Origin of the sequence: Clostridium algoriphilum (assembly GCF_020443705.1) — a bacterium.
Classification (GTDB): domain Bacteria; phylum Bacillota; class Clostridia; order Clostridiales; family Clostridiaceae; genus Clostridium_AD; species Clostridium_AD algoriphilum.
Genome location: NZ_JAIZZK010000010.1, coordinates 57672 through 115342, shown reverse-complemented (window position 1 = coordinate 115342; position 57671 = coordinate 57672). Strand labels below are relative to the sequence as shown.

Below are 57671 nucleotides of genomic sequence, written 5' to 3'. Positions count from 1 at the left end.
CTTTCCACTAGAAAATATATATGCTCTATATTGGGATTTACAACGCTTTTATCGCCTACTTTAATAACTCGAGGATCCTTCATTAAAGTTTTAGCAATTTCTACTACTTTAAGTGATATCGTAGCTGAAAATATCATAATTTGCCTATCGCGAAGTGTAGTTTTTATTATTGCTTTTACACCATCTATGTTATCCTCATCTATCATTCTATCGCCTTCATCTATTACTATAGTCTTGACTCCATGAGATTTTAGTTTTTTCATTGCGATAAGTTCTAAAATTCTCCCAGCCGAACCCACTATTATATGAGGTTTTTCCTTAAGAGACTCTAATTGCCTTTTAATATTAACATTACCTATTATACTAGTTGATCTAACTAAGCTATCTGAGTTCATAGATAACAATTCTACCTGTTTATGTATTTGAATTGCAAGTTCATGAGTCGGCGCAAGTATAATTGCTTGAATATCCTTTGATGTTATATCTATTTTTTGAAATATAGGTAATAAATAAGCTAACGTTTTACCAGAACCTGTCTCTGACTCTCCGATGATATCCTCACCTGCAAGTCCCATTGGTATAGCCTTTGATTGAATTTCTGTAGGACTTTCAATGCCTTGTTTAATAAGACCTTGTATAAGGTTTTGTTTTAATCCTAATTCATTAAATAATTTTTCCATATTTTCTCCTTTATTCTAAGAAATCTTACTATTAGCGTATTTAAATATTGTTGCTTTTATAGCTAAATAATCTATTTCTTTTGGTAATGCTTCTTTAATTGGTTTTAACTTTGAAGCTCCGATTTTTTCTATGACTTCAATGATGAGTGCTTCATGATTTTTGGGAATAAAATCATCTAGATTAACATCAAAACCCTCAGCAGCGCATTTAAATATATGTTCTTGTACTGTTAGGCTTTTAAGTTTTCTCAAGTCTATTATGTCCTCTATGCTTTTACCTTGTTTATACAGGTTATAAGTAATGACATAGCTAGGCACCTTGTCATCATTTTTTCCATTTTGCTTTAGTGAACTTTCCGCCTGAATATCCTCGCCCACTTCTTCATTATATAGTATTTCTTCCTTTAGTTCTATATTGTTTTCCTTCATATATTTTTTTATAACATTAATGAATTCCTCACCATACTTATTAAGCTTAGATTCCCCTACTCCTTTGATATTAAGCATCTCTTTTTCATTTACTGGAAAATATTCGCTCATCTCTCTTAGTGCACTATCTGCAAAAACAATATATGGTGGAACTTTCTCTCTCTCTGAGATATCTTTTCGCAGTGCTTTCAGTATTTCAAATAAGCCCGTATCCTTAACTACCTTAGCCTTCTTTTTATCTATTTTCTGATACACTTTTTCCTCATTCTTAAGAACTGCCACGGCTTTTTCTTTTAAATGAACCACTGGAAACTGGCCATCTGCAAGCGATAAATATTCTTCTGCTGTAAGCACATTTATAAGATCTCTTATCTCCTTAACAGTATACTGCTTTATTATCCCATAAGTAGATAACTTATTAAATCCAAGCTCCAAAACTTTTTTATTCTTTGATCCACGAAGAACCTCTGCAATTAATGAAGTACCGTACCTCTCCTTCATCCTAAATATGCAAGAGAATATCTTTTGTGCCTCAATAGTTATATCTACGAGTTCACTTTCATCATTGCAGGTACTACAATTGTCACATTTATCCTGAACATTTTCTTCTCCAAAATATTCCAAAATAAACTTTCGTAGACATCTTGACGTGTGTGAATAATCCACCATAGCTTGAAGTTTCTTATACTCATTTACCTTTCTTTGAGGTGACTCGGTGCTTTGCTCTATAAAAAACTTCTGAAGTAGCACATCTGCCGCAGAAAATAACAATATGCATTCACTTGGCTCACCATCACGACCTCCACGTCCTGCTTCTTGGTAATATGCTTCCATGCTCTTTGTTAAATTATAATGAATAACATACCTAACGTTTGATTTATCTATTCCCATACCAAATGCATTAGTAGCTATAATTATGTTGATATCATCATATAAGAATTTTTCCTGGTTTTGCTTTCTTTCAACGTCTCCTAGCCCAGCATGGTACTTGCCTACGTTATATCCCTTTTTATGCAAAAGCTCGTAGAGATTATTTGTTTCCTTTCTTGTAGCTGTGTAAATTATCCCTACTTGGTCTTTATTATCTTCAATGTATTTTAGTACAAAATCTCTTTTGTTTTCTCCACGAATAACAGTAAAGCTTAAATTTTCTCTATTAAAACCAGTTACATAGACATCTGGCTCTCTTAATTTTAAAATCTTAATAACGTCTAGCCTTACCTCCTGCGTAGCCGTCGCCGTAAATGCCGCTATAATTGGTCTTCCTGGTAATTTTTCTAATAAATTAGAAATTGCTGCATAGCTAGGTCTAAAATCATGACCCCATTGAGATACACAATGAGCTTCATCTACTGCTAAAAGCGATATTGTTAATCTATTTAACATATTGCAGAAAAAGTCTGATTCTAGCCTTTCTGGGGCAACATAAAGAAGCTTCACTTCTCCTGCAGCTACCCTATCAATTCTTTCATTAACTTCATTAATACTTAATGAGCTATTTATATATGTTGCAGCTATCCCAATACTATTCAATGTGTCTACTTGATCTTTCATAAGTGATATAAGTGGTGATATTACAAGTGTTACTCCTTCTAGCATTAAAGCTGGTATTTGATAACATACCGACTTTCCTGCCCCTGTAGGCATTACCGCAAAGGTATCTTTTCCACTTAATATACTTTCTATTACATTTTCTTGCCCTTTTCTAAAATTATCATACCCATAATACTTCTTTAATTTTTCTTGTGCTTCATGCAACATACATATTTCTTCCTCTCGTCCGTAATAAATTCTTACAATAGTATAACATTATTTTAAGAACTTTGTACCAATTTGCTGATGAAATGTGTATTAGTTTTAGGTGACGTCATCATCAAAAGAATTATATACTAAGTATCTTTTTAAAATCCTTAACATAGTGTCTACTAACAGGAACTTCCTCATTTAAACCTTCTACCTGAAGCACAAAAGTACTATTAGAGCCCGGCACTATTTTATAAATTCTGTCCAAATTAACTAAATAACTTTTATGACTTCTAAAAAAATTATGATTAATTAATTTATTTCCCAATTGAGTTAAAGTGTCATGTGTTGTAAAAGTGGCTTCTCCCGTATAAACAAAGACTTCTTTGTTTAACACAGTACAATACAGTATATCTTGTGGATGAACAAGGTATATACACTCATCCTTCCAAAGTGGCAACTTTATTAAGCCTTCCACTGTTCTTTTCTCTTGCAGTATATTTTTATTACAATTAAACCTTTCGTTTATCTTATCCAAAGTAAGCTCTAGTCTTTTAATTGAAAATGGTTTTAGGATATAATCTATTGCATTAATTTCAAAAGCTTTTATAGCATATTTATCAATTACTATTGCAAATACAATACTTACTGAAAAATTAAGCATACATATCTCTTCAGACAAAGTAAACCCACTAATTACTGGCATTTCTATATCTAGAAACACAATTTCCGGTTTAGCCTTTTTTATAAATTCTAAAGCGGTTGAGGGATTTGAATATTTACCAATAATTTCTATTTCACTGTTTTTACTTAAAATAAAACTTATTTCATCTAAAGACGATTTCTCATCCTCTACTAAAACTACTCTTAACATAAACACCCCACCTATATTTACATTTCATTCTAACAATAAAAGTAAATTATTTATCATAATTTTGTTTTCCCTTATACTTATTGTAAATTAGTAATTAAAGCCCAAAACAACATCTTTTTATATTTATTAATTATATCGTGTGATTTACTATTTACCTTAGTAAAAAATAACTTTATTTTTAGCTATATCTAAATAATCCTAATAATTGACGTAAAATGCACTAATAATAGGTTATATTAATGTAAACTATACTCTTTAGTCATTAAATACTGGACATTTTCACATTATTAATCTACTATTAATTAAGAGAATTTTATTAAAGCCTAAATAAATAAGAAAAATCAGTATACTGACTTTTTATTTATTTAAATGTACTTAGATATATACAAATAGAGGAGGTTTTTAATTATGGCAGCTGCACATTCGTTTGATATAGTATCAGATGTCGATATGCAAGAAGTAGACAATGCAATAAACCAAGCATTAAAGGAAATTAAACAAAGATATGACTTTAAAAATACTATTACTGAAATTAACTTAGGTAAAGAGGATATTAAAATAATATCTGATGATGACTTTAAATTGAAGTCAGTTATAGAAGTGCTTGTAAGTAGATTAATTAAAAGAGGTATATCCGGCAAAGCACTAGACCTTGGTAAACAAGATGTTGCTACGCTAGGTTCCGCAAGACAAACTGCTAAAATTATAAAAGGTATTTCCACTGAAAAAGCAAAAAAAATAATTGCAGTGATTAAGTCCACTAAGATTAAAGTTCAAGCTCAAATTATGGATAATCAACTAAGAGTTACTGGTAAGGACCTTGATGATCTACAGGAAATAATGGCTTTACTAAAATCAAAGGATTTTGATATTGCACTACAATTCACTAATTATAGATAGTTTCATTTAAAGGTTAGACCAATTTAAACTGGTCTAGCCTTTTTTTATTTACTTTAATAATTCATAGTAATAATTACACCTCTCTTATAATGTATCATAGTTCGCTTAATATTTAATACTCCATAATACCTTACACTAATTACAAACTATTATGAATATTGTAATAATTAAAAAATAATGTATTATGTATAAGATATTATAATATTGTTTAAAATGACAGTCCATTATATTTTTTTTGCATAATACGTAAAAGTTTGTTAATTTTTATTATTTTTCTTAAATCTTTTCATAAACCTATTGACGTTTTATGTTATTTTTGCTACAATTTAATTATAAATAAGTCGAAAGATGTTTGAGGAGGAAATTATATGAAATCAACAGGTATAGTAAGAAAAGTGGACGAACTTGGAAGAATTGTTATTCCTATAGAATTGAGAAGAACTTTGGATATAGATATCAAGGACGCTTTAGAAATCTATGTAGACGGTGATCAAATCATTCTTAAGAAATATGAGCCAGCTTGTATTTTCTGTCAAAATGCAAGAGACGTTGTAAACTACAAAGGTAAAAACATTTGTAAAGATTGTCTTGCTGAATTAGGTTCAGGCAAATAATTCAAACTTAATATAAAAAAGTTTAAACATAAAATAAGAGATATCCTTTTGAGGATATCTCTTATTTTATGTTTTTAATCTAAATTCGCTATTACAATTTGAGCAAGTTACAATTATTTTACCTTTTTTTCTTGGTAATCTTAATTTTTGCTTACATTTTGGACAATTTGTTATTATATACTTTCTATTTTCCTTGAATTTTTCTATAGGTTTATATTGCCTAATTTTAATATTAATTAATCCTATTTTTTTCTTGAATATTTGTCTAAAACTGTTAAATTTATAATAAAACCTTCTTTCTATATTCTCATAAACAAATTTTTCATTATTTCTTCTATTTACATTTGTTGACCTACTTCTCCAAATTGAATAGATAATAAGTGCTGTTCCTAAAAACCATGCATACCTAGTTACAAACAAAAATATTCCTACTATTAAGGTTACTTTTGAAAATTTATCCCAGCCATATAATTCTCTAGAAGATTTAACATGCATTTATACTATTCCTCCTATTATTCTCTAGAGTAAATAACAATTCTGAATTGTTATCCCCACGTGCATTGAATGTAGTAACTTTAACATGATGATTTTAATTACTACATACATAATTATTATTCTTATATATATTCTAGCACTATAAAGCATAAATCATTATTAATTTTCTGTAAAAGTACTTTAAACATTCTCTACGACTCTTATTGCTATTGATTTATTTTATTTTATATATTAATTAAAATTTCAACCTCACTTTTTTTGTATTATGTCGAATTTATATTTCTAGTTTAATAGTTAATCTTATTTTATTAAACTTATTACAATTCTATTGACTATTTGTGTAATCAATGTTATTCTAAAACTAAGAAATAAGTCGAATTTCAACGATTAATCACACACAAAAGAAAAATCTTATTTCGACATAAACTTACACTAATTAAAATATCCCCTAAATAATAAAAGATAAAAAGGAAACTACTTATATCTTATTTTTAGCAATTAACTATTATCGTATTCATGGATATAAATATTTTATGTAGATGTATTTGTAGCAGTTATTAATAAATTAGTTTCCTTTATCTTTATCCCCCCAAATATAACTAAATAATAAATTTTGATTATTTATAAAATAAAAAAACTTGAGCAAATGCTCAAGTTTTTTTATTCATAGATTTTTCTATCTTACTATGCCTTATTCCCAAAATTCACAAACCTGCTTTTGCGCATGTATATTATTATTAGTTATTTTAAAGTTATCCCATTCCTTCGGGAAAAGCCGTCTATACCTTTTGTGAAGAAATCTATCATCTATTAAAAGAACAGTTCCTCTATCCTCTTCTGTTCTAATTACCCTTCCCGCTGCCTGTAGTACTTTATTCATACCCGGGTACATATATGAATACTCATAACCACAATTGTTTTTTGCATTAAAGTAATCTTTTATAATTTCTCGTTCAAAACAAATCATAGGATGCCCTACACCGACAATTATAACACCGATTAATGCATCACCTTTTAAATCTATACCCTCTGAAAATATACCACCTAGAACTCCAAAGCCTAAAATATCTTCATCATTGGAACTAGTAAAGTTATTTAAAAAAGCTTCTCTTGCGTCTTCAGTCATAAAATTATTTTGAATACTAATTTTAACATTTGGATGTGTTTCAGAAAACCTATCACACACTTCATCCATATATTTATAGGAAGGAAAAAACACCATGTAATTACCATTCTTAGCACTTATTACCGAATATATGTACTCTACTATTTTCAAATAACTATTTTCTCTCCTATTATATCTAGTAGAAATGTCCTTTGATACCATAACTTTAAGCTTATTTTTATCAAACGGAGAGTTGAGCGTTAAATTATAATCTTGGCTATTTCCACCTAGAATCTCTTTAAAATATAATAATGGTAATAGGGTTGCAGAGAAATATATTACTGATCGCCCTCTTTTGGACGCCTCTCTTAAAAGCTTAGACGGATCCAAGCAAAATATTTTTATTACAACGTCATCCTCTGTACTTTCTACATAGGTTATATATTTGTCATCATAAAGTTCAGCTATTCTAATAAAACTCAAAGAATTAAAATACAATTCTAAAAAATTATCATATATTTCAGATTTTTCATTTTTAGTAAGCCAAACCTCTAATATTTTAGTAAGCCTTGTAAGAAGATTATAGATATCTACTGGCTCAGAATCTTGTTTGTAATACCCCTCTTCATTACACATTTTTTTCATATTGAGCATAAAGGAATTTAGCTTATTTAAAATTTTGTACATGCCATCATTCTTACCTTTTATATCTTTTTTCAATTGTAGTAATAGTTTTTTATGGATTTGCGCTGAAAACATTTCTCTAGCCCTATCTACTAGGTTATGAGCTTCATCAACCAAAATAGTATAGTCACCATTGTTATCAGTAAAGAATCTCTTTAAGTAAACCCTAGGGTCAAACACATAGTTATAATCGCATATAACACAATCAGCCCATAGAGTTAAATCCAATGAGAATTCAAAAGGACATACATTATGTTTCTTTGAATACATCTCAATTATTTCTCTACTAAATGTATTTTCGTTTTTTAATATATCAAAAATAGCATCATTAACCCTATCAAAATGTCCTTTTGCAAATTTACATTGCTCAGGATTACAAGAACTCCCCTTACTAAAGCATACTTTATCCTTTGCAGTTATTGTAATGGTCTTAAACTCAAGACCATTTTCCTTCATTTTATCAAAAGCATCCTCTGCAACTTGTCTTGTTATGGTTTTAGCTGTTAGGTAAAATATCTTTGAGGTATGTCCTTCTCCCATAGCCTTAACCGTTGGAAACAAAGTAGATATAGTTTTACCTATTCCAGTTGGCGCTTGCACAAACATTTTCTTATTTTCTACCACTGTTTTGTATACGGAAACAGCTAGTTCTCTTTGTCCATCTCTATAATTATCAAATGGAAATTTCATATCTTTTATAGTTTTATCTCTTGTCTGGTTCCACTTATTGGTAATATTTGCCCATATAAAATAACTAGAAATAATTTCATCAAAGAACTCTTGGAGTTTATTAATTGAATAAGCTCTAACAAATTTTTTAATTTTTTCATTTTCTATCTCATAATATGTTAATTGAACATTAATAAGCTCAAGTTTATTTTGTATTCCATATATATATGCATAACATTTCGCTTGGGCCCAGTGAAGACTATTATAATCCTCTTTAATAAGCTCTATATCTTTAGTAACAGTTTTAATTTCATCTATGGTAACCTTATTATCTATAATTAGAATACCATCAGCGCGCCCCTCTATAACAATTGACGCGCCATCATATAGTATGCTATGTTTTAAACTAACCTCTGACAAATATTCTTCTCCAAGCAGTATAGAATACTTGTCTCTATTTTCCTTTTGTATCTTTTGGTGAGCTTTAGTACCTTCTACAGCCCTACTGTTTCCCATAAATCTCATATCTAAATCGCCTGCTCTTAGTACAAACTCTACTAAGTTACGCACAGATATTCTTATATCTCTATTTTTATCCACATGTTATACCTTCTTTATTGTATAATCTTACCACGCATAAAATTTAGCTATTTCTTTGAGCTTCTATTTTCTCGTCTAGTTCATTTAAATATGTCCACCTCAGCATTAAATGTTCAGTTTCAGTTTTAATTTCCTTTTGCTTTTGAGTTAATTTCTCCAAATATTCAAAGTCACTACTTCCAGCATTTATCTTTTTATTAACATCTAAAAGTTCCGTTTCCTTTTGTTCAATTAGGCTATCAATTTCATCATATTCTTTTTTCTCTTTAAAAGTAAACTTCAACTCTTTATCTCTATTATTGTCCATTGCAACTTCTTTATTTTCAAGTGTTATCTCTTTTTCATTTTGACCTTTTTTGTCTTCTTTATTCAAATCCTCATCATCTTCTAATAATTCCGGATGTTTTCCTATATATTCTTGATAGTCAGAATAATTTCCAACAAATTGTATTATTTTTTCATTTCCCTCAAAACTAAATATTTTATCAGAAACTCTATCTAAAAAATATCTATCATGTGATACCGTTATAACCACACCATTAAATCCATCTAAATAATCTTCAAGTACTGCCAATGTTTGAATATCAAAGTCATTAGTTGGCTCGTCTAAAAATAGTACGTTTGGAGCTTCCATAAGAATCCTTAATAAATACAGTCTTCTTTTTTCTCCACCAGATAAACTAGAAATAAAGGAATGCTTTGTATTTTTATCAAATAAAAATCTCTCAAGCATTTGAGATGCTGTAATCTTCTCTCCATTACCTGTAGATATATATTCTGCACCTTCTCTAATATATTCAATTGCCCTCAGGTTTTCATTCATCTCACCATTTTCTTGATGGAAAAAACCAATTTTCACTGTTTCTCCCCATTCGACAATCCCTGCATCCTGTTTTATTACCCCACTTAAAATATTCATAAGTGTAGATTTTCCAATGCCATTAGGACCAATAATACCTACTTTATCTCTTCTAGTAAATATATGACTGAAATCTTTAATCAATTTTTTATCACCATATGCTTTATATATATTCTCTACATTAAGAATTTTTTTACCAAGCCTAGTAGATGCTGAAGACAATTCTAAGTTATCATTTGATATATCCACTTTCCCATCACGAAGTTCATCAAAACGGTCAATTCTGGCCTTTTGCTTTGTACTTCTAGCTTTTGCACCACGCCTTATCCATGCTAGTTCCTTTTTAAATAAGCTCACTCGTTTTCTCTCTAGCGTGTCCACTAAAGCCATTCTTTCAACTTTCTTTTCTAAATACACGCTATAATTACCCTGGTAACTATATAAATTACCCTTGTCAAGTTCAAGAATTTTATTTGTTATTCTATCTAAAAAATATCTATCATGGGTAATCATGAGTAAAGCACCTTTTCTTTTATTTAAAAACTTCTCTAACCAATCAATTATTTTATTGTCCATGTGGTTTGTAGGCTCGTCCAAAATCAGCAAATCTGATGGAGTAATTAGGGCGCTACATAAAGCAACTCTCTTTCTTTGTCCACCTGAAAGGTCACCTATACGTTGCTTAAAATCAGTTATTCCAAGCTTTGTAAGTATTATTTTAGCATCATCTTGTACTTGCCATCCATTACAAGCATCCATTTTATCGTTTAAGTTCATCAATGCATTTAAAGTAGATTCATTTTCTGGGTCCACTTGTAATTTATCTATAACAACTTCATATTCTTGTATAACCTTCATAACATCGGTATCACTTTTGAAAATCTGCTCAAGCACTGTAGCGTCTTGATCAAATTCAGGATTTTGAGATAAATACTCTATATTTACCTTATTTCCCTTTATAATTCTTCCTGCATCAGGAACTTCAAAGCCAGCTATTATTTTTAAAAGAGTTGATTTTCCAGTACCATTAACTCCTATCAAACCAATTTTATCTCCATCACTTATACCTAGTGATATTTTATCAATGAGTATTCTTTCACTGTAACTTTTACTCACTTCTTCTATTGTTAACAAATTCATATATGTACCATCCTTTTCATGGCATAACGCCATGCTTTAATTATAACTAAATATATAGCTAAGTGATAGTGGAAATATTTCGAATGTATTTATTTCACTTCCAAAAATATATATTATTTAGTTTTTATAGTTCTATATCAATAAAAAAATCGCCTTCCGGCGACAACTTAAACATACTCTTAAATAATAATTATTTTTTACGTGTTGCTAGAAGAGGATTATTTATTTTCTTTTGTTTAGCCAAACTAATTTGATACTCTATTAACTTGTTTTGTGAATCAATTATTTTATACTTATAAGATTGAAGCTTAAATTTCATTTCTTTATTCTCTACTTTTATTTTTCTATTTTCATCACTAGAATTTTTACTAGTCTCTCGCAATGCTTCTAATTGTTGTTGCATTTCTATATTTTCTTGCTCTAGTGTTTTTACATAGTCAGTTTTTTCTACATTTTTGCACTTGTTAAGCAATTCTTGATTATAATCTTCCATATGATTCAATTGTTTTTTCAAACCATCTAATTGCAGAGTCAATTCTTTATCATGTTTTGCTAGAGTCTCTTCTTTATTTGAAAGTTCCTTGCAAAGCGAACTACTTTTAAACATATCATCGCCTAAATTTATAGCAGTTAAAATTGCTGCTGAAGAAGTACTAAGCTTTTCATTCTTACCCATTATATTCTTTATTTTTTTATCTACATAACTTGCTACCATATGTAAATATTCTTCTCTTTCGTCACCTTTTAGATTATATTCAATGCCATTTATTTTTATTGTTACAACGTTCATCTAAAACACCCTCTTAGACAGATTAGTTAATCCCATTGTATCACAATATACACTTTAATAAAACCAAAATTTTCAAATTAACACATCAAATAAAACAATTAATATATTTGCTTGTTCTTCTTTAAGCTAATGTGTATTTTTAAAGCTCCCTTATTACTAGGGGAGCTTTAATTTGATAATATTACCTAAGCTGCGCACCTAATTTATGTTCTAAAGTTCTCAATATCTTCTCGTGCACTTTATTTACTTCATCGTCTGTTAACGTCTTATCAGAGCGTCTATATACTATAGCATATGCTATACTTTTCTTTCCTTCTGCTATTTGTTTACCCTTGTACACATCAAATAACTTAGTGCTTTCTAGAATATTGCCACCCTTAGCTACAATAACATCTTCAATGTCCTGTACTAAAATCTCATCATCAACTATAAGTGCAATATCTCTTGTTACAGCCGGAAATTTTGGGAGTGCTTTATACTTCTTGTTTAAGTCAGCATATTTATATAATAAATCTAGGTTTAGTTCTGCTACATAACATCTTGGTTCCACCCCATAGTTCTCTGATACATTAGGATGAACTTCTCCAACTACACCTATAAATTCTCTCTTTACATATAGACTTGCAGTCTTTCCAGGATGATAGGTCGGGTTTTCACTTTCTCTTTTAAACGACGCATTTTTTATTCCTAAAACATCTAATACATTTTCCACTACGCCCTTCAAATCCAAATAATCAACATCTCCATACATTCCTATAGTTAATATATTTCTTTCCTCAGGAAGCTTCTGCGCATCTTCATTTGGTATATAAACCTTACCTATTTCAAATAATCTAGCTTCTTCATTATTCCTTGAATAATTCCTTGATAAACAATCCATCATAGATGCTATGGTTGTAGTTCTCATAATACTATAATCTTCTCCTAGAGGATTCTTTATAGTAACTACCTTTCTTAATTCACTGTCCTCTGCCACTAGAATTTTATTGAATATTTTAGGGCTTACAAACGAATAACTTATAGATTGATTAAGTGCACTTCCAATTAAAGAAAGTATTACTTTGTCTTCTAATTTTTGTTTTTCACTTTTTCCACTCCTTACTGTTTCACAATTCGGAATAGTAGATGGTATATTATCATAACCATACATTCTTGCAATTTCTTCGGCAACGTCTTCTCTAATGTTAATATCCGATCTATGAGTCGGTACCTGTATTATTAAAAAGTCACCTATTATTTCCGTATTAAGCTCTAATCTATCAAGATACATTTTCATATCACTCTTATCTATATCAGTTCCTAAAAACTCGTTAATCCACTTTGCATTTACTTCTAAAGAATGTGACTTACGTTTTATAGGGTAAATATCTATGCATCCCTGCATTATTTCACCTGCACCTAATTCTTGTACTAAATGACAAGCTCTATCTATTGCCATTTGGGCCATATTAGGATCTAAATCTTTTTCAAATTTAGAAGATGCATCAGTTCTTAATGACAATTTTTTTGAAGCTAGTCTTATATTAACTCCATCAAAGTTTGCGCCTTCAAATATTATGCTTGTCGTATCTTCCTTAATTTCTGAATTCAAGCCTCCCATTATACCTGCAAGTCCTATAGTTCTATCTCCATCTTTTATGCTTAATATACTCTCATCAAGTTCTCTTTCTATATCATCCAATGTAGTAAATTTCTCGGACATTTTCGCTCTTTCAACAACTATTTTATTAGTAGTTATTTGCCTTGCATCAAATGCGTGCATAGGTTGGCCAAGCTCTACCATAACAAAGTTTGTAATGTCCACTATGTTATTGATAGGTCTAAGTTCTGCCTCTATTAGTCTTTCCTGCATCCATTGTGGTGAAGGGGCAATTTTTACATTTTTTATACCCTTTAACATATATCTTTTACACAGTTCATCTTTAATCTCAACCTTGTATATATCTTCAACATTTTCAGCGCAAGTAGCTTTATAATCAAGGGCTGGTTTTCTATACTGTGTGCCTAAAGTTGCGGCTGTCTCTCTAGCTATTCCTAAAATACTAAGGCAATCTGCTCTGTTAGATGTTATCTCAAAATCTATTAAAACACTTTGGAGCTTTAGTGCCTCTTTTATGTCTATTCCAATAAGTGTGTCACTAGGAAGTATCATTAGTCCATAAACTGGTTCATCCCCTGCAATCCCGAGTTCTTCCTCAGAACAAAACATACCATTAGATAATATACCACGAAGTTTACCTTTTTTAATTTTTAATCCTCCATGTAAACTTGACCCATGAAGTGCTACTGGTACTATATCCTGTTCTTTCATATTTGTGGCTGCCGTAACAATTTGTGTTGGTACATCTAGTCCTATATCTACTTGACATACAACTAATTTATCAGCATCTGGGTGTCTAACAATTTCAATTATTTTCCCTGTAACAACATTGTTAATTTCAGCACCTGATATAATTACCTCTTCTACCTTTGAACCAGACAACGTTAATTTGTCACCTAGCTCTTTTGGTGGAATGTTAACATCTACATAATCTTTAAGCCATTTAACTGGAACTTTCATAATACATCCTCCTAGAATCTGTGTTAGTACAAAACAATTATTGTTGTTTTGCCTATTTCATTTCATATAATTAGTAAGTAATTATTTATATTTTAAAATTGTTTTAAAAATTTCATATCACTTTCATAAAGTGCGCGAATATCATCTATTCCGTATTTAAGCATTGTAATTCTATCAAGTCCAAATCCAAAAGCAAAACCGCTATAAACTTCTGGATCAATTCCACAATTTCTTAAAACCTGAGGGTGAACCATTCCACAACCCAACAGTTCTATCCAACCGCTACCACTACAAACTTTGCATCCTTCGCCCTTACATACAAAGCAAGTAGCGTCCATCTCTGCTGATGGTTCTGTAAATGGGAAATGATGTGGTCTAAATTTTGTCTCCATTTTGTCCCCAAACATCTTTTGCGTAAATAGCTCTAGTGTTCCTTTTAAATCAGCAAAAGTAATGCCCTTATCTACTATAAGTCCCTCAATTTGATAAAAAATTGGTGAATGAGTCGCATCTACTGCGTCTGATCTATAAACTTTACCTGGTGCAATCATCTTTATAGGCGGTTTTTGATTTTCCATAGTTCTTATTTGTATTGGTGAGGTCTGAGTTCTTAAAACTATACTATCATTTATGTAAAAAGTATCTTGTTCTCCTCTTGCCGGATGATTTTTAGGAATATTTAAGGCCTCGAAGTTATAATAATCTTGTTCTACTTCAGGTCCCTCCTCAATAACGAAACCCATAGATAAAAATATTTCATTAACTTTTTCAAGTGTTAGATCTAATGGATGCCTTTTACCTATTGTTTGTTTTTTCCCAGGCATAGATATGTCAATAATTTCACTTTTCAACTTAATATCCTTTTCCTTGTTTTTTAATGTATTTGAGGCTTTAGTTATAAGTGACTCTATATTCTCTCTAACTTCATTTGCTAATTTACCAATTACCGGTCTTTCTTCATTTGATAACTGTCCCATACCCCTTAATATTTGTGTCAATTCACCTTTTTTACCTAAATACTTAACTCTAACATTTTCTAATTCCGTTTTAATAGAAGCTCCTTTTAATTCTTCTAAGACTGCAGCTTTTATCATTTCTAACTTTTCTTTCATAATGAATGCTCCTTTCATATTTATATAAGTTTATATTTCATGTTTTTTTATAAAACAAAAAAAACCGTCCCTTATAAAGGGACGGAATATCCGCGTTACCACCCTAATTGACTAAAATTAGTCCTCTTAGATAAATTTATCGATTTTACCCGCTAACAGTTACTTCATTTCACTGTTAGAACTCCGGAGTGAACTTCAATATAAAAATTTCTTAAGCAAGCTCTCAGTCTAAGGCTTCTTATCCCTGTAATCATCTTTATATTTACTTTCTCCATCACAGTGTATTATTAATTAATTAACTTATGAAAGTATACAAAATATTATAACCATAATTTCTAAAAATTTCAACTATAATTTCATATTTATATAATATTCTTTTGTCTTACAACTTCATACATCATAATTGATGCAGCAACTGCTGCATTTAGAGATTCCGCGCCACCAGGCATAGGAATCTTGATTTTTATATCACATATATTATAAACTTCGGCACTTATTCCGTTACCTTCATTTCCAACTGATATAATAACTTTTTGTTTTAAATCTATATCATAGAAATTTTTATCAGTATCTAATGAACTAGTAATTAGTTTGAATCCATCACTTCTAAGTTGTTGTACTAATAATAAGTCCTTATCATAAATAACAGGTATATTAAAAATAGAACCCATTGTGGATCTTAAAGTTTTATCATTATAGATATCCACAGTTCCTTTTGTTATTATAACCCCTAAGGCCCCCGCAGCATGAGCAGTTCTTATTATAGTACCCATATTACCCGGGTCTTGAATTTTATCTGCTAACATATAGAACCCATGGTCATATTTAATTTCTACAGATTTATTTCGAACAACAGCTAAGATACCTTGTGGATTATCCGTATAGCAAATACCTTTAAATATACTATCACTAACACTATAAACTTTAGTATTTGTCTGTAGCTTATCTTTCATACAGGAGTTTTCATATTTTTCCTCTCGGGAAGCACTCAAAAATATATTCACCACTTCAAAATCGGAATTTAGAGCTTCTTCTACAAATCTAAACCCTTCAATTAAAAACATATTACTACTTATTCTATATTTTTTTTCTTTTAACTTTTTAATATCTTTAATTAATAAATTATCCTTGCTTTGAATATGTTCCAAATTAAGTCTCCTTATTTAACTAATTTCTCCAACTTATTCAACTCTTCAATATTGCCTATAGCCACAATTATATCACCTGGTTCAACAATGTTATCTGCTGAGGGAGAAACATCAATATCATTGTTTCTTTTTATAGCCATTACATTTATACCATATTCAGCTCTTATATTTAATTCTCCCAGGGTCTTATTATGCCATTCTTCAGGACTAACAACTTCAGCTATACTATAATCAGGAGATAATTCTATGTAATCTAATATGTTTGATGAAACTAAATTATGAGCAACTCGTACACCCATATCTCTTTCAGGGAAAACTACTCTATCTGCACCTATTTTATATAATACCTTAGCATGCAATGCATTAGTTGCCTTTGTAATTACATATTTAACTCCTAGTTCTTTGACTAGAAGTGTTGCAAGTATGCTAGATTGGATATTGGCACCTATACTAATAACTGCACAATCAAAATTACGAATACCAAGAGCCCTTAAGCTATTTTCATCGTTTGCATCAACCTGAACTGAATGAGTTACTTTTTCTGAAATTTCTTGTACTATCTCTTCGTCAGAATCAACTGCTAAAACATCATTTCCCAACGAATATAATGTTTCAGCAACAGAGGTTCCAAATCTTCCAAGTCCTATAACAATAAACTGCCTTTTACTCATTAACCCCACCCCTATCCAATTAAAATTTTATCTTCTGGATACCTTATAGTTCCAGATTTACTCTTTTTATTTTTAGCCAATGCAAGTATTATAGTAAGCGGTCCTACTCTCCCTGCATACATTGTAAGGGTTATTATTATCTTCCCCACAAACGTTAATTTTGTAGTTAATCCGAGTGTTAACCCGACTGTAGCAAATGCTGAAGTAGCCTCGTATAAAAAATATTCAAAAGGAATATTGGGTGGCTCTGTAATTGATAATACCATTGTAACTATTACAACAATTGCGAGGCCAAGAACAGTTATTACTAATGCTTTGTATACAAGTTCTTTGTTTATGCGTTTTTTAAATATTTCAGTATCCTCGCGTCCACGAACTACAGACATTACAGTCATAAAAAGCACAACTGCGGTAGCCGTTTTATTCCACCAGCCGTTGAACCTGGAGATCCACCAATAAACATCAAAATTATTGTTAAGAAATTCCCTGCTGGAGTCATTTTGTTTAATGGAATAGAATTAAACCCAGCAGTTCTAGGAGAAACTGAAGCAAATATTGAGGATAATATTTTACCCTTCACAGACATTCCTTGCATAGTGTAAGGATTATTCATCTCAAAGATAAACATGAGTATTGCTCCTCCAACAATTAAAATTATTGTTGAATATATAACTACCCTAGAATGGAGTGACAACCTTTTAGTTCCCTTACAATTATATATCTCTACCCAAACATAAAATCCTAACCCACCTATTGCGATTAGTGCTGAAATTGTAAGTATTACTACAGTATTATTAGCATAAGCAATAACACTATTAAAATTCCCCATCAAATCAAACCCAGCATTACAAAAAGCAGAAACTGAATGGAATACACTATAATAAATTCCTTTAGCAACTCCAAATTGGGGAATAAATTGTGTTGCAAATAACACTGCACCTACACCTTCAACAGAAAACGTAAATATCAATACATATTTAACCATCTTAACTAATCCTTGCAATGAATTTACATTCATAGCTTCTTGCATTACCATTCTTTCCTTTAATGTTATTCTTTTACCTAAGAAGAAAAAAACGAGCGTTGCCAAAGACATAAATCCAAGTCCACCTGTTTCTATTAATAACATTATTACTGTTTTACCAAAGTAAGTCCAATATGTACCCGTATCCAGTGTTACAAGTCCCGTAACGCATACAGCAGATGTAGAGGTAAATATACAATCTATAAAAGGTGTAATTTTACCACTTTGTGAAGCTATAGGTAGACACAGAAGTATCGCTCCTATAAGTATTACTATAGCAAACCCTAATGAAATTATCTGAACAGGAGTATATATATTTTTCTTCTTAAAATTTTTAATATTCAATTCCAAATTAGCCACCTCTACACCTTTAAATTTTCATAAGTGATGTTTTACTAATTATATCATGTTACATATTTTTGTCAAAAATGCAATAAAAAATGCAGCCTAATGGCTACATTTTAAAGTAATACTCTTATGCTTGTAATTGTTTTTTTGCAACTTCTACTAATTCAGCAAAAGCTTTTGGATCATTTATAGCAATCTCAGAAAGCATCTTTCTGTTAATATCTATACCTGAAAGTTTCATACCATTCATGAATCTTGAATATGAAAGATCATTTAATCTTGTAGCTGCATTTATTCTAGCTATCCAAAGTGTTCTAAAATCTCTTTTCTTTCTTTTTCTTCCGATATAACCATTTCTTAACGCTCTTATTACTGCTTCGTTAGCTGTCTTAAATAACTTACTTCTTCCACCGTAGTAGCCTTTTGCAAGTTTTAATACTTTCTTATGGTTTTTACGAGAGTTAACTGCTCGCTTAATTCTAGCCATTTAATATACCTCCTAATCACCATTCAATTATAAGTATGGTAACAATTTCTTCATTGATTTTATTTGTGTTGTTGAAACATATGCTGTTTTTCTAAGGTTTCTTTTTCTTTTGGGACTCTTTTTTGTTAATATATGACTTGTGAAAGCTTTCGCTCTCTTCAATTTACCTGTACCTGTTTTCTTAAATCTTTTTGCTGCGCCTCTATGTGTTTTCATCTTAGGCATAATAAAATTCCTCCTTTCGGTTATGCTTTTTTGGGAGCTAATATCATTATCATATTTCTTCCCTCTTGTCTAGCTGGTTTTTCAACAATATAAACATCACCGATTTTATCCACAAAACATTTTAATATTTTGTGTCCTACTTTAGAGTTTTCAATTTCTCTTCCTCTAAATCTTACAGTTATCTTTACCTTATCCTCATCTAACAAGAATTTTTTAGCATTGCTAGCCTTAATTGCAATGTCATGGTCTTCTATAGTTGCACTTAATCTTATTTCTTTAAGATTAACAACCTTTTGCTTTTTCTTTGCTTCTTTTTCTTTTTTCTGTTGTTCATAAACGAACTTACCATAGTCCATTATTCTGCAAACTGGTGGTTTTGCAGTAGGCGACATCATAACTAAATCTAAGTCTTTCTCTTCTGCAAGTTTCAACGCATCTTTTGTATTCAAAATACCTAATGCAGAACCATCAGCTCCGATAACTCTTATTTCTCTGTCTCTTATTTCCTCATTCATCATGAAATCTTTGTTTTTACTAATAGTTTTCACCTCCTAGGTGCTTTTAGATAATTTTGTAATGTTAAAAAATAAAGGGACGGCATATGCCGTCCCTAATAGTAACAAATTCAAACTACTACATAACCTGACTAGCATAGCTGTTAGGTGAGAAACGGCTGTTTCTTCTTGTTAAAAATAATTATATTTTATTATATTAATTTAATTTTTATATTTTCGTTCACAACAATTAATAGTATACCTGCTTATTATTAAATTGTCAACATTTATTATCTAATTATAAAAGCATTGTTTAATTGTTAAAGCTATTATTCACTTTTAATTGACTATTACTTAATCATCATAGCTTGTAATTCTTGATTATTTATTTTAATATTGCCATTCCATTTTTTATTTTTTCACATTCAACACAACTATCACAATATTCAACTCTACCTACAAATACTTTACTTATAGTTTGAATTAATTCTTTGTTTTTGCAATACTCGACGCAATGTATAATTATTTTTTTAGGAGCACTTGTTATCATTGTACTAATTATAAGTTCTTCCTGACTTTCTTTCGAATCAAATTTAACATCCGATAATTCCATTATCATATCTTCTACTAAATCATTCCCATCTTTATCTCTCAAATAATAATTCCCATCTTTTCCAACTAGAATATTAACTTCGTCTATCTTACTATCTTGAACTTCAACAAAGTATTTTAACAATTTTATAAACTCATTATATTCTTTTTCTACCATATACTCTTCTACAACTTTATCAACTATACACTCTAAATCACCATTCAATTCTTTTGTTCTAAATGTTAAAAATCCACTTATGTTAATCTCATTGTTTTCTTCTATGCATTTAGTTATTTTGTCAATAATTTTATTTTTCCTATTTATACAATATACCATATTAGGACCAGATATTGACCCTTCGCTAAGCAAAGCTTCTTGTATCTTCGGCTTTACTTGTTTTATTTCATCGTATTGAAGAAAAAAATAAGTGTCAGCTAAAAAGTTGTTTATTTCTTTTTTACAAAATTCCGTTGTTACTATTTTATATAACATATTTGCAACATTCAAATTAAATGTTTTGATACTACTCTCGCTTAAGTTGTCATTGCTACAAAAAAACTTTATAAAATGCGTATCCTCTAATATACTTTCCGATATACCTATAATGTTTTTTTTATCTTCTAAACATTTTTTTATTTTTTTAATTTCATCATTAATGTATTCCATACTCCTATTATATACAACGGTTAATAAAAGCATTTCGCACACTCCTTTCTCATGACGATAGTATGTGTGTAATATAAATGTATATGCAAAATAGATTAAACAATAATCGACATATTGCAATTCATAATAACTTTGTGTTATAAGGTAAACATAATAAAAAGATAGGAGTACTACAATGAAAAATGTTATTGTTGATTTTAGAATCACAAGTGAAGAAAAAGAAAATTTAATTTCTAGAGGGTTTGACTTATTAATTTGCCCTCCTAGTAACCTTTTATATAAAGCAGTGGAGGGTCACCCAGATATGCTAATGCACATTTCAGGAAATAATATTGTTGTTCATAAAAATATGGATGATGAATTTATACATAAATTAGGCCTACAAAGTTATAAAGTTTATAAGTCGAATTTAACTTTGAAAACCAAATATCCTCATGATATATGTTTAAATTCATTAAGCATAGCTAATTTATTTGTTCACTCAATTAATTTTACTGATACTAAACTTCTGTCCCTTTTAAAAGATAAGAAATTAATAAATGTAAATCAAGGTTATACAAAATGTTCTACTTGCATAGTAAATGATCATGCAATCATTACAAGTGATGTTACTATCGCAAAAGCCTTATCCCTTGAAAGAATAGATGTTTTATTAATCCCACCTGGGGATATTCTCCTTCCGGGGCTTAATTACGGTTTTATTGGTGGCGCAACAGGTCTTATTGAAGATAACGTCTTAGCTTTCTATGGTCACCTAGATTATTATTTGTATGGTAAAGAAGTATTACAATTTTTAAAAAAACATAATGTAGAACCTGTATTTTTAAGGACTGGAAAACTAATTGATAGAGGTAGTATTTTTAGATTATAGTGAAAACTAATCATCAAATTATCTTATGCAAATTTGTTTATTATTGTGATATAAAAGTTGTTTTAGAGACTTTCCTTCTGAGATGTCGTAAAATTGTTTAGAATTGATTATAAAATAAAAAAAAGCAGTCTAAATGCTGAACATCAACATTTAAACTACTTTTCACTGCTTTGGAGGCGCCACCCGGATTTGAACCGGGGAATAAAGGTTTTGCAGACCTTGACCTTACCGCTTGGCTATAGCGCCATAGTTTGGAGCGGAAGACGAGATTCGAACTCGCGACGTTCACCTTGGCAAGGTGACGCTCTACCACTGAGCCACTTCCGCACCATTGGTGGCTAGACCAGGAATCGAACCAGGGACACGAGGATTTTCAGTCCTCTGCTCTACCGACTGAGCTATCCAGCCTTACTAATTTTTCAAATTCACTAATTTTATTAAACTTACTAAATTTAATGGCGACCCAGAAGGGACTCGGACCCTCGACCTCCGCCGTGACAGGGCGGCACTCTAACCAACTGAGCTACTGAGCCATATGTGGTGGGAACAACAGGGTTCGAACCTGTGACCCTCTGCTTGTAAGGCAGATGCTCTCCCAGCTGAGCTATGCTCCCACATGTCTTTATCAGACTAGTATAGTCTACATCATTTCATAAAACTTGTCAACAACTTTATGCAGTAACTGTTTTTTTACTTTAATGTTTACTTTCTTGTCTCTCAATACTTTATTATAATATAAGATTTTTCTATAGCTGTCAATAGTAAATATAGTGAATGCTACTTTGTATTTCTATATTCCAGTGCCTATATTTTAAGAATACTTCATTTTCCTACGATTTTCACAAAAATACAATATACCTTGTTTTTACTATAATATAAAAAGAAGCAACAATAGTAACAATATTTCTTTGCTCTAAAGTTGCATTCTAAATTACAATTTTGACTCTTTAAGTAATTGACCAATATCTTCATGACTAAATTCATATTTTTTGTTACAAAAGTGGCATTTAAGTTCTTCTGTTTTACTATCATTATATAATTCTTCTAAATCCCTTTTACCTATGCTTATTAATGCTCTCTCAACTCTTTCTCTACAACAATCACATTTATAAGTGGGCTTTATTTCTTCGTGTATTTTAAGTTGCATATCCTCAAAAATAAATTCTAAAATTTCTTCAATATTCATCCCTTTTTCTATAAACTCAGTTATGGATGGAATCTCTTCTAACCTATATGTTATTGTATCAGCCAAAAATTCATCAGCACCAGGCATCATTTGAATAATAAATCCACCTGAAGCTTTAATACTCATGTCTGTATCTACTAACACTCCTAGTCCCACAGCAGATGGTGTTTGCTCAGATACTGTAAAGTAATAAGCTAGATCATCTCCTATCTCTCCTGTGCGAATTGGTACTTGACCAATATAGGGCTCCTTTAGACCCATGTCTCTTATAATTCTTACATAACCATCTTTGCCAATAGCACCACCTACATCAAGTTTACCTTGTTTATTAGCAGGCAAATCTACATTAGGATTTCCTATGTATCCTTTTACACTCGAATCAGCATGAGCAGTTACTACCACTCCTTTCGCTTCTCCACCACCGTCAATTTGGAGTGTCAGACTATCCTGCTTCGACTTAAGCATGGTTCCCATGAGAGTACCCGCTGTTAGCATTCTACCAAAAGCAGCTGCTGCCGTAGGTGCACATAAATGCATCAAAGCTCCCTCATTTACTAAATCTGTAGTTATAGCTGCAACTATTCTAACCTGACCTTCCTTTGCAGTAGCTCTAACCAATTTATCCATAAACTAACCCCCTTATATAATCTTTAATAGTGCAAACACTATCGATACTCTCCTATATTTTACTTCTTTAGCACATAACATATTCGCTCAGTATGATCACTTACCACTTTATCTTCATAGTTATCCATTTTCTTTATCATTTTAAATCCAATTTTTTTAATAATGTTTTCTATATATTCTTGAGTATAAGCTCTCTCTGAGTGAACCTCATCAAATCTTTTATATACTTGTCCTTCTTTTACAAAAAAGGTTAAATTCATTTCTACAACATCATTTTCTATATAATTTTCCCAAATGTAGACCACATCATCCCTATCATAATTATAAGTATTATTACCGAGCACATTAGTTAATTTATAATAAGAGTTAACGTCAAACACAAATAAACCACCCTCTTTTAATAAATTGTATGCACCCATTAAATACTTTTCAAAATTTTCTTCTTCTAATATATAGTTACTAGAATCTAAACAGCAAGTAATGAGATTAAAAGTATTATTTAAGTTCAATTCACAAATATTTTGGCATACAAAGTTTAATTTTATTGATGCTTCCCTCATTTTTTTCTCTGCTTGACTTAACATATCGCTAGATAAATCAACTGCCCATACATGATTAAATTGACTTGCAATTTCTATAGTAAGATTTCCTGTACCACATGCTAAATCTAAATAGCTATCCATCTCTAAGTTATATTCTTTGCAAATACGTAGTATGTTAGATGCCCATGTTTTATAATCAATATCAGAATTGATTAATTCATCATATATGCATGCAAACTCTTTATAACAGTCCATATTAACATTTCTCCTTATTCAAGGACTTCTTTTCTTTTCCAAAGAATTCTCCTTTTAAAACAATACTGGCATATAATATTCTAACCTATACACCAAATATTGTCCAAAGTAATTTAACTAACATCTTTAAAAGTCTTTGTTTTTAGGAAGATTAATTATTTTCTTTCTCTTAGTCATTAAGCCCCCAATCCTTCCTGTTTCTTCTGCTGTTAATCCACTCCACCCACAATCATCTATCTTACCAGTTAATCCTAATTCCTCTGCTATTTCATATTTTAACGCTTCTCTGAGCATTTCATTTTTAGTTAACTCTTTGTTTGTTTTTAATTTGGCTTTTATAACCTTTTTTAAAGGTGTTTTTCCCATGATATACCTCCCAATTATAATAGTAATATATTATATTTTTTACACCTTTAAGCTTTTTTATTCACATTACTAAAAAAAGTATAATTACCTTTTGTTTAATTATGTTATAGTTAACTGAAGGGTATCTAGCATATTATTTGATAATTACAATATTGTAAATGCTTTCTTTCATATATATGTCGCTTATTTATGTCGCTGATTTTCATTTATTTTAAAAAAAGTATATATATTTGCACATAAGGGCTATATAATATAGTATAGTAATTAAAAATATCTTAGTGATAATCCATGTATTCTTTTAATTTATTATAAATTAAAATGACGAAATGCTTCACTAAAATCAATTTCGATTAATAAGTATATAGTAATAAAAATAAAATAGTTCTATGAAGAATAGCAATCAACAATTATTGTTCTTCTGATGACTACGAGGAGGTAATCTTTTGAGTATTTTTAAAGGTTCTGGTGTTGCAATTGTCACCCCGTTTAATGAAAGAGGAGTCGATTTCAAAAAACTCGAAGAATTAATAGAATGGCACATTAAAAGCAAGACAGATGCTATTGTAGTGTGTGGTACTACAGGTGAAGCTTCTACTATGACAGATCAAGAAAAAAAAGAGACTATAAAATTTGTAGTTGATCTAGTTAATAAAAGGATTCCAGTAATTGCTGGTACAGGAAGTAACGATACTGCCGCTGCAATAAGCATGAGTAAATGGGCAGAAAAAATAGGAGTAGATGGAGTACTTGTAATTACACCCTACTACAATAAAACTACTCAAAAAGGATTAGTTGAACATTTCAAAGCAATTGCAAGTAGTATAACTACACCAATTGTAATGTATAACGTTCCTTCAAGAACAGGAATGAATATTAATCCTAGCACACTTCTAAAATTATGTGTAATACCAAATATTGTAGCAATTAAAGAAGCAAGCGGTAATATAGGTCAAATAGCACAAATTAAAGCACTATGCGGAGATAACTTAGATGTCTATTCAGGTAATGACGACCAAGTTATACCTATACTATCCTTAGGTGGCCTCGGTGTTATTTCAGTTCTCGCAAATATAATTCCTACAGATATGCACAATATGTGTGAGTTATATTTAAATGGGGATCATGCAGCTGCTCTAAAGATTCAACTTGGGTATCTTCCTCTTAATAACGCAGTATTTATAGAAACTAATCCTATACCTGTAAAAACAGCTATGAATCTTATGGGAATGGAAGTCGGTTCTTTAAGACTACCTTTATGTGAAATGGATGAAAATAATTTACAACTTCTAAAGAAAGAACTAAAAGCATATAATATTCCTTTGAAGGAGGAACTCTAATGATTAAAATGCTATTAAACGGTTGCAATGGAAAAATGGGCAAAGTTATTTCTGAAATGGCTAAAGCATCTACAACAATTTCAATTGTTGCAGGTGTTGATAGAAACTCATCTAATTTAACCTATCCATGTTATGACAGTATCCTTGAATGTGAAATTGATATAGATGTAATTTTAGATTTTTCAAGGCCTGATGCACTAGATAGTTTATGTAAGTATTCTAAAGAGAAAAATGTCCCTATTGTATTCTGCACTACTGGTTACTCACCAGCGCAATTATTAAAAATTGAATCTCTTAGCAAAGAGATTCCAGTATTTCATTCCGCAAATATGTCAATAGGCATAAATATTGTTAATAATATACTTAAGAGTATAAGCAATATGCTTTACAAAGATTTTGATATTGAGATAATAGAAAAACATCACAACCAGAAAGTTGATGCTCCTAGTGGTACTGCTCTACTTCTTGCAAATACAATTAAAGATTCAATCGACGACGAAACATTCTTTACTAAAGGCCGCGATGGCTTAAGTAAAAGACAACCTAATGAAATAGGTATTCATGCAGTGCGTGGTGGAAACATTATAGGTGATCATGAAGTCATATTTGCAGGAAAAGGTGAATGCATTGAAATTAAGCATACTGCAATATCAAGAGATGTTTTCGCTATAGGTTCCCTAAAAGCCTGCGAATATATATATGGAAAAGATAAGGGTCTATATACTATGGATGATGTGGTTAACATGTCAATTTAGACTTAAACAATAAATTCTTCAATAAATTAATTTGCACCCTATAAAGTAGAGAAATAAGAATTCTACATTATAGGGTGCATTTTAGATTGTTTTTTAAGTTATATCTTGAGTTTGTGTTAAGTTCCATGCTTATTAAGCTTACTCAGCTATGTTTATAATGTCTTAAGCCATTTTTCCATTCTGTCTAAGCCTTCTTTTAACACTTCTAAACTATAAGAATATGAAATTCTTATGAAACCTTCTCCTCCCGTTCCAAAAGCTGAACCAGGCACAACGGCAACCTTACCTTCATGTAGCAGTCTGTTGCAAAATTCTTCACTACTCATAGAAAATCTAGTTATAGATGGAAATATATAAAAAGCACCCTTTGGAAGTGTTGTATCCATTCCCATTTGTTTTAGTCTTTTATATACGTATTCTTTTCGCATCTCAAACTCCACTTTCATATTATTCACATCATTCATGCTAGAAAGTAGCCCCTCGTACGCGCCCCATTGAGATATTGAAGTGGCACAGGATACATTATACTGATGTACTTTCATTATACTATCCATAATATATTTGCTTGCGCAAACATACCCTACTCTTAGACCTGTCATTGAAAACATTTTAGAAAACCCACCAACCAAAATCACTTTGTTTCTTAATTCATCAATTTGAGCTAAAGAATAGTATTTTTCATAACATAATGAACTATACATTTCATCACTTATTATGTGAATATCTTTATCTTTTAAGATTTCAAAGAGTTTATCTCGCTCAAAGCGTGATAATATTGCTCCAGTCGGATTGGATGGATGTGACATTACTATAAGCTTAGGATTCTCCTCATCAATTAGTTTAATTATAGAATCAAAATTAATAGTAAAATCTTTATTAAGATTATAATTAACTACCTCTGCACCAAAAATCTTAACGCAGCTCTCATAAGCTGGATAAGCCGGAGTTGGCACTAGCACCTTATCCCCAGCATTTAAAAATGCTGCAAATATACATAAAAGCGCTTCACTTCCACCTACAGTAACTGTTATTTCATCAGCTAAATATCTTATATCCATGCTTTGTAAAAACTTCGAAATTTCATCTCGAAGTTCTGGAATCCCCGCATTAGCTGTGTACTCAGTTTTATTCTCATTTATAGCTTTAATCATGGCATTTTTAATGTTCTTAGGCACTGGAAAATCTGGTTGACCAAGGGTAAGTGAAATTGCACCCTGTACCTTTGTAACCTTATTGAAAAATTTTCTAATTCCAGAAATCTCTACATTATTTACATTATTTGAAAATAACTTATTCATAACATCCTCCATTTCAAGTGTTTTTACTCTCAAGTGTTTTCATTATAAGTATTTTACTATATAATAGAATAAAAATCAGTATTTTTTAAATTTTTCTAAGATAATATCAATATTTTTGTTTAATTACTGTACATTTTGTTATATGATTTACAATGTACATAGTTTTATGTTAAAATTATATTTTTAAATTAAACTATATTCATTAGATCAATGACTGATATAAATATTCTTTTTAGGAAATAATATTTATAGTGTAATCGAAATTAAACACATAAAAACAATAACTTGACTTAATACTTATAATACGAAAGGAGAATAATTATGAACTATGATTTAACAGATCCTTATGAAATTGCAAGGTACATAAAAGAGGCAAAAAAGGCAACTCCCATTAAACTATATATTGATGGAGACTTATCCAAATGCGACTTTGGAGGTATAGAGAATTTTGGTAGTGGTGATTTCTATATGCTTTTTGGAGAAAGTGACGAGGTATCAGATTTCTTAATAAAGTATAAAGATAAAATCAGAAAATTCAAACTTGAACAAGACAGACGTAACTCTGCTATCCCCCTAATAGATTTGAAAAATATCGATGCAAGAATTGAACCAGGTGCAATTATACGAGATAAAGTTACCATAGGTAAAAATGCTGTTATAATGATGGGCGCTGTAATAAATATAGGTGCTGAAATCGGCGACGAAACTATGATAGACATGAATGCTGTTGTTGGAGCACGTGGAAAACTTGGTAAAAGAGTTCATTTAGGCGCAGGTGCTGTAATAGCAGGTGTTCTTGAACCACCAAGCAAAAGTCCTTGTGAAATTGGAGACAATGTACTAATTGGAGCGAACTCTGTAATACTCGAAGGCGTAAGAATTGGAAATAACTCAATAGTTGCAGCAGGATCAGTAGTTGTAAATGATATTCCTGAAAATGTTGTAGTTGCAGGAACCCCAGCTAAAATAATAAAAAATGTAGATAGTAAAACTAAAGAAAAGACTAAATTACTTGATGATTTAAGAAAATAAAATAAAAGAGCATATATTACCGCGAATGCATTTTAGGTAATATATGCTCTTTTAAAAATTCAAAATAATAACTTAAAAATTTATATTATATTGCATCTAAAGCCTGAAAGTCTCCCTCTTCATCAGTAGGTGTATTGGCTTCTACTGTGTTTTCACCATCTTTAGTAACTTTCTCCATCTTTGATATAGACACTTCATACGCCACTTTTTTTATAACTTCATCGTCTGATAATTTTTTTTGATATTCTCTGCTTTGAAGTCTACCCCAAATTCTTATATTATCTCCTACTTCAAGACTTTTACAGAATCTAGAATTTCGTCCCCAAGCAATTGTAGGTATATAATCAGATTTATTATACAATCTGTTAACTGCTAAAAGCATGTCCGCAATCTCTCTTCCAAAAGGAGTTGTCCTATATACTGGGCTTTTACAGATATATCCGTCTAAAAAAATTTGATTTGGATTTTTACTTCTTTCTTCACATACCTTAATGTCCCTAGCAAATACAGTTAATATTAATCTATTTGATCCCTCAACAAATTTATTGTAAGATCTAAGTTGGCCTTCAACTATAAACTCATTTCCTGTTTTGATATCCATACCTGCAATTAATCTTTCAGATATTGTTATTGTTAATACATCAGTTGTTTCACTAAGTCTCCAGACCTCAAAATCAAACACATAAAAGCCTTCTCCATACATTTCATGACTGAATTTTAATTCAGATACTACTTTTCCTTCTAAATAAATCTTATTATTTAACATAACATTATCCATCATAATCCCTCTTTCCCTTAGTTTTTTTAATTAACTTTCCTTAGAATATAAGTATTCATTTTTCTATTGTAATATACCAAATATTGAGATAATTTCATTTGTGTTTATTTTTCCATAATTGTTAGTATTTATATTCCCATTATAATACAAATGCTTGTTAGATTTCAATACTTTTAATTTTTATTTCTGGATTTGTTTTCCTGATTCATCTATATAATAATTATTTTTATATATAAGGTCTGATACTGTTACAAATTGGTAACCTTGATTTTTAAAATATTGTAATATTTTCTCTAGATTTTGAGGAGTGTATTTTGCATCGTTATGAAATAAAAGTATAGAACCTGGCTTAGTTTTTTTTATTATTCTATTATACTCGATTTCTGCTCCTTGTTCTTTCCAATCTATACTATCCACGTCCCATTGGATACAATAATGATTTGTAGATGCTACTGTTTCAATTACTAAATTATTATACTCTCCAGATGGGCATCTAAAAAGTGTTGTTTCTTGACCTGTTATAGCCATTATTTTAGCATCTGTTGTGTCTATTTCTTTTATTATTTTCTCTTTGGACACGGTAGTCATTATTGGATGTTTGTTAGAATGATTTCCTATTTCATGTCCCTTTTCATGCATTATCTTTAACATACCTGGAAATTGGTCTATCCATGCTCCCACTACAAAGAATGTTGCTTTAGCATTATATTTATCTAATGTCTTTAATATATCATCTGTTCTATCATCACCCCAACTTGCATCAAATGAAATCGCAATCTTTTTCTCTTTAATATCTACAGAGTAAATTGGTAATTTACGTTGTTCACCTAAAAATGTGCCCTTAGTTTTCCAATTGTAAACTCCTATAATTGCTGAAATTCCAATGAATATCACACAAAATACAAATATATTTTTTTTTATGTAACTCATGCCTTATTATATCCCCCTTATATCTTACATTGCTTTGTACCTAAGAAACATTTATTAAATAGTTGCCCCTTGTACATTTATACTTTAAATTTATTCTAAAAACTAATATATATGTATAATTCGATTACAATCTAATAATAATTAAGGCAAATTATTATAAATTAAAAGCACCGATTAATTTTGGTGCTTTTTATGTTATAATGTTTATAGTTAATTTTACATGAAACAAAACAGTTCATTATTGTTTTGGATTAAGTGAACTACAAGGAGGAACAGATATGTTTGAAGATGCTTTAGATTTAGCTGAAAATAAGCTTCTTTTACTTTATATATTCTATAAAATAAAGCTCCCTATTTCCAATATCCAAATAACACAAATTATTCTTGAAAATAATTTTATAAATTACTTCACATTGCAACAATATATCACTGAACTAATTGCATCTAACCTACTTAAACGTACTGAGCAGAAAGGTAAACATAGATTAGTTATTACACAAAAGGGTGATAATGTTCTATCCTTATTTAAAGGAAGAATTTCTGATAATAAGATAACACTTATTGATAGCTATTTAAAAGCTCATCTTGAAAATATAAAAAAAGAACTAACAGTTATTGCTGACTATACAATTGAAAACAATAATAATTATTTAGTTAACCTAACTGCTTCTGAAGATAGCTTTACACTTATAGATATTAAACTTAGTGTAACATCCAACAAGCAAGCACGGAATTTATGCACTAAATGGAGAAATAAACCTTCTGAACTTTATGCTAAAATAATAAATCTACTAATAGACGACTAATCTTCATATAACGGATTAGTCATCTAGAAAAGTCATTCCTGTGGGCTCCCTGCCAATAGATATGGCTTTTTTATTTTCAGTGATTTTGTCAATTCTAAAGAGCAAATTATTATAATTATCACCTACATACAAATATTTTTCATCTTCTAGTATTCCTCTAGGCATACCTCCAACTTCAATTTTTTTAACTTCTTTATAATTATTTATGTCTAGCATACTTACCGTACCTTCTCCAAAGTTTGAAACATAGCAATATCTTCCATTACAATATATGTCCACCGGTGAATTGCCAACAGGTATCTTGTATATTACGTCATAGTTTTTTAATGAAATTATGCTAATACTACCCTTGTTATCCATACCTATATTACTCTCGCAAACTAAAATATAATTTCCATCTGGAGTAATTACAGCTTTAGTAGGATATGCACCTACTCTAATGTTTTTTGTGTTTCCATTACGTGCACAATCTACTATTGTTATACTATCACTATTCATATTGGCTACTACAACAAGATTACTTTTTTTACAAATATGAATACTATGTGGTGAATTACCACAGGGAATCGCTTCTACAATATTTTTTTTCCCTAAATCAAAAACTATTATATCATCAGAATCCCCACAAATAACATAAGCTTTATCATGATAAACCGATAAATCATTACAATGCATACCTATAAAATAACTTTCTGTTTCATAACTATTACTATCAACCATAGAAATACTGTTATCATAACTATTAGCAGTTAATAGTTTATCTTTATAAACATATATACCATGAGGACCAATTCTTTTGAGATCTTTATTATTCAAATATATTTTATTATCTTCTATAAACAAACTTAAGTTAACCTTTGATATGCAATCTGCTGAAGTACTACATACATATAAATTTCTCAAATTTCCTCACCTCCTCATAACCATAATATGAAAATACCAACAATATGCTAACAATGTTTTATAAAAATTAATTCTTGAAATGTAGATACTCAATAGTATATAATAACTAATGTAAATACTAAAATTGTGAAACGCGGAGGAAAAAATTATGTACAGTTATGAACCAAAAGAGGTTTGTTCAAAAAAAATAACTTTTGAAGTTGTTGACAATAAAATAACAGAGGTCGTTTTTACAGGAGGATGTCCAGGGAATTTATTTGGGATTGCGACACTCGTAAAAGGAATGGAAGTTAAGGCTGCTATAAAAAAACTTAAGGGTATCCGCTGTGGAGATAAAAGCACTTCATGCCCTGACCAGTTTGCTTTAGCACTTGAAGAGTTAGTTATAAATGATTAATTCATGTACATGAAATTAATGTACATAAAAAAAATGCAAGCCACATATAATCATATGTGGCTTGCATTTTTTTAATATTGTTAGTGACAATGGACATTTCTTATTATTCTTCTCATGTCGCCCACCATGTATAGGGAACCCGACACCAATAACAAATCCTTATCACTACAGTAGCTTAAAGCTTTTTTATAAGCCTCTTCATAATCTTCAATAGCTTCACATTTTGTAGTATATTTTTCTACTTGGGCTTTTAATTCTTTTGATAGTTCTGCACGTTCACTGTGTGGTGTAACGGTAATAACTCTACTTACCTTTGGAACTATAGTTGCTATCATTTCTTCCACTTGTTTATCTGCAAGTATTCCTAGTATTAATATAATCTTATTATAGTCAAAATACATGTCAATACTTTGAGTGAGGTTTTCAATGCCGTCAATATTATGTGCTCCATCAATAACAACCAAAGGCTTTTTATTCATTACCTCAAGCCTCGCAGGCCACTTTACTATGCCAAGCCCTGTTATTATATCATTTTTATTAACTTTGACTCCTTGCCCCATAAGCTCCTCTATAGCATGTACCGCTACGGAGCAGTTTAGCAATTGGTGTTTGCCTAAAAGTGACAAATTAATATTATAGTCATTATTTATTGTATCAATTTCTATCTGTTGAGTTATCAATATATCGCTAGTGTATTTTTCTTTTTCATCTAAAATAGGTAAAACATATTTTAGATTTTTCTTTCCTAAATATACAACTGAATCTTGTCTTACCTTTATTAATTTACATTTTCTTTCCATGCATATTTCCTCTATTACTTTTTCACTTTGTTTTTGTTGTGGAAATATAACTACAGGAATTCTATTCTTAATAATACCCGCTTTCTCATAAGCAATCTTCTCCATAGTATCCCCAAGTATTAGGGTATGATCCAAACTGATAGATGCAATAATACTTAAAATAGGTGTTATTACATTTGTTGAGTCGAGCCTGCCCCCAATTCCTACTTCAACTACTGCAAAATCTACATTACTCTTATAAAAATATAGAAAACCGGCACAAGTAATAATTTCAAATTCTGTTGGATTACCGTGCCCAAGTTCTACTACCTTTTCTACAGCTTTTGAAACCTCTGTTACAATATCACTTAAATCCCCTTTAGATATATTCCTATTATTTATTTGTATCCTTTCTTCAAACTCTTCAATAAATGGAGAAATATATGAACCTACCTTGTATCCTGCTTGCACCAAGATTGTAGTGACCATAGCAGTAGTAGACCCTTTTCCATTAGTTCCTGCAATATGTATACATTTTACTTTTTTATGAGGATTTCCTAAAAGTTCTAATATTTTTTCAGTTCTCTCAAGCCCAAGTTTGCTACCAAACTTTGCTGTATTTTTTATATAATCTATAGCCTCATTATAATTCATGCTTATCCTTCCTTTCAAATAAGTGATTGGGTACGATTAATAACTTTTAACTTCCACTTACTAAAGTCTATACCAACTTAGGGACAGTTAACAAGTCTTTCTTATAATTAAAGCTAATTACAGTTAATAAAAATATTTAAGTGTTACTAAAAGGTAGGGGACGGTTAACAACTAATTCCCCAATTAGTTGTTAACCGTCCCCTTTTGTTTTCAAAACACTCTACATTCATTACCTATTTAATTACTTTATTAAATGACAAGCTACAAAATGTCCTGGTTTTATTTCTTTTAGCTCTGGTGTTTCACCTGAGCAACAGTCCATAGCATATTTACATCTTTGAACAAATCCACAACCAGGTTTAGTATTTATTGGACTTGGCACTTCTCCCTCTAGCATTATCCTACTTTTACTTTTAGATTGAATAGGATCCGCAATAGGAATTGAAGATAATAATGCCTGAGTATAAGGATGTAATGGATTTTCATATAAAATTCCACTTGGTGCAAGTTCTACAAGCTTTCCTAAATACATTACACCAACTCTATCTGATATGTGCTTAACCATAGATAAGTCATGTGCTATAAATAAATAGGTAAGTCCAAGTTCCTTTTGAAGTTTTATTAATAAATTAACTACTTGTGCTTGAATAGAAACATCCAAAGCAGATATAGGTTCGTCGCAAACAATAAATTTAGGTTCTATAGCAAGCGCTCTTGCTATGCCTATTCTTTGCCTCTGACCACCTGAAAATTCATGTGGAAACCTAGATGCGTGCTCTTTATTTAACCCTACCATTTGAAGTACTTCCTGAATCTTTTCTGCTTTTTTCTGCCCTGTATAGAGTTTATGTATATCTATACCTTCCCCTACAATATCTCCAACGGTCATTCTAGGGTTTAATGATGCATAGGGATCTTGAAATATTATTTGTGCCTGCCTACAAAAGTCACGTTTTGATTTTCCTTTTAATCTATGAATGTCCACGCCATTAAAGAGTACTTCTCCATCAGTAGCTGGGTATAAGCCCATTACAGTTCTTCCGCAGGTAGTCTTACCACAACCTGACTCACCAACAAGCCCTAATGTTTCTCCCTTTTTAATTGTAAAGGAAACATCATCAACAGCTTTAAGCGTTTCATTTTTTCCAACTTGAAAATATTTTTTTAAGTTTTTTACTACAATTAAATCTTCAGTTTCATTTTCAACCATTAATTTGCACCCCCGATTCCAAAAGGCACCTCTACTTTAGGTGCATTCGGATGTTGTAACCAACATAAAGCTTCATGGGTCTTCGTAATTATAGTAGCTTCTGGCATTTCTTGTTTACATATTTCCATAGCATATTCACATCTTGAAGCAAATGGACAACCCACTGGTGGTTTTACCAAATCTGGTGGAGTTCCCTTAATAGAATATAAACTATCTTTATGACCAGTTTCCAATCTAGGAACTGATTGAAGAAGCGCCCATGTATATGGATGTTTAGGATTATAAAATATTTCATCCGTATTCCCTCGCTCAATTATCTTACCAGCATACATAACTTGTATTCTATCTGCAACATCTGCAACTACTCCAAGGTCATGTGTAATTAAGACAACAGCTGTGCCAAGTTTATTTTGAAGATCCTTTATAAGGTCCATTATTTGAGCTTGAATTGTAACATCGAGTGCTGTTGTAGGTTCATCTGCCACAAGGATTTTAGGAATACATGCAAGGGCAATAGCAATCATCGCCCGCTGCCTCATTCCGCCTGAAAATTCATGTGGATATTGTTTTACTCTTCTATCTGCATTAGGGATATTAACAAGTTTTAACATCTTTATAGCTTCATTCATAGCTTCTTTCTTTTTCATATTCCTATGGATAATTAAGCTTTCTGCTATCTGCTTTCCAATAGTCATAGTAGGGTTTAAAGAAGTCATAGGATCTTGGAAAATCATACTGATTTCAGCACCCCTAAAATGCCTTAATTCTTGTTGATTCATTTTTAAAATATCATTACCTTTATATAATATCTCGGATCCCTTTTTAATCTCACCAGGTGGAGTTTGTATTAACCTCATAAGAGATTTTGCTGTTACTGTTTTTCCACAACCAGATTCACCAACTATTGCAAGAGTTTCACCTTCATTTACTTCGAAGCTTATACCCCTTACTGATTGAACTTCTCCAGCATATGTATGATACGAAACATGTAAATTTTTAACTTCAAGCAACTTTGACATATAAACACCTCCCTACTGTCTAAGTTTTGGATCAAGAGCATCTCTCAAACCATCGCCAAGTAAATTAAATGCTAACATTGTTATACTTATTGCTATTGCTGGAAATATAAATTCATGAGGATGGAACATCATCTGACTTTGTCCATCAAAAATTAAAGCTCCCCAACTAGTCTTAGGAGATTGAATTCCAAGCCCAAGAAAGCTCAAAAATGCTTCATCAAAAATAAAAGCTGGTATATCCATAGACATATAAACAAGTATAATTCCAATGGTATTAGGAATTAAATGCTTTGCAATAATTCTGGTTGGACTAGCACCTAATGCTTTTGCAGCTAATACATATTCCGATTCTTTAAGCTGCATAACTTGTCCTCTAATAAGCCTAGCTATGCCCGTCCATCCAGTTATACAAAGTGCAATAATAATTGTCATCTCTCCTTTTGGTAACACTAGTAACAATAGAATAACAACAATGAGGTAGGGTACACTTACAATTACTTCAACTATTCTCATAAGTATTGTATCTACCATACCACCAAAATATCCACATATACCACCATATACACAGCCAACCAAAAGTTCAATTAAAGTACCTACAAAACCAATTCTTAAAGATACTCTTGCGCCCATCCAAAGTCTTCCAAATAAGTCTCTTCCTAAGTTGTCAGTTCCGAACCAATGTTTAGCCATTGGAGTTTTATCTAAAATATCATAATTTTGCTCTTGATAATTAACAGAGGCAAGCATCGGTCCTATTATAGACATAACAATTATTACTATTAGAATTACCATGGAAACCATAGCAACCTTATTTTTCTTAAGTCTTCTCCATGCATCTTGCCAATAACTTACGTTAGGCCTTACCATTACATCTAAATTCGACTTCGAATATCCTATAATTTTAAATAAATCTTTGCTATATTTTTTCATACCTAATCTCCTTACCCTTTCCTTTGAGTCAATTTAATTCTAGGATCAACTAAAACGTAAACTATGTCTACAATAAGTAAAGAAACTATGTACAAGAAAGCAAAAAACACAGTTAGAGACATAACTACAGTATAATCTCTATTAGAAATCGCGGAAACCAATTCCCTACCTAATCCCGGTACACTGAATATACTTTCTACAACTAAGGAACCAGTGATTACATACGCTATTCTAGGTCCTATCATTGTAACTACTGGTAGTATAGCGTTTCTTATAATATGTTTCCATACTAAAGAAACTTTGCCAACACCTTTTGACTTTGCAGTCAAGACATAATCTTGATTAATTACTTCAAGCACAGAAGTCCTCATAAACCTTGCATTTGATGCGAGTCCAGCCATAGCTAGTGCAATCGACGGCAATAATGAATATCTATATATATCGAACAGACTGTTTGCAGACCATCCTGCTATTTTTAAACCAAATTTTGCTCCTAGGCCATATTGTAGAAGAATTGCTAAAACAAAACCAGGAACGCAAACCCCTATGAGTGCAATGAAGATGACGGTATAATCCACCCATGTATTTCTCTTAAAAGCCGCAATAATACCTAAAACTATTCCAAAAACTATTCCTATTGTTACTGCTTGTAACGCTAATCTTAATGAAACTGGGAACTCTTTAGCAATAATATCATTTACCCTTTGACCTGGGTAATGTATTGAAACCCCTAGGTCTCCTCTTACTAAATCTTTAATATATGTACCGTATCTTACATACTCTGGTTGATCTAACTGATATTTTTTCATTATTTCTGCAGCTACCTTTTTGTCAAGAACTTTTCCAGCTGAAGCCGAAATTGGATCTCCTGGTATAGCATTTATAAGCACAAAAGTAATAGTAGCAACAACCCAAAGTGTAATGATCATGTAGCCAATCCTTTTTAATATATATTTAGGCATACGTTTTTTATCCTCCTATCATAAAATTACTGCAACAAAGCATTATTAGCTCTGTTGCAGTGTTTAATTAAATTTTAGTAATTCTATTTACCTGAAACGTATGCAGTTTTAAGATCATAATATCCACCAAATATTGGTACATACATTCCCTTTAAATAATTCTGAGTAAATGAATCTATCTCTTTGTAGTAATATGGAGAAACTCCAGCGTCTTTAGCTACAAGAATATCTTCCGCTTCTTTAAATATAGCTAATCTCTTTGTAGCATCTAGTTCTGTTTTTCCTTCTGCAATTAAAGCATCATATTTTGCATTACTATATTTACCATTGTTATTTCCGTTAGTCGTTGTAAATAAATTAAAGAAAGAAATAACGTCATTATAATCAGCACCCCAACCACCAGCACAAATATCAAATTCACCATTTGTTCTAGCTTTAAAATAAGAAGGAGCATCCACTGAATAAGTTATTGAAACATTTATTCCAAGATTTTTCTTATATTGAGCTTGAATAAACTGAGCTTGAGCTGTTGTAATTGAAGTTGCTTTAGCCATTAATAACTTTAAAGTGATTTTTGATGGATCTGAATTTAAACCTAATTCTTTTAATCCTTCAGATAAAAGTTTCTTTGGATCATCTTTAACTGTTTTTAATGGTTCTGGTACCGCTGTTCTGTATTCAGTTTTACCAAGCATTATCTTATTTGGAATGAGTCCCTTAGCAACATAATGTTGTTTGAATACTGTATTTATTTGTACTTGTCTATCGTATGCAAGTGATAGAGCTTTTCTTACCTTAGCATTTGATAATGCTTTAGTCTTATTATTAAAAATATAGTAGTATACTGATGGATCATAACCCTTAAAGTATGATATGTCTCCTGCTTTTGCTTGCTTTTGTAATGGTGCAAGGTACTCAGTAGTCCCCCTAATCATATCAAGTTCTTGAGCACTAAACATCTTATTGAAAGTAGCTGGCTCGTCTATTATCTGTGCATTTACAGTTTTAAGCTTTACATTAGCTGCATCCCAATATTTATCATTTTTCGTATATACAACCTTAGCACTCTTTGTATGATCTGAAACTACAAATGGTCCGTTATAAACCATTCCCTTGAAATCTTGACCATATTGATCTCCTAATTTTTTCACTATATCTTCTCTTTGTGGAACTAATCCTTTAAAGTTTAATGTACTTTCAAAATAAGCACTTGGTGCATTGAGCGTAACCTCAAAAGTATTATCATCAATTGCCCTAACTCCTAAATCACTTGGTTTAGCTACTCCTGTATCAGTTGCTCCCTTAACTCCCATTTCATTAAGAAATCCAAGGTAATCCTGACTTACTTTTGGATTAGCGAGTCTTTGCCATCCGTAGACATAATCTTGAGCCCTAACTGCCTTTCCATCTGACCACTTACTAGCTCTAATATGGAATGTGTATACTGTATGGTCAGCATTAGTTGTCATCTTGTCAGCCCCAGCAAGAACAGTTATAGTCTTACCATCCTTTGACACTTCTCTCATAAGTCCTTCTTCAACATTTGTAAGTGTAGTAAATGATTCCATATCACTAACTACTGCAGGATCAAGTGATGTGTAATCGTAACCAAGTATGTTAGCAGTTTGATCAGCATCATATTTAGATTTTGTAGTACTTGCACTATCATCACTTTTGCCTCCGCAACCCACAAGCGCAACACTTAACACTAATGCTACAATAACTGCTGAAATAATTTTCTTGCTTTTCATTAATAGTCCCCCCTAATTACTAAACTATTACTCTAATTAAATAAAAAATCCCTCTTTAAAAAGCTAAAGAAGGATTTTACCAAATTTAGCTTCTCATCTTCTAAGTAGAACCTACCGGAATTAACACCATTGCATTAATATATGAATGCTGGTTGTCGGGCTTCATAGGGCCAGTCCCTCTGCCACTCTGGATAAGAAGTTGATTAATTGATTTAATTTTGTAATATTTAATATTACAAAAATAATAGCAAATAATTAAATAAATGTCAACTATTTTTTAACTTGTATTTATATCCATAAACTATAACTTCAAATTACACCCACATTATCAATAATTACTTAATACATCTATGTTCGCTTTGCCCACTAGTACCTTTCATATTCAAAAAAAATTGAACCTATTTAATTCATTTTATATAATATTGTAATTATATAAACTTCCTGATATTAACTTTAAATTTAACTTTGCTATGAATACTGACCTTGTAGAAACAATTAGTAGTTGTCCTATAACAATCAACTAAAATCAATGTTATAACAAAAAACTATGGAATAGACTTTTTATGTCTATCCCATAGTTTCAGTTTACTTTGTAATTAAAATTATTTTAAATTTTGTATACTTTGAATTACTGTATTGTACATTTCTTTATATTTTTCGCCTTTTGCTTTTTCTTCGTCAACCACCTCTACTGGTGCTTTAGCAGTGAATTTTTCATTAGAAAGCTTCTTCTCTACTCTATCTATTTCTTTTCTTAATTTATCTTTCTCTTTATTTAGTCTTTCTAATTCTTTTTCTAAATCTACTAGCTCATGTAATGGCATGTATATCTCGGCACCACTAGTCACTACTGTAACTACGTTTTCTGGTGCTTCAGCCTTAGTTTCTAAAAACTTTACTTCACTAGCTGATGCAAGTTTTTGAAAATATACCATCCCTTCTTCAAATGCCTGTTTTGCCTCTGTTGCATATATAAATACCTTAGCTTTTCTTGAAGGTGCTACATTCATACCTGTTCTAGCATTTCTAACATCTTTTATTGCTTCTATAATATAGTTCATTTTTTCTTCAGCTTTTTCGTCTTTAAGTTCTACATCATACTCTGGCCATCTAGAAATCGTAATAGATTCATATTCATTATCTAAGTGAGTATAAATTTCTTCTGTTATAAATGGCATAACTGGGTGAAGTAATTTAAGTCCAGTTTTTAGTACAGTGTTTAAAACATTAAGTGCAATACCCTTTGCCTCACCGTCTTCTGCATATAGAACTGGTTTAATAAGTTCAATATACCAATCACAAAATTCTGTCCACATAAAGTCATGAGTCTTTTGAAGTGCTATCCCTATTTCATATTTTTCAATATTTTCTGTTACTTCTTTTGTCACAGTGTTCATTCTTGACAATATCCACTTATCTGCAACAGTATAATTTTTATTATCTTTATATTTTGTCATAAGTTCTTCATTGAAATTCATCATAACAAACCTAGAAGCATTCCAAATTTTATTAGCAAAGTTTCTAGCAGCTTCAACTCTTGACTCATAGAATCTTATATCGCTACCTGGTGAATTTCCTGTTGCGAGTGAGAATCTTAGCGCATCTGCACCATATTTGTCTATTACGTCTAATGGATCTATACCATTTCCTAGGGACTTAGACATTTTTCTTCCTTGTTCATCTCTAACCATTCCATGTATTACTACTGTTTCAAATGGCACTTCCTTTAAATTGTAAATTCCAGAAAAGATCATTCTTGCAACCCAGAAGAATATGATATCATATCCTGTTACTAAAACACTTGTTGGATAGAAGTGTTTTAAATCCTCTGTATTATTTGGCCAACCAAGTGTTGAGAAAGGCCATAGTGCAGAACTAAACCAAGTATCTAAAACATCTTTATCTTGATTTAAATTTGTACTATTACATTTAGTACAATTTTCTGGTGCATTAACTGAAACAATCATTTCCCCACAGTCTTTACAGTACCATACTGGTATTCTATGTCCCCACCATAACTGTCTTGATATACACCAATCTTGTATATTTTCCATCCAGTTAAAATATGTTTTATCAAACCTCTCAGGAACAAATTTAGTTTTATTTTCACGAACAGCGTCAATTGCTGGTTTTGCAAGAGATTCCATTTTAACGTACCATTGCTCTGATAACATTGGCTCTACAGTAGTTTTGCACCTATCGTGAGTCCCTACATTATGAGCATGGTCTTTTATTTTAACAAGTAGGCCTGCTTTATCTAAATCTTCTACCATAACTTTTCGTGCCTCGTATCTATCAAGACCTGAATATTTTCCGTAGCCATCACTTATAGTAGCATTTTCGTTTAGGATTACTATTTCCGGTAGGTTATGTCTCTTTCCTATCTGATAATCATTAGGATCATGTGCTGGAGTAATCTTAACCGCACCTGTTCCAAACTCTATGTCAACGTAATCATCTTCAACTATTGGTATTTCTCTATTTACTAGGGGTAACATTATTTTTTTTCCTACTAAATGTGTATAACGTGGGTCTTTAGGATTTACAGCTACTGCTGTATCACCAAGCATAGTTTCTGGTCTTGTTGTAGCTATTTCTAAGAATTCGTCACTACCTATTACTGGATATTTTATATGCCAGAAGTGACCTTCTTGTTCTTCAAACTCTATCTCAGCATCTGATATTGCTGTCATGCATTTTGGGCACCAGTTTGTTATTCTATTTCCCTTATAAATAAGTCCATCATTATATAATTTAACGAAAACTTCCCTTACAGCATGATTTAAATTTTCATCCATAGTAAAGCTTTCTCTTGTAAAGTCAACAGAACATCCCATTTTTCTTATTTGACCCCTGATTTTTGCTCTATATTCATTAGTCCAGTCCCAAACCTTTTCAAGGAAGGCTTCTCTTCCCATTTCTTTTTTCTTAAGACCCTTCTTTAAAAGTTCATTTTCAACCTTTACTTCTGTTGCAATACTAGCATGGTCTTCACCAGGTAGCCACAAGGTGCTATACCCTTGCATTCTTTTAGTTCTTATTAATATGTCTTGAAGAGTATTATCAAGAGCATGACCTAAATGTAATTTTCCTGTTATATTTGGTGGTGGCATTACTATTGTGAAAGGTTTCTTATCTTTATCAACTTCTGGTGTAAAAAATCCTTTTTCTTCCCACCATGCATAAAGTCTTTCTTCAAATTCTTTGGGATCATAATTTTTTTCAATATTATTAATCTCTTCCATAATTAATTCCTCCTAAATAATAATTAGTATATCAATATCTCTATAGTGTTTATTTTTTAAACAATAAAAAAAGAGCCTTCGTCTATAAAAGGACGAAAAGCTCGCGGTACCACCTTTTTTCCTGCATATATGCAGGCTCTTAATAATTTAACGATTAAGAAAACCGTCTTATACCCTCTACTCATAATAAAATGAATGTGGCAAAGAAGCTCCGAAGCTACTTCAAGGTTTTTCATATAGAAGATCTTACAACCCATGGATCTTCCTCTCTGAATATTAATTTCCCTCTACTCCTCTTCATCTAAGCTTTTAAAGATTTTATTCAATTTTTATCTAGTTATCTAACCATTTATTGTTTAGTTATTAAGCATTTTATTGTTTAGTTGTTATAAATGTTGTTTAAATATCATTTGTTCTCTATTATACATCTTAATTTTCATATGTCAAGATATTTCATTTCAAACATATTAATGTCACATATACACAATTTTTCATATTATATAATAATAACAACTATAAAATATGGAGGTATCTATGAAAATTAAAAAGCTTTCAGTTTTTTCGTTACTTGTTTCTCTTGTCTTTGTAACAACATTACTTTCTGGATGTACACAAAAAGCTACTACTACTAAAACTACTCCTTTAGTTAAAGTAAAGTTAAATGAAGTAGTCCGCTCTATTTTTTATGCTCCTATGTATGCAGCTATTACTCAGGGTTACTTTAAAGAAGAAGGCCTTGATATTGACCTTTCGACTGGTCAAGGTGCAGATAAAACTATGCAACAAGTTTTAAGTAAAGCTTCCGACATAGGTTTATGCGGACCAGAACAAATTATTTACATCTATAATCAGCACCGAACAGACTATCCAGTTCTATTTGCACAATTAACACAAAAAGATGGATCTTTTCTAGTATCTAGAAAAACTGAGACAAATTTTAAGTGGGAATCCTTAAAAGGCAAAACTATAATAGGTGGGAGACCCGGTGGAGTACCTGAGATGACCCTTGAATATGTTCTAAAAAATCATGGTTTAAAACCTGGGGTTGATGTAAAAATCATTACAAACCTTGCTTTCACAGCTACTGCTGGTGCTTTTAAAGCTGGTACAGGTGATTACGTTGCTCTCTTTGAACCAACTGCTAGTACAATGAAAAAAAGTAATTCTGGAAATATTGTAGCTTCAGTGGGAGAGTCAGCTGGAACTATACCTTATACATGCTTTTTTGCTACAAAATCTTATATAGCAAAAAATCCAGCAGTAATGCAAAAATTCACTAATGCAATATATAAAGGTCAAAAATGGGTTAATAGTCATTCTGATAAAGAAGTCGTAACTTCAATAAAATCCTACTTCCCTGGTACAGACGAAGCTGTACTTACTGCATCTATCAAAAACTACAGAAATGTAAATGCCTTCTCAACGAACCCAACATTAACTACAGCGAACTTAACAAAACTTATGGATATAATACAATCTTATAAAGCATCATTAATACCTGCAAGACCTGACTTTGATAAAATTGTAAACACTACATTTAGCAAGAAAGCCGTAACCGATATAAAATAATTAAACAAATAAATGAAGGTTCGACATTTATGATGTTCTGATAGTAGACCATCATAAATACCGAACCTTCATTATTATAGTTACTAATACACCTTTGTATTCTTTTAATAATAGGCTTACCAGTGATAATTTTAATATTTTTCTTAGATTATGCTATTCTTTTTTGTCACTAGCTGCCTCATCATATGCAATTTTCATTTCTTCTTCACTCTTAAGATTTTTAAAAGCAATAGACATCATAAGCTTAATCCTGTTAATTTGATTTACTTCACTTGCACCTGGGTCATAATCTATAGCAGTTATATTAGCCCCTGGGTATCTTCTCTTTAATTCCTTAATCATTCCTTTACCTGTTACATGATTAGGAAGACAAGCAAAAGGCTGCATACATACTATGTTTTTTGTTCCGCTCTCAATAAGTTCAACCATTTCAGCAGTCAAAAACCAACCTTCACCTGCCTGATTGCCTAAGGATATTATAGGTGATGCTCCCACTGCTAATTCTTGTATAGTTTTCGGCGCGTGAAATCTTTTACTCTTTTCAAGAACTGATTTCATATGTTTTCTATAACCCTCTATATATTGAATGGCCATATTATTTAATATTTTATCAGTTTTACCTTTGCCTAAATACTTGTATTTAAAATCAGCATCAAAAGCACAGTATAAGAAAAAGTCAGTTAAATCTGGCATAACTGCCTCCCCACCTTCTTTTTCAATAACATTTATAATGTTATTGTTAGCTGTGGGATGAAACTTAACTAAAATTTCTCCTACAAGTCCTACCTGAGGTTTTACAATATGATTAATTTCTAAAAAGTCAAATTCTGATACAATTTGTGTAATATTGTTTTTAAACTCTTTACTTTTACCTTTTACCACGGAAGCTTTACAGAGTTTTACCCACTTGTCATAAAGTAAATTAGCTGAGCCTTCTATTACCTCATAAGGTCTAACCTTGTATAGAACCCTCATAAGCAAATCTCCGTAGACTAATGCCATAATCGATTTTTTAATCATTGGATATGTGAACTTAAACCCTGGGTTTTTCTCAAGACCAGCGGCGTTTAAAGATAAAACTGGAACTTTGGAAAATCCTGCATCTTTTAATGCTTTTCTAAGGAATCCAATGTAATTTGTAGCCCTACACCCTCCACAAGTTTGAGAAATTATTACAGATACATTATCTAAATCATAACTACCTGATTTCAGAGCAGCGATTATTTGTCCAACTACAATTATTGTAGGATAACAAGCATCATTATTTACATATTTTAGACCTTCATCTACAGCTTTAGTATCTACTGATGGCAATATTTGTAGATTGTAACCTGATGCATTAAATGCTTCCTGTAGAAATTGAAAATGTATAGGTGACATTTGTGGACATAAAATTGTATGATTTTTCCTCATTTCTTTTGTGAAAATAATTTTACTATCACTCTCGTGAGTTCTCGTCGGCAAAATTCCATTTTTATCTCTTTCATTAATTGCAGCTTTTAAAGATCTAATTCTAATTCTAGCTGCCCCTAAGTTATTTCCTTCATCTATTTTTAATGTTGTAAATAACTTACCGTTATTTTCTAAAATTTGGCCAACTTGATCTGAAGTTACCGCATCAAGCCCACATCCAAAAGAATTCAGCTGAATGAGTTCAATATTTGGCTCGCCAGATACAAAACTCGCTGCTGCATATAACCTAGAATGGTATACCCACTGATCTACCGCTCTTAGAGGTCTTTCAATAACACCTAAGTGAGCCACAGAATCCTCTGTAAGTACAGGCATATCAAAGTCAGTAATTACACTAGGAATTCCGTGGTTAATCTCAGGATCTATATGATAAGGTCTGCCAGCTAAAACGATACCCTTTTTTCCGGTACGTCTAATATACTCTACAACTTCCTCACCTTTATTTCTAATGTCTTGTTTAACCTTTTCAGTTTCAGTCCATGCCTTCTGCGCAGCAATTGCGACTTCTTTTTTATTAATACCAAAACTAGCTAACTCATCTGCTAATCTTACCACTAATTTTTTCTCATTGTCGAGTGATATAAATGGGTTTAGGAACTTGATATTTCTTTCCTTTAAAATATCCATATTATTTTTTATTACCTCAGGATATGAAGTTACTATAGGGCAATTATAATGATCGTCTGCATCCTTCTGCTCTTTTTTTTCATACGGAATACAAGGATAAAATATTAGATCTATACCCTTATTTATAAGGCTCATTATATGTCCATGTGCAATTTTTGCAGGGTAACAAGCAGATTCTGATGGGATAGTCTCTATTCCCATCTCATATACTTTCTTCGAAGATCTTTGAGAAACTTCTACCCTAAATCCTAAGTTTGTAAAAAAAGTAAACCAGAAAGGGTAATTTTCATATATATTTAGCACTCTTGGAATTCCTATTACACCTCTAGGAGCTTTTTCCTTCTTTAATGGAATATAATCAAATATTCGTTTATATTTATAATCATATACATTAGGAACTTCTTCTTTTTTATTACTAAGTCCTAGCGCCTTTTCGCATCTATTACCAGATATAAATTCCCGCTTCTTATCAAATTGATTTATTGTAAGAACACATTGATTTGCGCATTGTTTACATCTACCCATAGAATTTTCTACAACTAAGTTATCCAATTGATTTATTGATAACAATGTAGAAGTCTTATCATTTTCATTTCTTTCTTTTGCAATAAGTGAAGCACCAAATGCACCCATAAGCCCTGCAATATCTGGTCTAACTGCTTCTCTTCCTGAAACAATCTCAAAAGCCCTAAGCACCGCACTATTATAAAATGTTCCGCCTTGAACTATTATCTTTTTACCCATGTCCTTTGGATCTCTAATCTTAATAACTTTAAGTAGTGCATTCTTTATTACTGAATAAGAAAGCCCTGCTGATATATCTCCAACAGATGCACCCTCCTTCTGAGCCTGTTTAACTCTTGAATTCATAAACACAGTGCATCTTGAACCTAAGTCCACTGGACTTTTAGCTTGCAATGCAACATCTGCAAAATCAGATACCCCCATATTTAATGATTGAGCAAATGTTTCTATAAAAGATCCACATCCAGATGAGCAAGCTTCATTTAGCATTATACTATCTATTACTCCATTTTTTATTTTTAGACATTTCATATCCTGTCCACCAATGTCTAATATAAAATCAACCCCAGGCATAAAAAATTCTGCTGCTTTGTAATGAGCTATAGTCTCAATTTCCCCAATGTCCACTTTTAAAGCTGCCATAATTAATTTTTCACCATAGCCTGTTACTGCTGAATTTAGAATAGTTACACCTTTAGGCAAAATTGAATATATATGTTTTAATACCTTTCTAACTAATGTTAGTGGATTGCCTTCGTTACTCCCATAGTAAGAGTATAAAAGTGCACCTTCCTCATCTATAAGAGTAACTTTCGTAGTTGTAGAACCAGCATCTATTCCTAGGAAACAATTTCCTGTATACCCTTCTAATTCTCTTCTTTTTGCCTTATATTTGCTTTGCCTTTCATTAAAAGCTTGTAGCTCTTGTTCATCTGAAAATAAAGGTCTAAAACGCCTAACATCATGGCTTGACACTTCCTTTAATTTTGGAAGCTGATTCTTTAATTCTTCAAATGTAATAACACTATTATCCTTTGATGACATAGCCGCCCCAACTGCTACAAACAACTGAGAATCACTCGGAAAAATAACTTGATCCTCTGTTAGTTTTAAAGTTTCAATAAACCTTTTTCGTAGTTCAGACAAGAAGAATAATGGTCCCCCTAAAAATGCAACATTTCCTCTGATTGGTCTACCACAAGCAAGGCCACTAATAGTTTGGTTAACCACTGACTGAAAAACTGACACAGCAACATCTTCCTTTGCTGCACCCTCATTCAATAAAGGTTGAATATCAGTTTTTGCAAACACTCCACATCTAGCGGCAATTGGATAAATAGTTTTATAGTTTTTTGCAAGTTCATTGAGTCCAGTAGCATCAGTTTGAAGAAGTGATGCCATCTGATCAATAAATGCCCCAGTACCACCAGCGCAAGTACCGTTCATCCTTTGATCTATTCCTCCATCAAAATAGATAATTTTTGCATCTTCTCCTCCTAGTTCTATAGCAACATTAGTTCTTGGAATAATATTTTCTATGGCATATGTGCTTGCTATTACTTCTTGGACAAAAGGTATATTCATCCATTTAGATAGAGCTAGTCCACCTGATCCGGTTACAACTATAGTAATATTTGATTCACTAAAATTGTTATAAGCTTCGTATAAAAGTTCAGCTATTGTACTTTTTATATCTGAAAAGTGCCTCTGATATTTGCTATAAACTGTTTTTTCTTGCTCATTTAATACTACTATTTTAACAGTAGTAGAACCTACATCTAAACCAACATGTAATATATTTTTCATAATTCTCTTCTCTTTCCTCGCAAGTTTGACTTATTTGTGTTTTTATAATCTTTTATTTATTATTTATACTTATGCATCTTAATTTAGCTCTAATTTTTTATACTTTTAATATTATAAAAATTAACATAATTATAGATATATATATCTTTATTCTTGATAAAGTTATTTTATTCTCTGTATTGCAGATTTTCACCATATTATTCCTGTTAATTACATTTTTTAGATATCTTTCTTGTTTTATTTTTATTTGTTGATTACATTTATAGAAAATCAACAAATAATTATAGTATATTATAACTCTACAAATATGATATTTTCAACCTATTTCTTCTTAATTATTTTGCATTATAATCTTTATTCTTTTATCCACCTAAAAAAAACACTTCACACTTATAAATTGGATTAAATGTAATTAATCATCATCTCTAAATGTCGTTAACAATACGTTATGAAAACTCATATACTAAACTATAACTTTCGAGGGGATGATAAAGTGATTAAAGTAGAAATCATTAATATAAGTATGAACTATCACTCTTTAACTGCAGAAACTCCTGCTCTAGCAGATATCTCATTTGGTGTACAAGAAGGTAAGTTTTTAAGTATCGTAGGCCCTTCTGGCTGTGGAAAATCTACTCTATTAAATATAATAGCAGGTTTAATTGAACCTTCTTATGGAAAAGTAATAATTAACCGCCCAGCTAATCGCTCAAACTTTTTAAAAATAGGATATATGTTTCAAAAAGACCAATTGTTCGACTGGTTAACTATATGGGACAATGTACTGATAGGTCTTAAAATTAATCATTGCGTTACTGATGCCAATAAAGAAAGGGTAAAAAACCTATTAATAAGCTATAATCTTTGGGAATTTAAGGATCATCATCCAAGAGAATTATCTGGGGGTATGCGCCAAAGAGTTGCTCTAATTCGAACCTTAGCTCTAAGTCCTGAAATACTTCTTTTAGATGAACCTTTTTCAGCTTTAGACTATCAAACTAGACTAAACATTAGTGATGAAGTTTATGAAATAATAAAAAAAGAACAAAAGACTACTATAATGGTTACTCATGATATTGCTGAAGCTATTGCAATGTCCGATGAAATTATTATACTTTCAAAGCGTCCTGCTGTAATTGCTAAACACATGGCCCTTAAATTTGGGGAAGATTTCTCTTGTCCTCTAAAACGTAGAGAAGCTCCAAATTTCAGAGTTTATTTCAATGAAATTTGGAAGGAGTTGAATGATAATGATGATTCAAAGTGAAGAACAAAGAAATTATATTAAAAATGTAAAAAAGAAAAAGCGCCTTATTATTTTTACTAGGATAATAATACTCATTGTTTTTTTTAGTCTTTGGGAAATAGCTGGGAGACTTAACTGGATTGATTCTTTTTTAACAAGTACACCCTCAAAAATGTTTAAATCATTTGTAGTAATATATAATGAAGGTACACTTTTAACTAATATCTCCATAACATGTTTTGAAACAATAACAGGTTTTTTATTGGGGACTATCTTAGGTGCCTTTATTGCAATTCTACTATGGTGGTCAGATTTTGTTTCAAAAGTTTTAGATCCATATCTTATAGTATTAAATGCACTACCAAAAATAGCTCTTGCACCCATTATTATATTTTGGGTAGGCAATGGAATAACAGCAATAATAGTAATTGCTCTTTTAATATCAATAGTTGTAACTATAATAAGCATACTTAGTGGTTTTAGAGAAGTTGATGAAGATAAAATTAAGCTCCTAAAAACTTTTGGAGCTTCTAAACTCCAAATACTAATTAATTTAATTATACCTGCATCTATTCCAGCTCTTATTTCCGCACTTAAGATCAACGTAGGCCTCTCATGGGTAGGTGTAATCATGGGTGAGTTCTTAGTAGCTAAAGAGGGGTTAGGGTTTTTAATAATCTATGGTGGTCAAATTTCCCAACTAGATATGGTAATGATGAGTATAGTAATACTTTCCATCTTAGCTTACCTTATGTATGAAATGGTTGCTCTAATTGAAAGAAAAGTAGTAAACAAAACTAAATAGAATTATATTTTAAGTATATATTTAAAATCCTTGGACAGTATTTATATTAGAATCAATTTAATATAGTACTATCTCTATTTAGAATAAGAGATTTATAATTCTGAAAATAACCACAAGGAGGATAATAATGGAATACTTTCAAAAGGCTAACGCTATATACAATACAAAGGATTATAGTAGAGCAATAGCTCTATATAAAAAAGCTGCGGAAATGAAAGATAATGAGGCAAGTGCACTTTATAATACCGCAGTATGTTTTATACACTTAAAAGAATATGAAAAGGCAATACCAGTATTTCATTCGGCTATATCTTTTCGTCGTGAAAGTAAATATTTTTTCAACCTAGCTTATTGCTATGCTATGTGTGTTAACAAACCAAAAGCATTATATTACTTTAATACTGCTTGGACACTAAATAATGATGATGAAGATTGTGAAAAGGCCATTAACTTACTATTAAAAAGTTATAGAACAGCCCCCTAAATCTTAGGGAGCTATTCTTTTACCATTCTCCGGCTATAGTCTCTTGCTTATGGTCGATAGTAAATCTTGAACTATCAAAGTAATTCCCGCCAATTAAAAATGTAGGATCTACATTAATCCACGTGTTTTCTCCCTCTACATATACTTGATTCCAAGCATGGCTAACCCAATTACTTCCATTGAATCCCTGGCCAGTTATAATTCTAACCTTTATATTATTAGCTCTACACATAGCTACATATAGACATGCATAATCAAAGCATATCCCACTTCTAGAATTAAAAGTTGGTATGGCACCAGATGTCATTTGTGTATCATTATTTAATACTCTATTTGCTTTTTCGTCACTATAAACTACTTTACTACCTACCCATTTATAAATAGCCCTTGCTCTATCCCTTGTTCCGTTTTTACCTTGAACTAAGTCAATTGCAAACTTATTTATTTCATCATTAGACTTAACCCCTTGATCAAGCGTAATGCCATTGTAATAAATTATACCCTTTCGAGTATTTTGATTGTTTTGTACATTGGGCTGGGAATTTGAAGCATCTTTTACTACAATCTTAAAAGAGTTATTAACAACATTTGGTAACTTCTTTGCGAGTTTCGAATTAGTAAGAGGAATAACTACTTCTTTAGATATATAGCTATACACTTGTGATTCTTCCAAATACTTATTATACGTATCTGTTACATTGAGAAGTGACAGAAAGTTCAATATAAAAGTAATAACAATTACATAACATATTGCCTTAGGTATTTGGAATACAGCCCCTGCAATTCTATTAAAAATTATGCTTTTTTCCTTTAACATACGCTCTATACTATCAAACAAAGGATAAAAAGTTATTCTACTAATTAAATTAACTACAAAACTTATGAAACTATAAATTATGAGTATCACTATTGGCATTAATAATATATAAATCACTAATGGCTTACTATTTATAAAATCTATAATGTTTAAAGGAATGCTTTTATATAACGTTTCATACATACCGCTATCATGCTCAATAAAAACCTTTTTAGTATAATAAATACCTAAACATAAAGATATTAAAAAAGATATACTTTGAAAAACTCCCTCAATAGCCCCTTTTAAATGCTGCGATGAAAATTTGAATATAAACCCTTTAATTATTGGATATATAAAAAAAATAAGTAAAATTAGACTTACGGGTTGCTTAAGCATTCCCATCACCTGCCTTCATTTGTAACATTATCAATATCATTAATTAACTCTTTTAATACCTTTTTAATTTGATCCCAGTGAAAACCTCGCCTTAAAAGATAATCTCCTAGCTTCTTATATAACTTTATTTTTTGGGACTCTGATTTAATCAAAATGTTATATCTTTTACTAGCTAACTCATATAATTTATCATAATCTTCTTTAATTGTATTCTCAGTTGGCGATTCTTTTTCAAAATTTGGTCTATCTCTTTCATTCTCTTCAATATCATTACTAGTAATTTTAGCTAAGACCTCTTTTATTATTTCATAATCATATCCACTACGTGCTAAATAGTCACCTGTTTTTTTGTATAGTTTTCTTGTGTCTTTTTCACTCTTTGATAATGTCGCTAATTTCTTTTCACCTAATTTCAAAGCTACTAATAACTGCTGCTCATTAGTTATTTTATTAAGTGCTCCATTAATTAGTTCCTTAGGAAGAGATTTTTTTATTAATGTAAACTTAATTCTATTTTTTCCAATAGATCTGATTTTTTCTTTTATAAATAACTCCACAAACCGCTCATCATTAACAAAATCGTATTCCTTTAAAAATTCCATTACTCTATCTATAGTCTTAATATCAAACTCTTTTAATGTAAGTTTATCAATTACTTGTTTAGCTGACTTAAAACTTCTTTCTAAAAAATGAAGAGCTGCATTTTTCCCTTTTATATAATTATCTTCATTAACTATATCTTCTAAATTCTCTTTCTCCATGGATCTGCCTTTTGTAATATTATGAATATATATTAACTGTGCATCACAGGCAAAAGCAAATTCCTCATTCATATAGATGTTCACTCTTTCTTTATTTTTCTTTTGTATTTCAATTTTAGTTATAATGCTACTCAATATTAACCTCTCTTTTCTGGCAAAAACACATGAATTGTAGGTTTTTGTAATACTTTTCTAGAAACATTATATAAGTCTTTACTTTTAACATTTCCCATATTCTTCATATCCTGGATAAATTCATATATATTTTCGTCATCCATAGCTTGATGAATTACATAATTGCCGAGATCTGTAGAATCCTCAAGCGTTGATGCTATGGCAGTTTTTAATATTTTTTTCATCAAAGCTACTGTATTGTCATTAAAAGTTATTTTTTCAGTTTTAATATCTTCAATGGCTGTATCAATTACCTCAATTGCTTCATCTACATTTTTCTCTGCAACTGATGTATATATATATAGTGTTTTAACATTATTCGATGTATCCAAGTGAGTATATACATCATAGGACAATCCTCTTTCTTCACGAAGCTTTCTAAACAATATAGAATTAGAGCTTTCCCCAAACTTAAAGTTTAGTATTCTAAGTGCTAATTCCTCATCTTTAGTTAACCCGTTAAAAGTATATAAATATATTATAGTGCTTTGCTCTATTTCTTTTTTATATGAGATCTTTTTAATAAATTGGTGATGTTCTGGTATTATTTCTTTCTTTTCAAACTTTTTATTAATCCAATGACCAAAATACTTAATAACCATTTTTATTATATCCTCATGTTCAAATGGAGATACAATAGATATAAAAGAATTATTAGGAACATAATATTTATTATAAAAATCAATAAGTTGCTTTCTTTCAACTTTTTTTATTACATTTTCATTACCAATAGTATCTTCCCTAAGTGGACTATATTTAAACGCCATTTCATTAACTCTCATAAAGCTTAAATCCTCAATGTCATCATTAATTGATCTAATTTCTGCAAGTATTACTCCTCTTTCCTTTTCAATTTCATTAACTGGAAAGGTTGAATTTAAAAGCATATCTCCAAGAAGTGTTACTGCACTTTCTAATTCTTCTTTTAAAATAGTAGCACTATACACTGTACAGTTAAAATCTGTATAGGCATTATATTCTCCTCCTAAATTTTCTAATTCACTGTTTAGCTTTTCATTAGTTCTATCTCTTGTGCCTTTAAAAAGCATGTGCTCTATAAAGTGCGCTATCCCCTTTTCATTCTTTTCTTCAAAAAGCGAACCTATATCGACCCCAACATGAACGGCTGCAATTTGACTATCTTTTTTAATGGTAATAAGTTTAATACCATTACTTAATTCGGTTTGTTTTGTATTGAAAATTTCTTCACTCATCATATTCTCCTTTAAAGCGAAACTTTGGCATCAAAATAATTTAGCTTCATTATATAATTTTCAATCTTTCTTAAATAATTTACAATGATGAAAATTCAAAAAGCTATATAGTTTAACTATATCATACTTTTAACTATTTTAAACTATATTATTATTGGATATAATCTTGAATTTAATTTCCTAGGGAATAAAAAATACTGTTGACTATTTGCGAAATATGGAGTAAAATAAAGATTCGAGTCAAATACTCATAGACAGTTCGCAACCATCCTGTCTTAAAATAAAACTATGGAGGCGCAAAATTGAATATTAAATTAAATGAAGGAACTATGTCTGTAAAAATAAGAAAAATCGTTTTTGCAGCAATGGTGGCTGCTATTTATGCGGCTTTAACTCTAAGCTTATCGTTTTTCAGCTTTGGAGTTGTTCAATATCGTATAGCTGAAGGACTTACTATTTTACCTTACTTTGCATCCTTTTCTATTCCAGGATTGCTAATAGGTTGTATAGTTTCTAATATTATAAGTCCACTAGGTATTATGGATATGGTTTTCGGTTCCCTTGCAACACTTATAGCCGCGATTTTAACTTACTATATTGGTAAGAGCAAACTAAAATTCAAAAGAATACTTGCTCCATTACCTGCCGTAGTAGTAAATGCCATTGTTATAGGCATGTTGTTAAAGCTTTTATATGTTAAGGACATGCCCCTTTTACTTTGTATGCTGCAAGTTGCATGGGGAGAATTAGTCTGCTGTTATGGAATTGGATTACCTCTTATTTATATTATTGAAAAGAACTCAACTTTGAGGAATTTTTTTAAATAATTTTAAAAAAGCAATATAATTTTGCTTTTTTAGTTTAATATTTATTGTTTTGTATAGAATGTTGTAATAATAGATGTATTTGATACTTTATGAGAAGAAAGAGGAATTTTAATGAGCAAAATTGAAAAAATTAAATTTGATGAACTAGGACTAAACGAATCCGTACTCCAAGCAATAACCGATTTGAAATTTGAATATCCATCTGATATTCAAGCAAAAGCTATTCCAGTTGTACTAGATGGCTTTGATATTATAGGTCAAGCTCAAACAGGAACTGGTAAAACATTAGCTTTCGGTGCACCTATTTTAAGCAGAATGGAAAAATCGAATGGAAAAGTTCAAGCAATAGTAATGTCTCCAACAAGAGAACTTGCTGTTCAAGTTGCTGAAGAACTTTCACGTATTGCAAAACATGAAAGAATTAAGATATTGCCAATATATGGTGGTCAATCTATTGATAGACAAATATCCGCTCTAAAAAGAGGAGTAGATATTGTAGTTGGAACTCCTGGAAGATTATTAGACCATATTAGAAAAGGCACTTTAAAATTAGCAAATGCTAAATTTCTTGTTTTAGATGAAGCTGATGAAATGTTAAACATGGGCTTTATTGAAGATATTGAAAGTATCATAAGTAATTTAAGTGAAGATAGACAGACTTTACTTTTCTCAGCTACTATGCCAAGAGCTATTAAAATATTGTCTAAAAAATATATGCATCCTGAAACAAAGATTATTGCAATAGAAAAGAAGTCTTTAACCGTTTCTACAATTAAACAATTTTATTATGAAGTAAATAATAAGAATAAATTTGAATCATTATGTAGAATTCTTGATGTTGATGCTCCTAAGACTTGTATACTATTCTGTAAAACTAAGAAAGGTGTAGATGAGTTAGTTGATGCATTACAACCTAGAGGTTATACTGTAGAAGGTATGCACGGAGACATGAAACAAAGTCAAAGAATGAACACTCTTAAAAAATTCAAAGACGGTAATTTGAACTTCTTAATTGCAACTGATGTAGCTGCAAGAGGAATAGACGTCGAGGATGTTACTCATGTAATAAACTATGATTTACCACAAGATAGCGAATCATATATACATAGAATTGGTAGAACTGGTAGAGCTGGTAAAGAAGGTACAGCATATAGTCTTATTACAAGACGTGAATCATCAGCTATAAGACAAATTGAACGTGACACTAAAAGTGTGATTAACAAAAAAACTGTACCTACTATAACAGATATTTTTGCTGCAAAATCAGAAACTATTTTAGATTCAATAAAATTAGTCTTAAAAGAAAATTTGTATGAAAACTTTCTTCCACTAGGACAAAATCTTATAAAAGAATTTGGTGCGGAAGATGTAGCTGCTTCTCTAATAAAAATTATTTTTGATAAAGAAGTTAACTATAACTATG

The 57671-nt window shown here is 30.9% G+C and carries 47 protein-coding genes, 5 tRNA genes, 1 pseudogene, 1 riboswitch and 3 other annotated features (2 of these 57 cut by a window edge); of the genes and pseudogenes, 14 read left to right on the top strand and 39 right to left on the bottom strand.

Translation table 11 applies throughout. The annotated features are described in order from the left end of the window. The 3 genes from LGK95_RS09765 to LGK95_RS09755 form a co-directional block, all read right to left on the bottom strand. Positions 1-680, bottom strand: partial view of a DEAD/DEAH box helicase gene (locus LGK95_RS09765; protein WP_226124501.1) — the 5' portion only. 535 nt of this gene lie to the left of the window's left edge; only the first 680 of its 1215 coding nucleotides appear in the window; its start codon is at positions 678-680; its stop codon lies beyond the left edge, outside the window. A gap of 15 nt (positions 681-695) precedes the next feature. Beyond that, on the bottom strand, positions 696-2870 hold the full coding sequence (gene recQ / locus LGK95_RS09760; protein ID WP_226124499.1) for a DNA helicase RecQ: 2175 nt from the start codon (positions 2868-2870) through the stop codon (positions 696-698). A 121-nt stretch (positions 2871-2991) separates the two neighbouring features. Next, positions 2992-3726 (bottom strand): LytR/AlgR family response regulator transcription factor, encoded by a 735-nt coding sequence (locus LGK95_RS09755; protein WP_226124497.1) that lies wholly within the window; start codon positions 3724-3726, stop codon positions 2992-2994. Positions 3727-4134: 408 nt separating this feature from the next. Between LGK95_RS09755 and LGK95_RS09750 the strand changes: the two genes are divergently transcribed. After that, on the top strand, positions 4135-4626 hold the full coding sequence (locus LGK95_RS09750; RefSeq protein ID WP_226124495.1) for a YajQ family cyclic di-GMP-binding protein: 492 nt from the start codon (positions 4135-4137) through the stop codon (positions 4624-4626). 368 nt (positions 4627-4994) lie between these two features. Next, the gene (locus tag LGK95_RS09745; protein WP_071614011.1) at positions 4995-5240 is read left to right on the top strand and encodes an AbrB/MazE/SpoVT family DNA-binding domain-containing protein; all 246 of its coding nucleotides are present in this window, start codon (positions 4995-4997) and stop codon (positions 5238-5240) included. 66 nt (positions 5241-5306) lie between these two features. Here LGK95_RS09745 and LGK95_RS09740 read toward each other — a convergent pair whose 3' ends face one another. The 13 genes and pseudogenes from LGK95_RS09740 to ytxC form a co-directional block, all read right to left on the bottom strand. Further along, positions 5307-5735 (bottom strand): hypothetical protein, encoded by a 429-nt coding sequence (locus tag LGK95_RS09740; protein WP_226124493.1) that lies wholly within the window; start codon positions 5733-5735, stop codon positions 5307-5309. Between the two features lie 691 nt (positions 5736-6426). After that, complete coding sequence (locus tag LGK95_RS09735; RefSeq protein WP_226124491.1) at positions 6427-8793, bottom strand: ATP-dependent DNA helicase; 2367 nt, start codon at positions 8791-8793, stop codon at positions 6427-6429. 43 nt (positions 8794-8836) lie between these two features. Then, positions 8837-10792: an ABC-F family ATP-binding cassette domain-containing protein gene (locus LGK95_RS09730; RefSeq protein ID WP_226124489.1), complete on the bottom strand. Its 1956-nt coding sequence runs from the start codon at positions 10790-10792 to the stop codon at positions 8837-8839. A gap of 190 nt (positions 10793-10982) precedes the next feature. Continuing rightward, the gene (locus LGK95_RS09725) at positions 10983-11582 is read right to left on the bottom strand and encodes a cell division protein ZapA (RefSeq protein WP_226124487.1); all 600 of its coding nucleotides are present in this window, start codon (positions 11580-11582) and stop codon (positions 10983-10985) included. 181 nt (positions 11583-11763) lie between these two features. After that, positions 11764-14142, bottom strand: coding sequence for a phenylalanine--tRNA ligase subunit beta (gene pheT, locus LGK95_RS09720; RefSeq protein ID WP_226124485.1), 2379 nt, complete (start codon positions 14140-14142; stop codon positions 11764-11766). A gap of 92 nt (positions 14143-14234) precedes the next feature. Further along, positions 14235-15254: a phenylalanine--tRNA ligase subunit alpha gene (gene pheS, locus LGK95_RS09715; protein ID WP_226124483.1), complete on the bottom strand. Its 1020-nt coding sequence runs from the start codon at positions 15252-15254 to the stop codon at positions 14235-14237. Between the two features lie 74 nt (positions 15255-15328). After that, positions 15329-15541: a binding site (T-box leader), on the bottom strand. Between the two features lie 75 nt (positions 15542-15616). Beyond that, positions 15617-16402, bottom strand: coding sequence for a TrmH family RNA methyltransferase (locus tag LGK95_RS09710; protein ID WP_226124480.1), 786 nt, complete (start codon positions 16400-16402; stop codon positions 15617-15619). 11 nt (positions 16403-16413) lie between these two features. Beyond that, on the bottom strand, positions 16414-17073 hold the full coding sequence (locus LGK95_RS09705; protein WP_226124479.1) for a potassium channel family protein: 660 nt from the start codon (positions 17071-17073) through the stop codon (positions 16414-16416). Between the two features lie 11 nt (positions 17074-17084). Continuing rightward, a pseudogene (locus tag LGK95_RS09700) lies at positions 17085-18442 on the bottom strand (TrkH family potassium uptake protein). A 130-nt stretch (positions 18443-18572) separates the two neighbouring features. Continuing rightward, positions 18573-18932, bottom strand: a complete 360-nt coding sequence (rplT, locus tag LGK95_RS09695) for a 50S ribosomal protein L20 (protein WP_226124477.1) — start codon at positions 18930-18932, stop codon at positions 18573-18575. A 27-nt stretch (positions 18933-18959) separates the two neighbouring features. Then, positions 18960-19157: a 50S ribosomal protein L35 gene (gene rpmI / locus LGK95_RS09690; RefSeq protein ID WP_165414228.1), complete on the bottom strand. Its 198-nt coding sequence runs from the start codon at positions 19155-19157 to the stop codon at positions 18960-18962. A 20-nt stretch (positions 19158-19177) separates the two neighbouring features. Further along, positions 19178-19705: a translation initiation factor IF-3 gene (infC, locus tag LGK95_RS09685; protein ID WP_226124475.1), complete on the bottom strand. Its 528-nt coding sequence runs from the start codon at positions 19703-19705 to the stop codon at positions 19178-19180. 31 nt (positions 19706-19736) lie between these two features. After that, positions 19737-19848, bottom strand: a sequence feature (ribosomal protein L20 leader region). Positions 19849-20036: 188 nt separating this feature from the next. Continuing rightward, positions 20037-20942 (bottom strand): putative sporulation protein YtxC, encoded by a 906-nt coding sequence (gene ytxC / locus LGK95_RS09680; RefSeq protein ID WP_226124473.1) that lies wholly within the window; start codon positions 20940-20942, stop codon positions 20037-20039. A gap of 142 nt (positions 20943-21084) precedes the next feature. On the opposite strand from ytxC, the gene LGK95_RS09675 reads away from it, so the two are divergent. Next, positions 21085-21780: a DUF6873 family GME fold protein gene (locus LGK95_RS09675; RefSeq protein ID WP_226124471.1), complete on the top strand. Its 696-nt coding sequence runs from the start codon at positions 21085-21087 to the stop codon at positions 21778-21780. A gap of 171 nt (positions 21781-21951) precedes the next feature. Here the strand turns inward: LGK95_RS09675 and LGK95_RS09670 are convergent. The 8 genes from LGK95_RS09670 to LGK95_RS09635 all read right to left on the bottom strand — a co-directional run bounded on the left by LGK95_RS09670 (position 21952) and on the right by LGK95_RS09635 (position 24756). Further along, a tRNA-Cys gene (locus tag LGK95_RS09670) sits at positions 21952-22026 on the bottom strand. A 6-nt stretch (positions 22027-22032) separates the two neighbouring features. Then, positions 22033-22107, bottom strand: a tRNA-Gly gene (locus LGK95_RS09665). A 5-nt stretch (positions 22108-22112) separates the two neighbouring features. Continuing rightward, a tRNA-Phe gene (locus LGK95_RS09660) sits at positions 22113-22188 on the bottom strand. A 48-nt stretch (positions 22189-22236) separates the two neighbouring features. Continuing rightward, positions 22237-22313, bottom strand: a tRNA-Asp gene (locus LGK95_RS09655). A 5-nt stretch (positions 22314-22318) separates the two neighbouring features. Next, positions 22319-22394 (bottom strand) — tRNA-Val (locus LGK95_RS09650). A gap of 317 nt (positions 22395-22711) precedes the next feature. Beyond that, entirely contained in the window at positions 22712-23593 is an 882-nt protein-coding gene (gene hslO / locus LGK95_RS09645; protein ID WP_226124469.1) for an Hsp33 family molecular chaperone HslO, read from the bottom strand. Between the two features lie 59 nt (positions 23594-23652). Continuing rightward, positions 23653-24390, bottom strand: coding sequence for a class I SAM-dependent DNA methyltransferase (locus LGK95_RS09640; RefSeq protein WP_226124467.1), 738 nt, complete (start codon positions 24388-24390; stop codon positions 23653-23655). A 126-nt stretch (positions 24391-24516) separates the two neighbouring features. Continuing rightward, positions 24517-24756: a small, acid-soluble spore protein, alpha/beta type gene (locus LGK95_RS09635; protein WP_226124465.1), complete on the bottom strand. Its 240-nt coding sequence runs from the start codon at positions 24754-24756 to the stop codon at positions 24517-24519. A gap of 443 nt (positions 24757-25199) precedes the next feature. Here LGK95_RS09635 and dapA point away from each other — a divergent pair, with 443 nt between their 5' ends. Together dapA and dapB are read left to right on the top strand one after the other, a co-directional pair. After that, entirely contained in the window at positions 25200-26093 is an 894-nt protein-coding gene (gene dapA, locus LGK95_RS09630) for a 4-hydroxy-tetrahydrodipicolinate synthase (protein ID WP_226124463.1), read from the top strand. Beyond that, on the top strand, positions 26093-26848 hold the full coding sequence (dapB, locus tag LGK95_RS09625) for a 4-hydroxy-tetrahydrodipicolinate reductase (RefSeq protein ID WP_226124461.1): 756 nt from the start codon (positions 26093-26095) through the stop codon (positions 26846-26848). Before dapA ends, dapB begins: the two co-directional genes overlap by 1 nt. Before the next feature lie 152 nt (positions 26849-27000). Here dapB and LGK95_RS09620 read toward each other — a convergent pair whose 3' ends face one another. Then, positions 27001-28146, bottom strand: coding sequence for a pyridoxal phosphate-dependent aminotransferase (locus tag LGK95_RS09620; RefSeq protein ID WP_226124459.1), 1146 nt, complete (start codon positions 28144-28146; stop codon positions 27001-27003). 321 nt (positions 28147-28467) lie between these two features. Here LGK95_RS09620 and dapD point away from each other — a divergent pair, with 321 nt between their 5' ends. Beyond that, positions 28468-29178 carry a 2,3,4,5-tetrahydropyridine-2,6-dicarboxylate N-acetyltransferase gene (dapD, locus tag LGK95_RS09615; RefSeq protein WP_226124457.1) on the top strand — a complete coding sequence of 237 codons (711 nt, stop codon included), beginning with the start codon at positions 28468-28470 and terminating at the stop codon, positions 29176-29178. An 85-nt stretch (positions 29179-29263) separates the two neighbouring features. Here dapD and LGK95_RS09610 read toward each other — a convergent pair whose 3' ends face one another. Together LGK95_RS09610 and pdaB are read right to left on the bottom strand one after the other, a co-directional pair. After that, positions 29264-29956 carry a single-stranded DNA-binding protein gene (locus LGK95_RS09610; RefSeq protein ID WP_226124455.1) on the bottom strand — a complete coding sequence of 231 codons (693 nt, stop codon included), beginning with the start codon at positions 29954-29956 and terminating at the stop codon, positions 29264-29266. Between the two features lie 180 nt (positions 29957-30136). Further along, positions 30137-30886 (bottom strand): polysaccharide deacetylase family sporulation protein PdaB, encoded by a 750-nt coding sequence (gene pdaB / locus LGK95_RS09605; RefSeq protein ID WP_226124453.1) that lies wholly within the window; start codon positions 30884-30886, stop codon positions 30137-30139. A 278-nt stretch (positions 30887-31164) separates the two neighbouring features. Between pdaB and LGK95_RS09600 the strand changes: the two genes are divergently transcribed. Further along, positions 31165-31692, top strand: a complete 528-nt coding sequence (locus LGK95_RS09600) for a DUF4364 family protein (protein WP_226124451.1) — start codon at positions 31165-31167, stop codon at positions 31690-31692. Positions 31693-31707: 15 nt separating this feature from the next. Here LGK95_RS09600 and LGK95_RS09595 read toward each other — a convergent pair whose 3' ends face one another. Beyond that, the gene (locus LGK95_RS09595) at positions 31708-32595 is read right to left on the bottom strand and encodes a YncE family protein (protein WP_226124449.1); all 888 of its coding nucleotides are present in this window, start codon (positions 32593-32595) and stop codon (positions 31708-31710) included. A gap of 148 nt (positions 32596-32743) precedes the next feature. Between LGK95_RS09595 and LGK95_RS09590 the strand changes: the two genes are divergently transcribed. Then, positions 32744-32992 (top strand): TIGR03905 family TSCPD domain-containing protein, encoded by a 249-nt coding sequence (locus tag LGK95_RS09590; protein ID WP_226124447.1) that lies wholly within the window; start codon positions 32744-32746, stop codon positions 32990-32992. 80 nt (positions 32993-33072) lie between these two features. On the opposite strand, the gene LGK95_RS09585 is transcribed toward LGK95_RS09590, so the two are convergent. The 7 genes from LGK95_RS09585 to LGK95_RS09555 all read right to left on the bottom strand — a co-directional run bounded on the left by LGK95_RS09585 (position 33073) and on the right by LGK95_RS09555 (position 43542). Beyond that, positions 33073-34425, bottom strand: coding sequence for a bifunctional folylpolyglutamate synthase/dihydrofolate synthase (locus tag LGK95_RS09585; RefSeq protein WP_226124445.1), 1353 nt, complete (start codon positions 34423-34425; stop codon positions 33073-33075). Between the two features lie 241 nt (positions 34426-34666). After that, the gene (locus LGK95_RS09580) at positions 34667-35635 is read right to left on the bottom strand and encodes an ABC transporter ATP-binding protein (RefSeq protein WP_226124443.1); all 969 of its coding nucleotides are present in this window, start codon (positions 35633-35635) and stop codon (positions 34667-34669) included. After that, on the bottom strand, positions 35635-36654 hold the full coding sequence (locus tag LGK95_RS09575; protein ID WP_226124441.1) for an ABC transporter ATP-binding protein: 1020 nt from the start codon (positions 36652-36654) through the stop codon (positions 35635-35637). The genes LGK95_RS09580 and LGK95_RS09575 overlap by 1 nt, the downstream gene beginning before the upstream one ends. A gap of 12 nt (positions 36655-36666) precedes the next feature. Continuing rightward, entirely contained in the window at positions 36667-37584 is a 918-nt protein-coding gene (locus tag LGK95_RS09570) for an ABC transporter permease (protein WP_226124439.1), read from the bottom strand. 11 nt (positions 37585-37595) lie between these two features. After that, entirely contained in the window at positions 37596-38546 is a 951-nt protein-coding gene (locus LGK95_RS09565) for an ABC transporter permease (RefSeq protein WP_226124437.1), read from the bottom strand. 83 nt (positions 38547-38629) lie between these two features. Then, positions 38630-40297, bottom strand: coding sequence for a peptide ABC transporter substrate-binding protein (locus LGK95_RS09560; protein ID WP_226124435.1), 1668 nt, complete (start codon positions 40295-40297; stop codon positions 38630-38632). 90 nt (positions 40298-40387) lie between these two features. Continuing rightward, a riboswitch (SAM riboswitch) is annotated at positions 40388-40495 on the bottom strand. 404 nt (positions 40496-40899) lie between these two features. Then, the gene (locus LGK95_RS09555; RefSeq protein WP_226124432.1) at positions 40900-43542 is read right to left on the bottom strand and encodes a valine--tRNA ligase; all 2643 of its coding nucleotides are present in this window, start codon (positions 43540-43542) and stop codon (positions 40900-40902) included. 85 nt (positions 43543-43627) lie between these two features. After that, positions 43628-43855, bottom strand: a binding site (T-box leader). 221 nt (positions 43856-44076) lie between these two features. On the opposite strand from LGK95_RS09555, the gene LGK95_RS09550 reads away from it, so the two are divergent. Next, complete coding sequence (locus tag LGK95_RS09550; protein ID WP_226124430.1) at positions 44077-45111, top strand: ABC transporter substrate-binding protein; 1035 nt, start codon at positions 44077-44079, stop codon at positions 45109-45111. Between the two features lie 153 nt (positions 45112-45264). Here LGK95_RS09550 and LGK95_RS09545 read toward each other — a convergent pair whose 3' ends face one another. Continuing rightward, entirely contained in the window at positions 45265-49542 is a 4278-nt protein-coding gene (locus tag LGK95_RS09545) for a 2-hydroxyacyl-CoA dehydratase (protein ID WP_226124428.1), read from the bottom strand. A gap of 448 nt (positions 49543-49990) precedes the next feature. Between LGK95_RS09545 and LGK95_RS09540 the strand changes: the two genes are divergently transcribed. The 3 genes from LGK95_RS09540 (at position 49991) to LGK95_RS09530 (ending at position 52077) form a co-directional block, all read left to right on the top strand. Next, entirely contained in the window at positions 49991-50809 is an 819-nt protein-coding gene (locus LGK95_RS09540) for an ABC transporter ATP-binding protein (RefSeq protein WP_264174516.1), read from the top strand. Next, positions 50793-51593 carry an ABC transporter permease gene (locus LGK95_RS09535; RefSeq protein ID WP_226124511.1) on the top strand — a complete coding sequence of 267 codons (801 nt, stop codon included), beginning with the start codon at positions 50793-50795 and terminating at the stop codon, positions 51591-51593. Before LGK95_RS09540 ends, LGK95_RS09535 begins: the two co-directional genes overlap by 17 nt. Positions 51594-51720: 127 nt before the next feature. Beyond that, the gene (locus tag LGK95_RS09530) at positions 51721-52077 is read left to right on the top strand and encodes a tetratricopeptide repeat protein (protein ID WP_226124424.1); all 357 of its coding nucleotides are present in this window, start codon (positions 51721-51723) and stop codon (positions 52075-52077) included. 19 nt (positions 52078-52096) lie between these two features. Here the strand turns inward: LGK95_RS09530 and LGK95_RS09525 are convergent, their stop codons facing one another. From LGK95_RS09525 to LGK95_RS09515, 3 genes are read right to left on the bottom strand one after another with little or no spacing between them, the layout of a single operon-like run. Next, entirely contained in the window at positions 52097-53272 is a 1176-nt protein-coding gene (locus tag LGK95_RS09525) for a transglutaminase domain-containing protein (protein WP_226124510.1), read from the bottom strand. A gap of 5 nt (positions 53273-53277) precedes the next feature. Next, a complete protein-coding gene (gene recX, locus LGK95_RS09520) occupies positions 53278-54168 on the bottom strand; it encodes a recombination regulator RecX (RefSeq protein WP_226124422.1) in 891 nt (296 codons plus the stop codon). A gap of 2 nt (positions 54169-54170) precedes the next feature. Next, positions 54171-55421 carry a M16 family metallopeptidase gene (locus LGK95_RS09515; protein ID WP_226124420.1) on the bottom strand — a complete coding sequence of 417 codons (1251 nt, stop codon included), beginning with the start codon at positions 55419-55421 and terminating at the stop codon, positions 54171-54173. A gap of 302 nt (positions 55422-55723) precedes the next feature. Here LGK95_RS09515 and LGK95_RS09510 point away from each other — a divergent pair, with 302 nt between their 5' ends. Further along, positions 55724-56248: a QueT transporter family protein gene (locus tag LGK95_RS09510; protein ID WP_226124418.1), complete on the top strand. Its 525-nt coding sequence runs from the start codon at positions 55724-55726 to the stop codon at positions 56246-56248. A gap of 120 nt (positions 56249-56368) precedes the next feature. After that, on the top strand, positions 56369-57671 hold the 5' portion of the coding sequence (locus tag LGK95_RS09505) for a DEAD/DEAH box helicase (RefSeq protein WP_226124509.1). 269 nt of this gene lie beyond the right edge of the window; 1303 of the gene's 1572 nt are visible here — the first part of the coding sequence; the start codon lies at positions 56369-56371; its stop codon lies beyond the right edge, outside the window.

Bases quoted from the DNA above. Each gene is read 5' to 3' on its own strand.
- LGK95_RS09750 (WP_226124495.1), top strand. From the start codon at position 4,135: ATGGCAGCTGCACATTCGTTTGATATAGTATCAGATGTCGATATGCAA.
- recQ (WP_226124499.1), bottom strand. From the start codon at position 2,870: ATGTTGCATGAAGCACAAGAAAAATTAAAGAAGTATTATGGGTATGAT.
- LGK95_RS09550 (WP_226124430.1), top strand. From the start codon at position 44,077: ATGAAAATTAAAAAGCTTTCAGTTTTTTCGTTACTTGTTTCTCTTGTC.
- LGK95_RS09640 (WP_226124467.1), bottom strand. From the start codon at position 24,390: ATGGACTGTTATAAAGAGTTTGCATGCATATATGATGAATTAATCAAT.
- LGK95_RS09675 (WP_226124471.1), top strand. From the start codon at position 21,085: ATGAAAAATGTTATTGTTGATTTTAGAATCACAAGTGAAGAAAAAGAA.
- LGK95_RS09565 (WP_226124437.1), bottom strand. From the start codon at position 38,546: ATGCCTAAATATATATTAAAAAGGATTGGCTACATGATCATTACACTT.
- LGK95_RS09610 (WP_226124455.1), bottom strand. From the start codon at position 29,956: ATGGATAATGTTATGTTAAATAATAAGATTTATTTAGAAGGAAAAGTA.
- LGK95_RS09740 (WP_226124493.1), bottom strand. From the start codon at position 5,735: ATGCATGTTAAATCTTCTAGAGAATTATATGGCTGGGATAAATTTTCA.
- ytxC (WP_226124473.1), bottom strand. From the start codon at position 20,942: ATGCTTTTATTAACCGTTGTATATAATAGGAGTATGGAATACATTAAT.
- hslO (WP_226124469.1), bottom strand. From the start codon at position 23,593: ATGGATAAATTGGTTAGAGCTACTGCAAAGGAAGGTCAGGTTAGAATA.
- LGK95_RS09585 (WP_226124445.1), bottom strand. From the start codon at position 34,425: ATGAATTATAATGAGGCTATAGATTATATAAAAAATACAGCAAAGTTT.
- LGK95_RS09540 (WP_264174516.1), top strand. From the start codon at position 49,991: ATGAAAACTCATATACTAAACTATAACTTTCGAGGGGATGATAAAGTG.
- LGK95_RS09635 (WP_226124465.1), bottom strand. From the start codon at position 24,756: ATGGGAAAAACACCTTTAAAAAAGGTTATAAAAGCCAAATTAAAAACA.
- LGK95_RS09570 (WP_226124439.1), bottom strand. From the start codon at position 37,584: ATGAAAAAATATAGCAAAGATTTATTTAAAATTATAGGATATTCGAAG.
- LGK95_RS09545 (WP_226124428.1), bottom strand. From the start codon at position 49,542: ATGAAAAATATATTACATGTTGGTTTAGATGTAGGTTCTACTACTGTT.
- dapD (WP_226124457.1), top strand. From the start codon at position 28,468: ATGAACTATGATTTAACAGATCCTTATGAAATTGCAAGGTACATAAAA.
- LGK95_RS09560 (WP_226124435.1), bottom strand. From the start codon at position 40,297: ATGAAAAGCAAGAAAATTATTTCAGCAGTTATTGTAGCATTAGTGTTA.
- pdaB (WP_226124453.1), bottom strand. From the start codon at position 30,886: ATGAGTTACATAAAAAAAAATATATTTGTATTTTGTGTGATATTCATT.
- LGK95_RS09590 (WP_226124447.1), top strand. From the start codon at position 32,744: ATGTACAGTTATGAACCAAAAGAGGTTTGTTCAAAAAAAATAACTTTT.
- LGK95_RS09705 (WP_226124479.1), bottom strand. From the start codon at position 17,073: ATGAGTAAAAGGCAGTTTATTGTTATAGGACTTGGAAGATTTGGAACC.
- LGK95_RS09530 (WP_226124424.1), top strand. From the start codon at position 51,721: ATGGAATACTTTCAAAAGGCTAACGCTATATACAATACAAAGGATTAT.
- LGK95_RS09575 (WP_226124441.1), bottom strand. From the start codon at position 36,654: ATGTCAAAGTTGCTTGAAGTTAAAAATTTACATGTTTCGTATCATACA.
- dapB (WP_226124461.1), top strand. From the start codon at position 26,093: ATGATTAAAATGCTATTAAACGGTTGCAATGGAAAAATGGGCAAAGTT.
- LGK95_RS09755 (WP_226124497.1), bottom strand. From the start codon at position 3,726: ATGTTAAGAGTAGTTTTAGTAGAGGATGAGAAATCGTCTTTAGATGAA.
- rplT (WP_226124477.1), bottom strand. From the start codon at position 18,932: ATGGCTAGAATTAAGCGAGCAGTTAACTCTCGTAAAAACCATAAGAAA.
- rpmI (WP_165414228.1), bottom strand. From the start codon at position 19,157: ATGCCTAAGATGAAAACACATAGAGGCGCAGCAAAAAGATTTAAGAAA.
- LGK95_RS09525 (WP_226124510.1), bottom strand. From the start codon at position 53,272: ATGCTTAAGCAACCCGTAAGTCTAATTTTACTTATTTTTTTTATATAT.
- LGK95_RS09580 (WP_226124443.1), bottom strand. From the start codon at position 35,635: ATGGTTGAAAATGAAACTGAAGATTTAATTGTAGTAAAAAACTTAAAA.
- pheS (WP_226124483.1), bottom strand. From the start codon at position 15,254: ATGAAAGAAAAGTTAGAAATGATAAAAGCTGCAGTCTTAGAAGAATTA.
- LGK95_RS09535 (WP_226124511.1), top strand. From the start codon at position 50,793: ATGATGATTCAAAGTGAAGAACAAAGAAATTATATTAAAAATGTAAAA.
- LGK95_RS09730 (WP_226124489.1), bottom strand. From the start codon at position 10,792: ATGAATTTGTTAACAATAGAAGAAGTGAGTAAAAGTTACAGTGAAAGA.
- pheT (WP_226124485.1), bottom strand. From the start codon at position 14,142: ATGAAAGTTCCAGTTAAATGGCTTAAAGATTATGTAGATGTTAACATT.
- LGK95_RS09600 (WP_226124451.1), top strand. From the start codon at position 31,165: ATGTTTGAAGATGCTTTAGATTTAGCTGAAAATAAGCTTCTTTTACTT.
- LGK95_RS09555 (WP_226124432.1), bottom strand. From the start codon at position 43,542: ATGGAAGAGATTAATAATATTGAAAAAAATTATGATCCCAAAGAATTT.
- LGK95_RS09745 (WP_071614011.1), top strand. From the start codon at position 4,995: ATGAAATCAACAGGTATAGTAAGAAAAGTGGACGAACTTGGAAGAATT.
- LGK95_RS09515 (WP_226124420.1), bottom strand. From the start codon at position 55,421: ATGAGTGAAGAAATTTTCAATACAAAACAAACCGAATTAAGTAATGGT.
- LGK95_RS09725 (WP_226124487.1), bottom strand. From the start codon at position 11,582: ATGAACGTTGTAACAATAAAAATAAATGGCATTGAATATAATCTAAAA.
- LGK95_RS09620 (WP_226124459.1), bottom strand. From the start codon at position 28,146: ATGAATAAGTTATTTTCAAATAATGTAAATAATGTAGAGATTTCTGGA.